The sequence below is a fragment of the Streptomyces sp. Root1310 genome (assembly GCF_001426425.1).
GTDB lineage: Bacteria > Actinomycetota > Actinomycetes > Streptomycetales > Streptomycetaceae > Streptomyces.
Genome location: NZ_LMEQ01000012.1, coordinates 910,948 through 968,618, shown reverse-complemented (window position 1 = coordinate 968,618; position 57,671 = coordinate 910,948). Strand labels below are relative to the sequence as shown.

General features: G+C 72.6%; 47 protein-coding genes (2 of these 47 only partly in view). 24 read left to right on the top strand and 23 right to left on the bottom strand.

The window, feature by feature from the left end; translation table 11 throughout:
• Together ASD48_RS22465 and ASD48_RS22460 are read right to left on the bottom strand one after the other, a co-directional pair.
• On the bottom strand, positions 1 to 130 hold the 5' portion of the coding sequence (locus ASD48_RS22465) for a hypothetical protein (RefSeq protein WP_057603414.1). The gene continues 95 nt to the left of window position 1, outside the view; the window shows 130 of its 225 coding nt (coding positions 1–130); it begins with the start codon at positions 128 to 130; its stop codon lies off the left edge, out of view.
• A 2-nt stretch (positions 131 to 132) separates the two neighbouring features.
• Complete coding sequence (locus ASD48_RS22460) at positions 133 to 366, bottom strand: serine hydrolase (protein WP_057603413.1); 234 nt, start codon at positions 364 to 366, stop codon at positions 133 to 135.
• A 931-nt stretch (positions 367 to 1,297) separates the two neighbouring features.
• Here ASD48_RS22460 and ASD48_RS22455 point away from each other — a divergent pair.
• From ASD48_RS22455 to ASD48_RS22445, 4 genes are all read left to right on the top strand, one after another.
• On the top strand, positions 1,298 to 2,743 hold the full coding sequence (locus ASD48_RS22455; protein ID WP_242432675.1) for an alpha/beta fold hydrolase: 1,446 nt from the start codon (positions 1,298 to 1,300) through the stop codon (positions 2,741 to 2,743).
• A 13-nt stretch (positions 2,744 to 2,756) separates the two neighbouring features.
• On the top strand, positions 2,757 to 4,382 hold the full coding sequence (locus ASD48_RS22450; RefSeq protein WP_057603412.1) for an alpha/beta fold hydrolase: 1,626 nt from the start codon (positions 2,757 to 2,759) through the stop codon (positions 4,380 to 4,382).
• Between the two features lie 26 nt (positions 4,383 to 4,408).
• Complete coding sequence (locus ASD48_RS46015) at positions 4,409 to 4,534, top strand: hypothetical protein (protein WP_282438253.1); 126 nt, start codon at positions 4,409 to 4,411, stop codon at positions 4,532 to 4,534.
• A 146-nt stretch (positions 4,535 to 4,680) separates the two neighbouring features.
• Positions 4,681 to 5,553, top strand: a complete 873-nt coding sequence (locus tag ASD48_RS22445) for an ANTAR domain-containing protein (protein WP_057603411.1) — start codon at positions 4,681 to 4,683, stop codon at positions 5,551 to 5,553.
• A 130-nt stretch (positions 5,554 to 5,683) separates the two neighbouring features.
• Here the strand turns inward: ASD48_RS22445 and ASD48_RS22440 are convergent, their stop codons facing one another.
• The 4 genes from ASD48_RS22440 to ASD48_RS22425 form a co-directional block, all read right to left on the bottom strand.
• The gene (locus ASD48_RS22440) at positions 5,684 to 6,763 is read right to left on the bottom strand and encodes a LacI family DNA-binding transcriptional regulator (protein ID WP_057603410.1); all 1,080 of its coding nucleotides are present in this window, start codon (positions 6,761 to 6,763) and stop codon (positions 5,684 to 5,686) included.
• A gap of 95 nt (positions 6,764 to 6,858) precedes the next feature.
• Entirely contained in the window at positions 6,859 to 9,294 is a 2,436-nt protein-coding gene (locus ASD48_RS22435; protein ID WP_057603409.1) for a beta-galactosidase, read from the bottom strand.
• Entirely contained in the window at positions 9,294 to 11,048 is a 1,755-nt protein-coding gene (locus ASD48_RS22430) for a beta-galactosidase family protein (protein WP_057603584.1), read from the bottom strand. Before ASD48_RS22430 ends, ASD48_RS22435 begins: the two co-directional genes overlap by 1 nt.
• Positions 11,049 to 11,259: 211 nt before the next feature.
• Complete coding sequence (locus tag ASD48_RS22425) at positions 11,260 to 12,402, bottom strand: MFS transporter (RefSeq protein WP_242432689.1); 1,143 nt, start codon at positions 12,400 to 12,402, stop codon at positions 11,260 to 11,262.
• Positions 12,403 to 12,938: 536 nt separating this feature from the next.
• Between ASD48_RS22425 and ASD48_RS22420 the strand changes: the two genes are divergently transcribed.
• A complete protein-coding gene (locus ASD48_RS22420; RefSeq protein ID WP_079073902.1) occupies positions 12,939 to 14,363 on the top strand; it encodes an acyltransferase in 1,425 nt (474 codons plus the stop codon).
• Between the two features lie 113 nt (positions 14,364 to 14,476).
• On the opposite strand, the gene ASD48_RS22415 is transcribed toward ASD48_RS22420, so the two are convergent.
• A complete protein-coding gene (locus ASD48_RS22415) occupies positions 14,477 to 15,673 on the bottom strand; it encodes a Ku protein (protein ID WP_057603408.1) in 1,197 nt (398 codons plus the stop codon).
• A gap of 46 nt (positions 15,674 to 15,719) precedes the next feature.
• Between ASD48_RS22415 and ligD the strand changes: the two genes are divergently transcribed.
• Positions 15,720 to 16,601 (top strand): non-homologous end-joining DNA ligase, encoded by an 882-nt coding sequence (gene ligD / locus ASD48_RS22410; RefSeq protein ID WP_057603407.1) that lies wholly within the window; start codon positions 15,720 to 15,722, stop codon positions 16,599 to 16,601.
• 235 nt (positions 16,602 to 16,836) lie between these two features.
• Here ligD and ASD48_RS22405 read toward each other — a convergent pair whose 3' ends face one another.
• Entirely contained in the window at positions 16,837 to 17,640 is an 804-nt protein-coding gene (locus tag ASD48_RS22405; RefSeq protein WP_057603406.1) for a nuclease-related domain-containing protein, read from the bottom strand.
• Positions 17,641 to 17,780: 140 nt separating this feature from the next.
• On the opposite strand from ASD48_RS22405, the gene ASD48_RS22400 reads away from it, so the two are divergent.
• The 7 genes from ASD48_RS22400 to ASD48_RS22370 all read left to right on the top strand — a co-directional run bounded on the left by ASD48_RS22400 (position 17,781) and on the right by ASD48_RS22370 (position 25,041).
• Positions 17,781 to 18,290 (top strand): dual specificity protein phosphatase family protein, encoded by a 510-nt coding sequence (locus tag ASD48_RS22400; protein WP_079073901.1) that lies wholly within the window; start codon positions 17,781 to 17,783, stop codon positions 18,288 to 18,290.
• 138 nt (positions 18,291 to 18,428) lie between these two features.
• Positions 18,429 to 19,250 (top strand): hypothetical protein, encoded by an 822-nt coding sequence (locus tag ASD48_RS22395; RefSeq protein WP_057603404.1) that lies wholly within the window; start codon positions 18,429 to 18,431, stop codon positions 19,248 to 19,250.
• Positions 19,247 to 20,551: a HAMP domain-containing histidine kinase gene (locus tag ASD48_RS22390; RefSeq protein WP_057603403.1), complete on the top strand. Its 1,305-nt coding sequence runs from the start codon at positions 19,247 to 19,249 to the stop codon at positions 20,549 to 20,551. Before ASD48_RS22395 ends, ASD48_RS22390 begins: the two co-directional genes overlap by 4 nt.
• A 70-nt stretch (positions 20,552 to 20,621) precedes the next feature.
• Complete coding sequence (locus ASD48_RS41345) at positions 20,622 to 21,359, top strand: SH3 domain-containing protein (RefSeq protein WP_063887478.1); 738 nt, start codon at positions 20,622 to 20,624, stop codon at positions 21,357 to 21,359.
• Positions 21,360 to 21,421: 62 nt separating this feature from the next.
• On the top strand, positions 21,422 to 23,011 hold the full coding sequence (locus ASD48_RS22380; protein WP_242432674.1) for an FtsW/RodA/SpoVE family cell cycle protein: 1,590 nt from the start codon (positions 21,422 to 21,424) through the stop codon (positions 23,009 to 23,011).
• Positions 23,008 to 24,465: a penicillin-binding transpeptidase domain-containing protein gene (locus tag ASD48_RS22375; RefSeq protein WP_057603401.1), complete on the top strand. Its 1,458-nt coding sequence runs from the start codon at positions 23,008 to 23,010 to the stop codon at positions 24,463 to 24,465. The genes ASD48_RS22380 and ASD48_RS22375 overlap by 4 nt, the downstream gene beginning before the upstream one ends.
• Before the next feature lie 45 nt (positions 24,466 to 24,510).
• Positions 24,511 to 25,041, top strand: a complete 531-nt coding sequence (locus tag ASD48_RS22370) for a DUF3291 domain-containing protein (RefSeq protein WP_057603400.1) — start codon at positions 24,511 to 24,513, stop codon at positions 25,039 to 25,041.
• Positions 25,042 to 25,106: 65 nt separating this feature from the next.
• Here ASD48_RS22370 and ASD48_RS22365 read toward each other — a convergent pair whose 3' ends face one another.
• Both ASD48_RS22365 and ASD48_RS22360 read right to left on the bottom strand, forming a co-directional pair.
• Positions 25,107 to 25,433 (bottom strand): hypothetical protein, encoded by a 327-nt coding sequence (locus tag ASD48_RS22365; protein WP_057603399.1) that lies wholly within the window; start codon positions 25,431 to 25,433, stop codon positions 25,107 to 25,109.
• Entirely contained in the window at positions 25,430 to 26,344 is a 915-nt protein-coding gene (locus ASD48_RS22360; protein WP_057603398.1) for an ADP-ribosylglycohydrolase family protein, read from the bottom strand. The genes ASD48_RS22365 and ASD48_RS22360 overlap by 4 nt, the downstream gene beginning before the upstream one ends.
• Before the next feature lie 118 nt (positions 26,345 to 26,462).
• Between ASD48_RS22360 and ASD48_RS22355 the strand changes: the two genes are divergently transcribed.
• The 4 genes from ASD48_RS22355 (at position 26,463) to ASD48_RS22340 (ending at position 29,844) form a co-directional block, all read left to right on the top strand.
• Positions 26,463 to 27,401 carry a diiron oxygenase gene (locus ASD48_RS22355; RefSeq protein ID WP_054239950.1) on the top strand — a complete coding sequence of 313 codons (939 nt, stop codon included), beginning with the start codon at positions 26,463 to 26,465 and terminating at the stop codon, positions 27,399 to 27,401.
• Positions 27,402 to 27,447: 46 nt separating this feature from the next.
• Positions 27,448 to 28,098: a TetR/AcrR family transcriptional regulator gene (locus ASD48_RS22350; protein ID WP_057603397.1), complete on the top strand. Its 651-nt coding sequence runs from the start codon at positions 27,448 to 27,450 to the stop codon at positions 28,096 to 28,098.
• Positions 28,099 to 28,112: 14 nt separating this feature from the next.
• Positions 28,113 to 28,463 (top strand): hypothetical protein, encoded by a 351-nt coding sequence (locus ASD48_RS22345; protein ID WP_057603396.1) that lies wholly within the window; start codon positions 28,113 to 28,115, stop codon positions 28,461 to 28,463.
• A gap of 103 nt (positions 28,464 to 28,566) precedes the next feature.
• On the top strand, positions 28,567 to 29,844 hold the full coding sequence (locus tag ASD48_RS22340; RefSeq protein WP_242432673.1) for a C40 family peptidase: 1,278 nt from the start codon (positions 28,567 to 28,569) through the stop codon (positions 29,842 to 29,844).
• Here ASD48_RS22340 and ASD48_RS22335 read toward each other — a convergent pair.
• From ASD48_RS22335 to ASD48_RS22315, 5 genes are read right to left on the bottom strand one after another with little or no spacing between them, the layout of a single operon-like run.
• Positions 29,817 to 31,070 carry a styrene monooxygenase/indole monooxygenase family protein gene (locus ASD48_RS22335; RefSeq protein ID WP_057603394.1) on the bottom strand — a complete coding sequence of 418 codons (1,254 nt, stop codon included), beginning with the start codon at positions 31,068 to 31,070 and terminating at the stop codon, positions 29,817 to 29,819. The two genes, ASD48_RS22340 and ASD48_RS22335, sit on opposite strands and share 28 nt — an antisense overlap.
• Before the next feature lie 24 nt (positions 31,071 to 31,094).
• On the bottom strand, positions 31,095 to 31,739 hold the full coding sequence (locus ASD48_RS22330; protein WP_057603393.1) for an ATP/GTP-binding protein: 645 nt from the start codon (positions 31,737 to 31,739) through the stop codon (positions 31,095 to 31,097).
• Positions 31,720 to 32,142: a DUF742 domain-containing protein gene (locus ASD48_RS22325; RefSeq protein ID WP_057603392.1), complete on the bottom strand. Its 423-nt coding sequence runs from the start codon at positions 32,140 to 32,142 to the stop codon at positions 31,720 to 31,722. Before ASD48_RS22325 ends, ASD48_RS22330 begins: the two co-directional genes overlap by 20 nt.
• Positions 32,139 to 32,642: a hypothetical protein gene (locus ASD48_RS22320; protein ID WP_054239956.1), complete on the bottom strand. Its 504-nt coding sequence runs from the start codon at positions 32,640 to 32,642 to the stop codon at positions 32,139 to 32,141. The genes ASD48_RS22325 and ASD48_RS22320 overlap by 4 nt, the downstream gene beginning before the upstream one ends.
• Positions 32,639 to 35,494, bottom strand: a complete 2,856-nt coding sequence (locus tag ASD48_RS22315) for a nitrate- and nitrite sensing domain-containing protein (RefSeq protein ID WP_057603391.1) — start codon at positions 35,492 to 35,494, stop codon at positions 32,639 to 32,641. Before ASD48_RS22315 ends, ASD48_RS22320 begins: the two co-directional genes overlap by 4 nt.
• Before the next feature lie 368 nt (positions 35,495 to 35,862).
• Between ASD48_RS22315 and ASD48_RS22310 the strand changes: the two genes are divergently transcribed.
• Positions 35,863 to 36,654: a hypothetical protein gene (locus ASD48_RS22310; protein ID WP_057603390.1), complete on the top strand. Its 792-nt coding sequence runs from the start codon at positions 35,863 to 35,865 to the stop codon at positions 36,652 to 36,654.
• Positions 36,655 to 36,676: 22 nt separating this feature from the next.
• Here ASD48_RS22310 and ASD48_RS22305 read toward each other — a convergent pair whose 3' ends face one another.
• Complete coding sequence (locus tag ASD48_RS22305) at positions 36,677 to 37,177, bottom strand: MarR family transcriptional regulator (protein ID WP_057603582.1); 501 nt, start codon at positions 37,175 to 37,177, stop codon at positions 36,677 to 36,679.
• Between the two features lie 168 nt (positions 37,178 to 37,345).
• Positions 37,346 to 39,760, bottom strand: a complete 2,415-nt coding sequence (gene lon / locus ASD48_RS22300; RefSeq protein WP_057603389.1) for an endopeptidase La — start codon at positions 39,758 to 39,760, stop codon at positions 37,346 to 37,348.
• 190 nt (positions 39,761 to 39,950) lie between these two features.
• Here lon and ASD48_RS22295 point away from each other — a divergent pair, with 190 nt between their 5' ends.
• Together ASD48_RS22295 and ASD48_RS22290 are read left to right on the top strand one after the other, a co-directional pair.
• Positions 39,951 to 40,607, top strand: a complete 657-nt coding sequence (locus tag ASD48_RS22295) for a GNAT family N-acetyltransferase (RefSeq protein ID WP_057603388.1) — start codon at positions 39,951 to 39,953, stop codon at positions 40,605 to 40,607.
• 131 nt (positions 40,608 to 40,738) lie between these two features.
• Positions 40,739 to 41,761, top strand: coding sequence for a DUF5954 family protein (locus ASD48_RS22290; RefSeq protein WP_057603387.1), 1,023 nt, complete (start codon positions 40,739 to 40,741; stop codon positions 41,759 to 41,761).
• 474 nt (positions 41,762 to 42,235) lie between these two features.
• Here ASD48_RS22290 and ASD48_RS22285 read toward each other — a convergent pair whose 3' ends face one another.
• Entirely contained in the window at positions 42,236 to 43,036 is an 801-nt protein-coding gene (locus ASD48_RS22285) for a rhomboid-like protein (RefSeq protein ID WP_242432672.1), read from the bottom strand.
• 250 nt (positions 43,037 to 43,286) lie between these two features.
• Here ASD48_RS22285 and ASD48_RS22280 point away from each other — a divergent pair, with 250 nt between their 5' ends.
• From ASD48_RS22280 to ASD48_RS22265, 4 genes are all read left to right on the top strand, one after another.
• Positions 43,287 to 43,973 (top strand): hypothetical protein, encoded by a 687-nt coding sequence (locus ASD48_RS22280; RefSeq protein WP_057603385.1) that lies wholly within the window; start codon positions 43,287 to 43,289, stop codon positions 43,971 to 43,973.
• Between the two features lie 122 nt (positions 43,974 to 44,095).
• Entirely contained in the window at positions 44,096 to 44,836 is a 741-nt protein-coding gene (locus ASD48_RS22275) for a response regulator transcription factor (protein WP_020130720.1), read from the top strand.
• Complete coding sequence (locus ASD48_RS22270) at positions 44,833 to 45,936, top strand: ATP-binding protein (protein WP_057603384.1); 1,104 nt, start codon at positions 44,833 to 44,835, stop codon at positions 45,934 to 45,936. Before ASD48_RS22275 ends, ASD48_RS22270 begins: the two co-directional genes overlap by 4 nt.
• 302 nt (positions 45,937 to 46,238) lie before the next feature.
• Positions 46,239 to 50,036 carry a multifunctional oxoglutarate decarboxylase/oxoglutarate dehydrogenase thiamine pyrophosphate-binding subunit/dihydrolipoyllysine-residue succinyltransferase subunit gene (locus ASD48_RS22265; RefSeq protein WP_057603383.1) on the top strand — a complete coding sequence of 1,266 codons (3,798 nt, stop codon included), beginning with the start codon at positions 46,239 to 46,241 and terminating at the stop codon, positions 50,034 to 50,036.
• Between the two features lie 213 nt (positions 50,037 to 50,249).
• Here the strand turns inward: ASD48_RS22265 and fxsT are convergent, their stop codons facing one another.
• From fxsT to ASD48_RS22240, 5 genes are all read right to left on the bottom strand, one after another.
• Positions 50,250 to 53,261 carry an FxSxx-COOH system tetratricopeptide repeat protein gene (fxsT, locus tag ASD48_RS22260; protein WP_057603382.1) on the bottom strand — a complete coding sequence of 1,004 codons (3,012 nt, stop codon included), beginning with the start codon at positions 53,259 to 53,261 and terminating at the stop codon, positions 50,250 to 50,252.
• 154 nt (positions 53,262 to 53,415) lie between these two features.
• Entirely contained in the window at positions 53,416 to 54,855 is a 1,440-nt protein-coding gene (locus tag ASD48_RS22255) for an HEXXH motif-containing putative peptide modification protein (protein ID WP_057603581.1), read from the bottom strand.
• A complete protein-coding gene (locus ASD48_RS22250) occupies positions 54,855 to 56,030 on the bottom strand; it encodes an FxsB family cyclophane-forming radical SAM/SPASM peptide maturase (RefSeq protein ID WP_282438249.1) in 1,176 nt (391 codons plus the stop codon). Before ASD48_RS22250 ends, ASD48_RS22255 begins: the two co-directional genes overlap by 1 nt.
• A 175-nt stretch (positions 56,031 to 56,205) precedes the next feature.
• A complete protein-coding gene (gene fxsA, locus ASD48_RS22245) occupies positions 56,206 to 56,409 on the bottom strand; it encodes an FxSxx-COOH cyclophane-containing RiPP peptide (protein ID WP_057603380.1) in 204 nt (67 codons plus the stop codon).
• 24 nt (positions 56,410 to 56,433) lie between these two features.
• On the bottom strand, positions 56,434 to 57,671 hold the 3' end of the coding sequence (locus ASD48_RS22240) for an SAV_2336 N-terminal domain-related protein (RefSeq protein ID WP_199875899.1). 2,278 nt of this gene lie beyond the right edge of the window; the window shows 1,238 of its 3,516 coding nt (coding positions 2,279–3,516); its start codon lies off the right edge, out of view; its stop codon occupies positions 56,434 to 56,436.

Here is a 57,671-nt window from a genome sequence, read left to right as displayed (position 1 = left end):
GGCTCACCTTGAAGGTGCTGTGGAATCCCTCCCAGTCGCCGCGATGCACCAGGCTCTTGTCGGGGAGGAGGAGGATTCCGGCCCCGTAGCGCCCTTCCTCGATGCCGCGCGGGCGCAGGACGTCGCCCACGTTCACCGCTCCGTCCGTGACACCGGCGAGCAGTGCGGTTCCGCCGATGCGCCCAGCGTGATGTCCCGCGCCCGGGCCGGAGGGTCGTCGAGGTAGTCGGACAGGGGGTCGTTCACCGCGAGTCGGTGCCGCCCGGCCAGCAACAGGACCGCGTCCGCGGTGAATTGCTTGGAATTGGAGGCCATGTCGAAGACCGTCTTCGAGGTGATGGCGCTGGCCAGTACGACCACAGCCATGGCGCCCCCGGCGGCACACAACGACGCCATCCGAGTCACGGAAACCACCTGCTTTCGCCACCTGCTGTCGCCACCTAACGGGATCGGCTCAGCGCCGGCTGGGACGTCGGAGGGTGACGTCGGAGGGGTGACGTCCGAGGGGCGAGGCCATCAAGTCCGCTGCCCGCGCGCCGATGCCGGTGTGCCGCGGCCCGCGCGCCACTGCCGGTGTGCCGTGATGCGGCAGCCGCGCCCCGGCATGTGATCCCTGTGATCCCGTACCCCTGCCGACGGCCACGCGGCCTCAGCCGAATGCCACGGGGCCTCCCGGGCGACGCCTGGGCAGTGTCGGCGGACCGCACGTAATCCACGCTACGGGCTGGTCCGAGGACGTGCATGCGGACGACGTGGCGGCGACGGGGCGCGCGCCGCCGGCCCCGGGCATACGGCCGAGGGAGCGCTGCCGGAGCGGTGACTCCGCCCGGGGTTACCAGGCGAGCCGAGCGGGCGAGCGGGCGAGCGGGCGAGCGGGCGAGCGGGCGAGCGGGCGAGCGGGCGAGCGGGCGAGCGGGCGAGCGGGCGAGCGGGCGAGCGGGGACAGCGTCCGGTCCGAGGCGGGGCTGCTCCAAGTGGAGGCGACGAGTGGTGGATGCCCCGGCCCGAAAGCAGGCTGACGTACGCGCCCTGCCCGTCCGTGCGGTGGGGCGCAGCCATGCCAACCGTCCCCCGACCGGAGTGGCCAGGGACGTCAGAGAGACGAGATCACATGGCGGAACACGACATCGGTCCCGGGCCCCTGCCCTCCCTTTCCGGGGCGGGGGCACCCGTACGGAGCCGGGCTCGACACTCCCGTCCGCGACTCAGCCGGCGAGCACGTACGAACGCGGCGCTCCTCGCCGCCTGTCTGGGTGTGTTCGGCGCCGTCGGCACCGCGCCGAGCAGCGCCCGGTCGATGCCTGCCGGCGGGCCGCCGCCCGGGCATCCGGCGCGGTTCGTGCCGGGCCCCTGTCCCCGGACGCCCGACCCGGTTCCCGGGCGGTGCGGCTTCCTGGAGGTCCCCGAGAACCGCGAGCGCCCCACCGGACGGACCATCCGGCTGGCCGTCGCCATCATCCCGGCAGCGTCGAGGACGCCGGCCGCGGACCCCGTCGTGTTCATGGAAGGCGGTCCCGGCGGAGACGCGTTCGGAGCCATCCCCTTCCTGATCGACTCCGACGTGAACCGCGACCGCGATCTGATCGTCGTGGCCCAGCGCGGCACCCTCCACTCACAGCCGAACCTCGCCTGCCCGGAGATGGACCGGTTCAACGCGACCGCCGTCGGTCTGCCCTACGACGCGCCGTCCACCGGACGACGGCTGGTACGCGCGGCGAAGGAGTGCCGGGACCGCCTGACGGCCGAGGGAAACGACCTCTCGGCCTACAACACCACCGAGAACGCGGCGGACTTCGCCGCTCTCCGCAAGGCCCTGGGCATCAGGAAGTGGAACGTCTACGGCTACTCCTACGGCACCGACCTGGGCCTCACCTACCTGCGCCGACACCCCCAGGGCATCCGCTCGCTGGCGATCGACTCGGTCGTGCCGCCACAGATCGTGAGCCTGCCGTGGGCCTGGGACAGCGCTCAGGAGGGCATCAACGCGATCTTCGCGGCGTGTGAGGCCCAGCCCGCCTGCAAGTCCCGCTACCCGCACCTCTCGCGCACGCTCACGCAGCAGGTCCGGCGGCTGGAGGCGCACCCCCTGACGCTGACCGTACCGCCGCCCGGTGGCGGAACCCCGGTGAAGGTCGTCCTCGACGGGGGCACGCTGGTGAACCTGCTGGTCGCGAACGGCGGACTGGTACCGGCGGTCGACGTCCCCGCGGCGCTCCACGAACTCGCCGCCGGCAATCCGGAGCGCCTCGCGCGGGCCCAGGCCGCCGGCGCGACGCCCGCCATCGGCGAGTTCGCCCACGGGCTGACGCACTCGGTGGCCTGCGCCGAGTGGGTCCCGGGCTTCTCGAAGCGCGACGTGCTGAAGGCGGGTCGCCGGGCCTTCCCCGGATGGCCGGACTCGGTGCTGGCCCACGCACCGCAGCTGCCCTTCGAGCACGACCTGTGCCGGGTCTGGAACGTCCCGGACCGCACCGCGGTCCAGCGGCTGGCCACCCACAGCAAGGTGCCCGCGCTCATCATCACCGGAACCTTCGACGCCAAGACCGGGGCGAGCTGGGGGCCGTTCACCGGCCGGACGCTGCCCCGCTCGACCGCGGTGGTGATTCCCGGAATCACCCACTGGGTGGTGCCCCAGGAGCCCTGCGCCGCGTCGGTCCTGGTCTCCTTCCTGGCGCGGCCGACCGCGCCAGACACCGGCTGCGTGCCGGGAGTCCGACCCAAACCGTTCACCATCGTCCCCTGACCGGAGTTGCACGATGTCCCCTGGTACGACCCCCAGCCGGCGCCCCGCTCGACGGCTCCCGGCAACGCTGGCCGCAGCCACGGCCGGCGCCCTCGTCGTCGGCCTCGCCGCGCTGCCCGCGCATGCCGGGTCCGGCACCGCCGGCCCGATCGGCACGGTCGCCCGTACGGTGGGCGACGCCCACTTCGAACCGGGCCCCTGCCCCAGGACGGCGGACCCGATCCCCGATCTCGCACGCGCCCGCTGCGGCACCCTCACCGTGCCCGAGAAGCGCTCCCCGGCCAAGGGGCCCAAGGAGCCCCAGGGATACGGGGGCGGCGACGGACGCACGATCACCCTCGCCGTCGCGATCATGCCCGCCGAGAGCAGCCGCCCCGCGCCCGACCCGATCGTGTGGCTCGCCGGCGGTCCCGGCGACGACGCGGTCTCCGAGATCCCGATGGCGCTCGGCGGCCACCTGAACCGCGACCGCGACGTGATCTTCATGTCCCAGCGCGGCACCTACTCGGCCGACCCGGAGCTCACCTGCCCGAACATCGACCGGTTCAACGCCCGCGCCCTCGGCCTCGTCTCCAACGCGCCGTCCACCGGGCGCCTGCACGTCGAGGCGACCCGGGCCTGCCGCGCCCGCGTGGACGCCAAGGGCGCCGACCGCAGCGCCTACAATGACATCGAGAGCTCGGCCGACTACGACGCACTGCGCAAGACGCTGCACGTCAAGAAGTGGAACGTCTTCGGCATCTCCTACGGCACCCACCTGGCGCTCAACTACATGCGCCTGCACCCGAAGGGCATCCGCTCGGTCGGCATCGACGGCATCCTGCCGCCGTCCATCGCCGGCGGGGCCGTGACCTGGAAGGCCGCACGCGAAGGTTTCGACGGCCTGTTCAAGGCCTGCGCGCAGCAGCCCGCCTGCGACACGCGCTACCCGAACCTCAAGGCCACCTTCCTCCGCCTCGTCAGTGAGCTGGAGGCCAGGCCGATCACCACCACCGTCACGGTCCCGGTCCACCCGGAGCCGGTGAAGGTCGTGCTGGACGGGAGCAACCTGGTCACCTGGCTGACCTCGGCGACCCATGTGGCGGCCGGGGTGCCGCGGTCCATCGACGAACTGGCCCACGGCAACCCGCAGCGGATCGCCGAGCAGCTCGCGGGCGGCAAGTACAGCCCGCAGGCCATCGGAAGGGTCGCCCACGGGCTGGTCTACGGCATCTTCTGCCGCCAGTGGACCCCGTACGAGAGCCGGGCCGACATCATCCGCGGCGGCCGCCGCGCGTTCCCGACGTTCCCCCGGTCGATGCTGGCCAACGCCCCGCAACTCGCCTGGCTCCACGACGACTGCCGGGCCTGGGACGTCCCCCCGGCGCCCCCGTCGGTCCGGGACGTGACCCGCAGCGACATCCCGACCCTCGCCCTGTCCGGCGGGTTCGACGCCCAGACGGCGCCGAGCAACGGGGCCTACGTCGCCCGTACGCTGAGCCGCTCCACCAAGATCACGGTCCCTTACGTCGCCCACGTGGTGTTCGCCGACTCGCGGTGCGCGCAGACGATCACCACGTCGTTCTTCGCCCGTCCGACCGCGCCGGACACCGGCTGCCTGGCGGGACTCCAGCCGCCGCGGTTCGAGATCGCACCGTAGGGCGCTCGCCGGGGCCCGTGTCCACCGTGGCGGTGGACACGGGCCCCGGCGGTGCGGCCCTGCGGCACCGGGCCGCGATCCCCAGGACGAGAGCCGTGCCGTACGCGCGGGCCGGGCAGCCCGGCCCGCGCGTCGCCCCGCACCCGCTGTGACGCGGAAGCCGGCGGGTTTACCCGGCGGGCTTCCGGTTAGGCGATGGCAGTGCTTGGTAAGGAGGTATGCCCCGGCCGGCCGGGGAGCGCCCGCCGGGTTCACCCTCGTCCGTCGACCGGACCCATCCCGGATTGGAGCCCTTGGTATGAGCCAGCTGTCCCGGCACCCTGCCGAAGGAGGCTCGGCAGCCGATGTGTCCGGCTCCGGGTCCCGCCAGGGAAGCGCACCGCGGTGGCGGCAGGACGATCTCGATCTGCGCAACCGTCTGTACGGCCGCGCCGGGGTCGCCCGCGCCGAAGGGGTGCTGCTCGACCGCTACGGTCTCGGCTCCACCGATGAGGCGTTCGCCCTGATGAAGAAGGCCTCCCAGCAGTTCAACATCAAGCTCTCCACCCTCGCCGACGCCGTCGTCCGCACACCGGCGCCCGATGCCGACGCCGCACTGTGGTTCCCCGGCCGGGTGCGGCGCGGCCCGCCCGCGCTTCCCGGGCTCCCGGTCGAGCGTGGCAAAGGCACCAGCCAGGGCGCTGTCCTCGCGGCGGCCCTGGAACGGGTGCTGTCGATCACCCAGACGCCCATGGGCAATGTCCAGCTGAGCGAGAGGGGCCGGCTCCGGCTGGCCCGGCACACCGGCCTGAACAGGTACTTCACCGACTTCTTCGCCTTCGTCGACGCCCCGACCACCTCCTGCTCGCAGGCGGCCGGCCAGCGTCGGCAGGTCACCGTGCGGGACGTGGAGTCGGCGCCGGTGTTCGACGAGGCCTCCCGCCACGCCATCCTCCAGACGGGCAGTCGGGCCGCGCACAGCGTGCCGCTGATGAACCGGCGGGGCGTGCCGCTGGGAATGGTGTCCTCCCATCACGAGCGGCCGCTGACCGGCTTCACCCAGCCCGAGCTGGCCGCGCTCCGGCAGACCGGCAGCGATGTCGGCCGGTGGCTGGCCTGGCACTGGACCACCGTCGTGCTGGACGCCCTGGAGCATCTCCACGCCGCCGCCTTGCGGGGCCCGGGCGATTGAGCCCGGTGGGTCGGTCGGGCCGGTGAGCCGGTCGGACCGGTCGGGCCGGTCGGACCGGTCGGGCCGGTCGGACCGGTCAGGCCGGTCGGACCGGTCAGGCCGGTCAGGCCGGTCAGGCCGGTCAGGCCGGTCAGGCCGGTCGGCGTGGGCGGGCGGTGCTGTGGCGGACGCACAGCTCGACGGGGACGATCGTGAGCGGGCTTCCGGGGGTCGACGGGCTGTCGATGCGGTTCAGCAGGATGCGGAGGGAGATCGTGCCGATGTCCGTGAAGTCCGTACGGATCGTGGTCAGCGGGGGAAGGAAGTGGGCGGCTTCGGGGATGTCGTCGTAGCCGACGACGCTGACGTCCTCCGGGACCCGGCGGCCCGCCTCGTACAGGGCCCGCAGGACGCCGAGGGCCATCTGGTCGTTGGAGACGAAGAGCGCGGTGACGGACGGGTCCTTCGCCAGTTCGCGGCCGAGGTCGTAGCCGGAGTCGGCGCTCCAGTCGCCGATGAGGGGGGTGTGCACCTCGGCTCCGGCCGCCTCGAGGGTGGCGCGCCAGCTCTCCGCCCGGCGGTCCGCCGAGGTCCAGCCCGCCGGGCCCGCCAGGTGGTGGACCGTGGGGTGGCCGAGGGAGAGGAGGTGCCGCGTGGCCTTGCGGGCGCCGGTGCTGGCGTCCGAGGTGACCATGGGGGTGCCGTCACCCAGGTCGTTGTCCATGACCACCAGGGGCGTGTCGAGGTGGGCCTCGGCGAGCGCGCGGGCCACCCGGACCTGGGGGGCGATCGCGATGACACCGTCCGCGCCCTCCGCCGACAGCCGGTCCGCGGCCCGTACCACCGTGTCCCGGTCCGCGGTGTCCAGCGCGATCGAGCTCACCAGGTAACCGGCTTCCTGCGCCGCCGTGTTGATGGCGGTCAGGGTGGAGGCGGGACCGTAGCGGGCCGCGTCGAAGGAGATCACGCCGAGCATGCGGGTACGGCCGCTGGCCAGCGAGCGGGCGCTGCTGCTGGGGCGGTAGCCGAGGGTGCGCATCGCCGCCCGGACCGCTTCCCGGGTCTCGGCGCGGACGGCCGGATGGTCGTTGAGCACCCGGGAGACCGTCTGTTTGGAGACTCCGGCCAGTTTCGCGACGTCGTCCATGACCGGACGTGAGCCCGCGAAGTTGCGTCTGCTGCGTCCCCTGGACGCCGGGCCGGCGGGGCCGTCGGCGGCGCTTCGGGTCATGGTGGGGGCTTCTTCCTCGGGACTGGTCCGGGGCCGGTCGCGCTGGGCCGCCCGGCGGACCCACAGGATAGGCCGGGCGCCCGAGGAAGCGCGGGTCAGGTCGTGCCGAGCCGCCAGGTGCGGGTGGTGATCCGTCGGGCGTGCCGAAGCTCGGCGACACCGGCCGGCGGGGTGACGGGGAGGTGGACCGCCGCGTCGGCGGCGAGCGGCAGGATCCGCACCGTGAGCGGCTCGCCGGGCGGGAGCCGGTCGAGCGCGATGTCCCACGGGCGGCCCGTGAAGAACTGGTCGGCGACCAGTGCGTCCCCCACGTAGGCGCGCGCCACGTCGCCGGTCCAGTGCAGGCGCAGCAGGTCGGAACCGGGCGGGGTCGGGGCGCCGGCGCGGGTCGCCGGTACGTCGACGCGGTAGACGGCCGCCTTGGTGTCGTAGTGCTCGTCCGCGGGGGCGCTCGCCCGGCCCGGTACGCCCGTCTCCGGGGTCGGTGGCGGGCCTGCCGGGCGGAGCTCGGTGAAGGTGGGCGCGGCTACGGTGGGCGCGTCCTCGTCGGGGACGAGTGTGTAGCGGGTCAGGGCGCCGTCCCGGCTCTCCTTCACGGTGGCACCGGGTGTCGTCGGCGGGCGGTGCGGGGCCGGGAGGACGGAGAGGGAGACCGCGGGGACGGCCGTGCGGGCGTGGGGCCCCTCGTCCTGCGGGGTGCGGGGGTGGACGCGTACCTCGCCGTTCGTCGCGTCGAAGACCACGCCCTCGGGGCACAGGACGAGCCGCCGCGCGCCCCAGGCCTCGCCCCGGTAGGCGGTGCGGGCGGTGGCCGCGTCCAGCACCAGCAGGGCGACCCGGTCGCCGGCCGGGGTCTCCGTCTCGACCAGTGCTTCCGTGCCCGGGCGCAGGCCGGTGATCAGGAGGCGGTCGTCGTCGGTCACGGCCGTGACCCGCGTCCCGGGCGGGCCGGCGACGGACCTCACCGTCCGTGCGTCCAGGGCCAGTTCGGGCTCGATGCCGTCCGTCGCCGCCAGGACGAGGACCGTACGGCCGTCGTCGTCCGTGATCGTGCAGACGGGCTGGGCGGTGGCCCAGTCCAGACGCAGGCCGGCCACGTCCAGGCGCAGCGGCCAGCAGAAGTAGGCGCCGGCGGGGACGGTGACGGGGGTGCTGGGGAGGGTGAGGGGCGGGGCATCGGGGAAGCCGATCGCGAAGCTGGTGTCCGGGTGGTCCGGGAGCGGCTCGTGCGGCTGGTGGTTGGTGACGAAGAGGAAGCCCGAGGCGCGCCCGTCGCCGCGGACCGCCCAGCGCAGGGTGTCGCGGTCGTGCCGGCCTCGCGGCCGGCCGTCCGGCAGTACCGACCGCATGGGGGCGATGACCTCGCCGAACTCCGCCAGCAGCAGGTGCTGGAGGCGCAGTTCGTCGTACGAGGGGCGGTACTGGCCGTATTCGCCGAGGGGCGCCTGGAAGTCGTACGTCAGCACCGGGAGGTCGTTGGGGTAGGCGGTGGCGTGGGACTCCTGGAGGGTCGTCCGCTCCCCGGCGGGGTTGGTGCCGCCGTGGAACATGTAGTAGCCCTGCCAGACCGAGCCGCAGCCGATCTTCGTGAGGCCGAGGGCCCCGACGTCGGCGGCGTCCACCCGCGGGCGGCGGTGGTAGGAGACCGCCATGCCGCCGCCCAACTCGCAGGTGGCCCAGGGGAATCGGTCGGCGTACGCCTCCGGGTCGACACCGCGTACGGCCGTCGGCCGCAGGTCGGCGCCGATGCCCTCGTCGTCGCGCTGGTGGGTGAAGAAGAAGTGGTTGCGGCAGGTGTCGGGCCAGCCGCCGTCGGCCTCGGTCCAGAAGGCCTCGGGGTAGCCGCCGTAGAGGGGGAGCAGTTCGTCGTCGGGGAGGTGGACTCCGCCCCAGGCCGTCGAGGTCCACAGGGGGGCGCTGAGGCCGGCCTCCTGGGCCATGCGTTTCAGCGTGCGGAGGTGGCCGGGCCGGTCGTAGAGCTCGTTCTCGATCTGGATCGCGACGATCGGGCCGCCGTGCGCGCGGTCCAGGCCGTCCAGTTGCGAGGCGACCGCCTCCCACCAGGGGTGGACGGCGGTCAGGTAGGCCGGGTCGTCGGTGCGGGGTGCCGCGGTGCGGGCGAGCACCCAGTCGGGGAGCCCGCCGTTGCGGACCTCCGCGTGCGACCACGGGCCGATGCGGGGGATGAAGTCCAGGCCGTGGCGGGCGCAGAGCCGGGCGAAGCGGTGCAGGTCACGGTCGCCGTCGAAGCGGACGCGGCCCTCGGTCTCCTCGTGGTGGATCCAGATGACGTACGAGGCGACGGCCGTGACCCCGCCCGCCTTCATCTTCAGCAGCTCCTCCTCCCACTCCCGGGCCGGGTACCGGGAGTAGTGGAACTCCCCCGAGACCGGGAACCAGGGGCGGCCGCCCCGGGTCAGCCAGCGGCTGGTCACCTCGACGGGGTCGGGGGCGCCGGGCGCGTCGGCGAAGGGGAGGTGGCCGCGGCGCGGCGGCCCGGCGGGGGGCGGGATGCTCACCCGGTGCCGCATCAGGACCGCTCCGGGCCGAGGTCGGGGGTGTCGGTGAGCCGGGCGTCGAGGGTGGTGGTGCCGTGCAGTTCGAGGACGACCAGCTCGTTGACGCCGGGGCGCAGGGCGGGGGCCGGGACGTAGAGGGTGCGCTGCGGGCCGCGGCTCCAGTAGCGGCCGAGGTGGAACCCGTTGACCCAGGCCTGGCCCTTCGTCCAGCCGGGGAGGGAGAGGAAGGTGTCGGCGGGGGTCCGCACCTCGAAGGTGCCCCGGTGCAGGGCGGGTTCGGCGGAGGTGGGGGTCTCGGCCGGGGCGAACACGGCGGTGACCGGCACGTCGTCCAGGGGCAGTGCGTGGGAGTCCCAGCCGCGCAGGGGTGTGCCGTCGAGCGTGACCGGGCCCAGCAGGCCCTTGGGGACGCCGATGCGGGGGCCGTAGTTGACCCGGCCCATGTTCTCCACGAGCACCTCGAGTACGGCGTCCGGCCGGGGAACGTGGACGGGCAGCGTCTCGTCGTAGCGCTCGCGTTCGAGGACGCCAGCGGGGGCGCCGTCCAGGAATACCTGGGCGCGGTCCCCCACTCCGCCGGCGAAGTGCAGGAGGCCGGCCCCTGGGGTGGGGACGGTGGTCCGGTACAGGGTGTACCCGGAGCGTTGGTTCAGCTCGTCGGCGGATCGGGGGTCCGTGGCGTGCACGGGGCGGTCGGCGAGCGGGAGGAGGGGGGCGCGGTGGGTCAACCGGACGGTGGTCGGGGGGAGTTTGGGCGACGGGGCGGGGACCGGCTCGTCCGGGACAGGGGCGTGGCGGGCGATGACCTCACGGAAGGCGTGGTACTTCGGGCCGGGGTCGCCGCTCTCGGTGAGCGGGGCGTCGTAGTCGTAGGACGTGACCGTCGGCACGTAGGCGTGGTGGTGGTTGGCGCCGTTGGTGTAACCGAAGTTGGTGCCGCCGTGGAACATGTAGATGTTGACGGAGGCGCCCGCCGAGAGGAGCCGGTCGAGGTCGGCGGCGGCGTCCTCGGCGCCCCTTCCGTGGTGCGGACCGCCCCAGTGGTCGAACCAGCCGATCCAGAACTCCCCGCACATCAGGGGGCCTTCGGGCTGGGCCTCGCGGAGCCGCCGGAGGGACTGGTCCACGCGGCTGCCGAACGTGCCGGTGGCGAGGACACCGGGCAGCACGCCGTTCTTGAGGTGATCGCCGTCGGTCTGGTCGCAGGTGAAGAGGAGTTCCTCGACGCCGCGTGAGCGGAGCGAGTGCTCCAGGTGTTCGAGGTAGGCGATGTCGTCGCCGTAGGCGCCGTACTCGTTCTCGACCTGTACGGCGATGACCGGACCGCCCGACGCGGCCATGTGCGGCAGGAGCGGCGGGAGAAGGAGGTCCAGGTAGCGGTCCACGACGTCCGTGAAGCGGGGGTCGCTGGTGCGCAGCCGGATGTCGGGGTCGGTGGTGAGCCAGTGCGGCAGGCCGCCGCCGTCCCACTCGGCGCAGATGAAGGGGCCGGGGCGGAGGAGGACGTGCAGGCCCTCCGCGGCGGCCAGCCGCAGGAAGCGGGGCAGGTCGAGGATCCCGTCGAGGACGAGGGTGCCGGGTTCTGGCTGATGGACGTTCCACGGGATGTACGTCTCGACGGTGTTCAGGCCCATGAGACGGGCCTTGCGCAGCCGGTCGGCCCACTGGTCGGGGTGGACGCGGAAGTAGTGCAGAGCGCCGGAGAGGATGCGGAACGGTTCGCCGTCGAGGAGGAAACCGTCGGAGGTCGCGGTCAGGGCTGGCATGCGGATCCCTTCGTCGAAACGCACATGCGGGTGCGTTCTCGTGCGCGGTCTCGGTCTCGGTGTCGTGCGCCTGCTGGTGCGTGTTCTCGGTCTCGTGCGCGGTCCCGGTCTCGTGCGCCTGTTCGTGCTTGTTCTCGGTCTCGTGCGTGCAGGCGTGCTTGTTCTCGGTCTCGTGCGCGGTGCGGGGTGGCGGCCGGGAGCGGTGGGGCGGTCACCGCGCGGGCTTCGGGTGGTGGGTCGCCCGGGTCAGCCAGAGGGTGGCCGCGAGGCAGACGGCGGCGACCGCGGCGAGGAGCAGCGGGACCGCTCGGACGCCGGACCACTCGATGACCTTGCCGAGCGCCGGGCCCGCCGCGACGCCGCCCAGCATGGACGCGGCGATGACGACCGCGCCGGCCCGGCGGGCGTGCGGGGCGGCCCGGTGCAGCCAGGGCAGTCCGGTGGGGAAGATCGGTGCGATGAAGAGGCCCACGCCCGCGTAGGCGAAGGGCGCCAGGTCCGGTACGGCCGCCAGCAGGAGACAGCCGGTCATACCCGCGCAGGAGGCCGTGATGATGGTCTGGGCGGAGAAGCGCAGCGCGATCGGGGCGACCAGGAATCGGCCGGCGGTCATCATCAGCCAGTACACGGAGGTTGCGGTGGCCGCGACACCGGCGCCGTGCCCGACGGTCTCCAGGTGTGTGGGTTCCCAGCCGCCGACACCCGCCTCGATGCCGACGTGCAGGACGTAGAGGGTGACGAAGACGGCGAGGACGGACCGCAGGGCGCGGCCGGCCGGCGTGGACGCCTCCGTGGACGCGGGGTGCCGCGCGGGCTGCGACGGCCGTGGCGGGCTGTCGCGTACGCCACGCAGGCAGAGCAGCAGGGGCAGGTTGGCGAGCGCGAAGACCAGGAACACGGCGGGGTAGTGCTCGGCGCCCACCAGGCCGATCAGGGCCGGGCCGAGGATCGCGCCGATGCCGAAGTGGGCGTTGAGGATGTTGAGCATCGCGGTGGAACGGTGGCCGAAGCCGACCGCGAAGAGTTGGTTGAGGCCGTAGTCGACACCGCCGAAGCCGAGCCCCGCCAGGAGCGCGGCGGTGAGGGCGAGGGGCCAGTTCGGCGCGACGGCGAAGCCCGCCGAACCGACGGCCATCAGCAGGTACGAGGCGGCCAGGATCCGCCGGTTGCCGGTACGGCCGTACAGCCGGTCGAAGAGGAGGACTCCCGCGACCCCGCCGACGAAGTGCGCGCTGAGCCCGAGGCCCGCCGCGGAGGGCGAGAGCCCGAACTCCTCGCGCAGGGCCGGTATCGCGGGGCCGTAGAACGCCTGGAGCGCGCCGATGAGCACGAAGCCGACGCAGGAGGCGACCACGGCGGACGTGGTGAAGACGGGGGCGGGGATGACGTTGTCGCCGGTGCCAGTGCTGCTGCCGATGCTGGTGCTGCTGCCGACGCCGGTGACGTCGGTCGCGCCGCGGGTCCGGTCGCCGCTCGGGCCGTCGGTGGAGTCCGGCGTGGGTGAGCCGGCCGGGGCGCGCTGCGCCGTGGGGTGGTCGGTCACGCGGACTCCCGGGGGCGGACGGCCCACCTCTGCGTGGGCGTGCGGTTGGTGCTCCGACGGACAACGATGTTACCGGTAACATACGACCCGTCAAGATGCCCGACAAGGGACGGGCCGGGAGGCGCCGCACGAACGGCGGACAGGGACGGGCCGTGCCGCGCCCTCCCGCGTCTTGCCGCGCTCGCCCCGGCGCCCCACCACTCCGCCGCCCCGCCGCTCCGGCAGGTGTCGTCCCGGCGGGTGTCGTCCCGGCGGGTGTCGTCCCGGCGGGTGTCGTCCCGGGTACGGCTTGGTTGCGACAAGGACTAGTCGCCACAGGGGAGTTGGGCGGCGGGCAGCATGCGACCATGAGCCGAGACCGGTATGTCGACTTCCTGCGAGCGTGGGCGATCCTGCTCGTCGTGCTGGGGCACTGGCTGATCACGGGGCTGGTCCGGCATCCGGACGGCGAGATCACCGCCCCGGAGCTGCTGGCCACCGTGCCCTGGACGCAGTGGCTGACCCTGGGCTTCCAGATCATGCCGTTGTTCTTCCTCGCCGGCGGCCATGCCGCCGGAGGCTCCTGGGCGCGGGCTCGGGCCGCCGGCGGGAGCGCCGCGGGATGGGTGGGGCAGCGCGCCGTGCGGCTGCTGTTGCCCACGGCCGTGTACAGCGGCCTCGTGCTGCTCGCCGTCGGAGTGTGCTCCGCGCTCGGCGTGGACCGCCCCACCCTCGCGCTGGTGGGGTGGGCGATGGCCATGCAGTTCTGGTTCCTGCCGGTGTATCTGCTGCTCAGCGCCCTGACTCCGGTGCTGTACTCCCTTCATGAACGCTGGGGCGTGCGCGTCCCCGCGCTCATGGGCGCGGTGGGGCTCGGTGTCGGCATGCTCGTGGCGGCGGGCGACGCGTCCTCGCGCGGCTCGGCCGTCGGGGCGATCGGGGCGATCGGGGCGCTCAACTATCTGCTCGTATGGGGTGTCGTCTACCAGCTCGGACTCTGCTGGCGGGACGGGCTGCTGGGCGGCGACGGGGAGACGGCGCCGCGAGCGCGGGGACGGGCGGTGGCCATGGCGGTGGGCGGCGGGGCGGGGTTCGCCCTGCTCGTGGGGCCGGGGCCGTTTCCCGTCAGTCTGATCCTGGTGACCGGGGAGGAACTGAGCAACACCAATCCCCCGTCGGCGGCCATGCTGGCCTGGAGCCTGGCTCAGGTGGGGTTGGCGCTGCTGGTCGCGCCGGTCGTGCGACGGGCGCTGGAGCGGGCCCGGGTACGGCGGGCGGTGCGGGCGCTGGGGGCCGGCAGCATGGCGCTCTACCTCTGGCACATGCTGCCGGTGCTGATCGTCGCCGCCGCCTTCTATCTGACCGGGCTCGCCCCCGAACCCCGCTACGGCTCGGCGGGCTGGTGGGCACTGCGGGTGCCGTGGCTGCTGGTGCTGGGGACCGTCCTGGTGGGCGTGGTGTGGGCGTTGCGGCCGGTGGAGCGGGCGCTGGCCTCCGTCGAGGTGCGTGTGCGGCCCGGCGCGGCGATCCGGGGGGCGGCGGCCTGGCGGATGTGGGCCGGGCTCGGCGCGAGCGTCTGGGCGCTGACGTATTTCGCGGGGCACGGTTTCGCGTACGGCGGCGAGTTCCCGGTGTGGCCGGCCGTCGGGCTGGGACTTGGTGTGGTCACCCTGTGCGGGGCCTTACCTCGCGGAGGCGGCGGAGGCGGCGGGGGCGGCGGGGGGAGTCACGGGGGCGACGAAGAAGCTGCCCGCCCTGGGCGATCCCCCGCCGAAAGGGAGGCACGCACGTGAGGCGAGTGAGGCGGAAGAGCCGGGGGTGTAGCTGGTTGGGGGTGGAGGTGGCGGGAGAGGGAGACATGAGGGGGTGAGGTCGAGGTCGAGGTGGGGGTGGGTTGCGGGCGGCGTCAGGCCGTGCGCTTGCGGGCCGTCGTCGTCTTCTTCGCGGCCGACTTCTTGGCCGTCCCCTTCGCCGTCGTCCCCTTGGCCGTCGTCCCCTTGGCCGCGGTCTTCTTCGCGGCCGCCTTCTTGGCCGTGCTCTTCGTCGCCGCCGTGCTCTTCGTCGCCGCCGTGCTCTTCGTCGCCGCCGCCTTCTTCGCCGGCTGCGACGACCTCGCCGTCTTCGACGTCGACTTCCTCGGTGCCGCCGTGGTCTTCTTCGCCGTCGCCGTCGAGGTCGACTTCTTGCCGCCGGCCCCCTTGGGCGCCGTACGGGCCGACCTGCGCTGCGAGAGGTGCCGGACCTCGGCCCCCGACTCCGTCTCCTCCCCCGCCTCCTCCTCCGTCTCCGTGGCCGAAGCGGCCTTCCCCGGTTCCCCGCCGCGCGACCGCTTCGCCGCCCGAACGCTCTTCTCCAGGGCCGCCATCAGGTCCAGCACCTTGCCGCCGGGCGGCGCGGACGGGGCCTCGGGGGGTGTCTCGCCGGCCGCCTTCGCCGCCACGACCTCCTCCACCGCCTCGCGGTACTCGTCGTGCAGGTCCTCCAGGTCGACCTCGCCGAGGGTGTCCATCAGGGCGTCCGCGAGGTCGAGTTCCTTGTCGCGGACGGTGACCGAGGTGTCCGGGACCACGCCTTCCGGTGCGCGGACCTCGTCCGGCCAGAGCAGACCGTGCATGGCGATCGCCTCGCCGACCACGCGGAGCATCCCGAGCCGCTCGCGGCCGCGCAGGGCGTACTTCGCGATCGCCACCTTGTGGCTGCGCTTCAGGGCCTCCCGGAGCAGCGTGTACGGCTTCGCCGCCGGGGCACCGCCCGCCTGGAGGTAGTAGGCGGTGTCCATCTGGAGCGGGTCGATCCGGTCGGCCGGGACGAAGGCCACGATCTCGATGGTCTTGGCGGTCGGGAGCGGCAGATGGGACAGGTCCTCGTCGGTGATCGGGATGATCGTGCCGTCCGCGTCCTCGTACCCCTTGCCGATCTCCGCCGAGCCCACCTCACGGTCCTCCAGCTCGCAGACCTTGCGGTAGCGGATGCGGCCGCCGTCCTCCGTGTGGATCTGACGGAAGGAGATCGAGTGGCTCTCGGTGGCGTTCACCAGCTTGATCGGGATGCTGACGAGGCCGAAGGAGATGGCGCCGTTCCAGATGGATCTCACGTACAGCACCCTCCCGAATGAGCCTTATGTGACGGTTTCATGTGATTCTCATCGTATGACGCCGATCACTGAGGTGGAGGGGAGACGGCTCGCGCTCAGCAATCTGGAGAAGGTGCTGTATCCGGCGACCGGCTTCACCAAGGGTGAGGTGCTGCACTACTACGCGACCGTCGCCGACGCCCTGCTCCCCCATCTGCGCGACCGGCCGCTGTCCTTCCTGCGCTACCCGGACGGGCCCGACGGACAGATCTTCTTCGCCAAGAACGTGCCGCCGGGGACGCCCGAATGGGTAACCACCGCCGAGGTGCCCCGGTCGGAGGGGCCCGCCCGGATGGTGGTCGTGCAGGATCTGGCGAGTCTGGTCTGGGCGGCGAACCTCGTCACGGAGTTCCATACGCCCCAGTGGGTGATCCAGGATCCGCAGACCGCCGACCGGCTCGTCCTCGACCTCGATCCCGGCACGCCCGCGACCGTCGTCGAGTGCTGCGAGGTCGCGGTGTGGCTGCGGGAGCGGCTCGCGGCGGACGGGATCGAGGCGTTGCCGAAGACGTCCGGGTCGAAGGGCCTGCATCTGCTGGCGGCGGTGCGCGGGGCCTCCTCCGAACGGGTCACGGAGTACGCGAAGCAGCTGGCCGTGGAGGCGGAGGGGGCGATGCCCCGGCTGGTGCTGCACCGGATGACGCGCAGTCTGCGGCCCGGGAAGGTGTTCGTGGACTGGAGTCAGAACGCGTCACGGAAGACGACCGCGACGCCGTACACACTGCGGGCGCGGGCCGAGCCGACCGTGTCGGCGCCGGTCACCTGGGAGGAGGTCGAGGAGTGCCGGTCCGCCGGGACGCTCACGTTCGCGGCCGCCGACATCGCTCCGCGGCTTCAGGACTTCGGGGATCTGCTGGCGCCGCTGCTCGACGCCGGGCGGGCGGGGGCGGTCCCGTGACCGGCGCCGAGGGTCCGCTCCGGTGCCGTGACCGGACCCCGGGCCCGCCTTTTCCCCGCCTCCGCCGCCCCGCCCTTCCCGTCCCCGGGGGCTGCGCGCCCGAACCTCCGCCGCCCCGCCCGTCCCGCCCCCGGGAGCCGGGCGCCCGGACCTGCGCCGCGGGCCCCGGACGGGCCTCGTCGTCGAACGCCGGACGGGCCGGGGAGCGGGCACCGGCGCCTCTCGCGACGGCGCTTCACACCCTCGCCCACGTCCCCCGGTCGCGGGCCATCGCGTGCAGCGCTTCCACGTCCGCCGGCTTCAGCACGCCGCCGAGACGGGTCAGGTCGGTGAGCTCGGTGTCGGTCAGGACGCGGACCTCGCGCGGCGGGACGGTGACGGAGACGCCGGTCGGGCCGACCAGGGCCAGTACCGGGCGGACCTCGGCCGTCAGGGCGTAGGACGCCCGGTCGGCGTCGGCGCGTACCCGGCGCAGCAGGGGCTGCGGGTCCCGGCGGCCCAGGCCGACCAGGGGGTCGGAGATCCGGACCCGCTGCTTACGGGCGTACAGCGTGTGGACCGCGAACAGGCCGGCCGGGCCGATGGCCAGGTGGTGGACGCGGTCGCCGCCGGGAAGGGGCAGGGAGTGCAGCGTGTGCCAGCCGGCGCCGTCGAGGCGGTCCAGGGCCACGCCGACGGTCTGCTCGGCCGCCAGGGCGCGGCGGCGCGGGTCGGTTCGGAGGCGGTGGGCGGTACCCGGGTCTCGGTCCAGGTCGATCAGGAGGGCCTCGCCGGGGCGGTTGGGGGCCAGGTCGTCGTCCGGGTGGAGGGAGAGCCGGGCCAGCTCCGCGGGCGTGGGGACCGGGGGCGGGCCGACCGTGACCGGGCCGGTGATGAAGGGGCCGAGAGCCTCCAGGACGTCCTCCCTGCGGTTCTCCCCGATCAGGTTGATCCTGGCCGCCTCACGGTCGTACCAGGCGATGTTCCTGCCGTCCGTGAGGCATACGTAGAGCCGCTCCTGACCATGCCGCCAGGTCGGTATGACGCGCAGTCCGTTCATGCACCATCACCCCATGACCATGGGAACAGGCGGGACGCTCCGGGGGCAAGAAGGCGGTTACCTTCGAGGGGAGTTGGGCAAGCACTGAGCAGCGGTCTGGAGAGGCGCCGTTACCGGGCAGCGCGTTTGGGGAGGCGCCGTTGCGAACCCGCAGGAAGCAACCCGACGTACCGCCTCCGGACCGTCCGTGGAGCGAGATCGTGCCCGGCCTGTGGATGGGCGGTCACGAGTTCCGGGGGCGCTCCGGCGAACCGGAACCCGCCGTGGTGCGGGCCGAGTTCGATCTCGTCCAGACGTTGACACGGGCCCGGCAGGGACACGGGCCCGATCCCGGGGTGCAGCACCATGTGTGGCCGATTCCGGACGGTCCGCTGGACGGGACCCAGCTCGCCGGGGTGATCCGGCTGGCGCGGGCCGCGGAGGACGCGATGGACGACGGCCGGACGGTCCTCGTCCGCTGCTACAGCGGCTACAACCGTTCCGGCCTGGTCATCGCCCACACACTGGTGCGCCGGGGGCACTCGGCCGAGGAGGCGATCCGGCTGATACGGTCGCGGCGCTCACCATGGGCCCTGCACAACGAGTTGTTCGTGGAGTACCTGCGGGCAGGGCTGCCGACGGCCAGGCTTTTGGAGGAACTGGCCGAATAATCGTTTCACCATGGTCAGGACCCCGCCACCTCCAGCGCCGCACCATCCCCGGCCCACCAGTACGCAAAACGGACTTCCTTACGAATAAGGTGTACGGGCCTGACACCGCCGTATCTCCACAGGAGTCACAGGAGTCCCGTGCCCCGCCGTAGTCCCTCCCGCCCCTCCCGTCTCTCCCGTCCCGCCCGGCGCGGGCTCGCCGCCGTCACCGTCGCCCTGCTGGCCGCGGGCGCCGTGGGCTGCGGTGACGCGGGTGAGCTGCAGGGCGCGGGGGCGACACCGACCGCGATCAGCCCGGACAAGCTCTGGCCGGATCTGACCCCCGCCTCCAGTCCCGCCTTCGACATCGGCGAGGTGGACACCAAGGTGGTGAAGGGCATCACGGTGCCCGGCGGCGACATCCGCAAGGTGGACCCGGTCGCGGTCGTCCGCGAGGAGATCACCACGCATCCGGGCGACTACGCCGAGGGGACCTACGACGAGACGGCCCGCCGGATGGCCGACTGCGGCCGGAGCGGGGCGGCGGGAAGCCGGTGTCCCGTGCTCAAGGCGTACTACCGGGACCTCACCGGCGACGGCCACGACGACCTGACCCTGGGCTTCCGGCAGCTGCCCGGCAATCTGACGGCCGTCCGCGTGTACACCGTGCGCAAGGACAGACTCGTCCAGGTCATGGCCTACGAGGACGCCGTGAGCGGGGTCGAACTGGCCGGACGGTCCGTGATCATCCGGGCCCCGTCGGAGGTCGCGGGCTACGAGTACCGCCTCCAGTGGACATGGGACCCGCAGCAGCGGGCGATGCTGCTCACCCACGACGAGATGCTGCGCGCCGGGGGCCGGAAGCTCTCGCCCCACCCCTCCCCGACCTCGGCCCCCTCCGTGTCCCCGTCCCCGGCCGCCCCCTCTTCCGTCTCCTCTTCCTCGTCCTCTTCCTTCTCCGCGCCGGCGAGCGGCCGATGAGGCTCGCGTTTCCCTCGTGGGCCGGCACGCTCGCCGTGAAGGCCGCCGTGTTCATCACGGTGATGTGCTGTGCGCTGGCCGCCCTGCTCGGCGTGCTGGTGCATGTCTCGGTGACGAACCAGACCGCCGGAGAGGCCCGTGACCTGGCGCTCTCCCGGCTGAAGGACGCGACGGCGGCGTTCGAGGCCGGGGACACCCTGGAGCGGGGCGCGAGCCTCGACCCGCCGGGACTGCCGGCGTCGCTGCGGGCGCTGGCGCTGACCGGCGAGCGCGGCACGATGGTCGCCGAACACCAGGGGCGGGCGACCATGTGGGCGGCCGGCCCCGCCGACGGTGCGCGAGCCCTCGCGGTCCCGGTCGACTACTCGCAGAGCGCCCGTACCATCGAGGCCCTCGACACCGCCATCCTCTGGTCGTCGATCCTGGCCATCGGCGCGACGCTGCTGGTCGGCGCCGTCGCGGTCACCCGGGTGACGCGGCGGCTGCACACCACCGCGCAGGTGGCCAGGCGGATCACCGCCGGCGACCTGGACGCGCGCGTGGACGACCCCCGTACGAAGGAACCGGGCCGGCCGCAGGACGAGGTGGGGGCCGTCGCCGTCGCGCTGGACTCCATGGCCTCCTCGCTCCAGGGCAAGCTGCTGAGCGAGCAGCGGTTCACCGCCGACGTGGCGCACGAGCTGCGCACGCCGCTGACCGGGCTGCACGCGGCGGCGGAGCTGTTGCCGCCGGGGCGGCCGACGGAGCTGGTCCGCGACCGGGTGGCGGCGCTGCGCACGCTGACGGAGGACCTGCTGGAGATCTCCCGGCTGGACACCGGGCGGGAGCGGCTGGAGCTGGACGCCGAGGAGCTGGGCGCGCTGGCGGGCCGGGTGGTGCGGACGGCGGAGGCTTCGGCCACCTCCGGGGCCCAGGCGACCGGCACCGAGGTGACCGTCGTCCGGGACGCGCGCGTGGAGACCGACCGTCGGCGCCTCGAACGCGTGCTGGGCAACCTGCTCGCCAACGCGCACCGGCACGGGCGGTCGCCCGTCGTGCTGTCGGTGGACGGGCCCGTGGTCACCGTGCGGGACCACGGGGACGGCTATCCGGAGTACCTCCTCACGCACGGGCCGCAGCGGTTCCGTACCGAGGGCGGGGCGAAGGGCCACGGACTCGGCCTGACGATCGCGGTCGGCCAGGCGGAGGTGCTCGGCGCCCGGCTGACGTTCACCAACGCGCCGGACGGCGGTGCGGTGGCGACACTGACGCTGCCTCAGACGCCGCCCGCCAGGAGCGACCTCCCCGATGGCGCAGCGTGACGGGCGACACGCGCGAACCGATCCTAATGTGGCGATAAGTCAGCTTCACCCTCTTCATGGAGGTATCGCCATGCCCCTGCGCACCGCTCTCACCCGCCTCGCCATACTCACCGCAGCCGGCACCCTGGCCGCCACCGCGGCCGTCGCCCCGGCCATCGCCGACGACTGGGACGGCGACAGCCTCACCACCCAGGACGACGGCTCGTCCGACTGGCAGAACCAGGACGGCGGAGGCGGCCAGGGCAACCAGAACCAGGGCGGGGGGCAGAGCAACCAGAACCAAGGCAGCGGCCAAGGCAACCAGAACCAGGGCAGCGGCCAGAGCAACCAGAACCAAGGCAGCGGCCAAGGCAACCAGAACCAGGGCAGCGGCCAGAACAACCAGAACCAAGGCAGCGGCCAAGGCAACCAGAACCAGGGCAGCGGCCAGAACAACCAGTCCGGAAGCTGGCAGTCCGGTGGGGGTGACTGGCAGTCCGGCGGGGGTGACAACAGCTGGCAGTCCGGCGGCGGCGACAACTGGCAGTCCGACGGGGGCGACTGGCAGTCCGGCGGCGGCAACCACAACGACTCCCGCCGCTACCGCGGGCGCGTCACCGCGAGCGAACTACTCCTGCGCAGCGCACCCACCCGAGCCAGCCAGGTGATCCGTGTGGCCCATCGCGGCGAGATCGTCTCGATCTTCTGCAAGACCCCGGGCCAGAACGTCCAGGGCAACTCCCTCTGGTACCTCCTCACGGACGGCACCTGGGCCTGGGGCTCGGCGCGCTACATCGACACCATCGGGACGGCACCTCGCTGGTGCTGATCCGGCACTGACACGAAAGCATCCAAGGCCCACAAGAGGCCATATTTGGGTAGGTTCCGGACATGACGAAAGCCGGAGTCGGACCAGGGACGGGAGCGGGGACGGGAGCAGCAGCGGCAACAGGGACAGGAACGGGCGCCGGTGCCGGTGCCGGCGCCACCAGTGCCGGAACCACCGTGGCGGCGGCCGACGCGCCCGCCCCCGCGGCGCTCCTCCCCCGGCGCCGAGGCGTCGAACTCTCCCTCATCGTCCTGGCCGTGCTGCTCTCCGTGTACGGCTACTGCGCCGTCGGCCTCGCGAAGGACGGCACCGTCCCGCCCGGCGCCGCCGGTTACGGCGCCGGGCTCGGCGTGCTCGCGCTGCTGGCGCACCTCGCGGTCCGGCTGCGCGCCCCCTGCGCCGACCCGCTGCTCCTCCCCATCGCGGTCCTGCTCAACGGGATGGGCCTGGTGCTGATCTACCGGCTCGACCTGGAGACGCCGGGCGACCGGGCGGCCCCCACCCAACTGGTGTGGTCCACGCTCGGGGTGGCCCTGTTCATCCTGGTCGTGGCCGCGCTGCGCGACCACCGTCTGCTCCAGCGGTACGCGTACGTCTGTGTGGTCGCCGCACTCGCCCTTCTCGCGCTGCCGATCCTCTTCCCGGCCGTCAACGGCGCCCGCATCTGGATCCGGATCGCCGGGTTCTCCATCCAGCCGGGCGAGTTCGCGAAGGTGCTGCTGGCGGTGTTCTTCGCCGCGTACCTGGCGGCCAACCGCACGGCGCTGGCGTACGCGGGCCGCAAGATCTGGCGCTTCGAACGGCTCCAGCTGCCCACCGGGCGCGTCCTCGGCCCTATCGTCACGATCTGGCTGCTGAGCGTCGGGGTGCTGGTGCTGGAGCGGGACCTCGGCACGTCGCTGCTCTTCTTCGGGCTGTTCGTCGTCATGCTCTACGTCGCCACCGGCCGCACCGGCTGGATCGCCGTCGGACTGCTGCTCGCCTCGCTCGGCGCGGTCGCCGTCGGCCGCCTGGAGCCGCATGTGCACAGCAGGGTCGAGGACTGGCTCCACCCGTTCGCGACGATCGAGGCCGGTGAGGGCCCCAACCAGCTCGCGCAGTCGCTGTTCTCCTTCGCGGCCGGCGGGATGTCCGGCACCGGGCTCGGCCTCGGCCACTCCGTCCTCATCGGCTTCGCCGCGAAGTCGGACTTCATCCTGGCGACGGCGGGCGAGGAGCTGGGCCTGGTGGGTCTCTCGGCCCTCTTCCTCCTCTACGGACTGCTGGTGGAGCGCGGCTACCGGGCGGGCCTGTCCCTGCGCGACCCCTTCGGGCGGCTGCTGGCGACCGGCCTCGCCTCGATCGTGGCGCTCCAGGTGTTCGTGATCGCGGGCGGGGTGACCGGCCTGATCCCGCTGACCGGCATGGCGATGCCGTTCCTGGCGCAGGGCGGCTCCTCGGTCGTCACCAACTGGGCGATCGTGGCGCTGCTGATCCGGGTGAGCGACTCCGCGAGGCGGCCGCGCCACGCGCCGCAGGAAGCGCCGCGCCCCACACCGCACGGTACGGCACACGGCACACGGCACGACTCGTCCCACACCGCGCTCCGCACCCCGCCCCACAGCCCGCTCCACGCCCCCCTTCCCGACGAGGACCCACGGAGGCCCGGTTGACCCGGCACATCCGGCACGCCGCCGCCTTCTGCGCCCTGCTGCTGGTGGCGCTCCTGGCCAACGCCCTGCGCGTCCAGGTCGTCCAGTCCGGCAGATACCAGGACAACCCGGCCAACCGGCGCGACTCCATCGCGCGGTACGCCCAGCCGCGCGGCGACATCCTGGTCGACGGAGCCCCCGTGACCGGCTCCCGGGACACCGGTGAGCAGCTGCGCTACGAGCGCACCTACCGCGACGGACCGCTGTACGCGCCGGTGACCGGCTTCGCCTCGCAGGTGTACGGGACGACGTTCCTCGAGCACACCGGGGACGACGTGCTCTCGGGGGCCGATCCGATGCTCGCGCCGTTCCCGCTGTGGAACGACGTCACGCACGGCCGGCCGCCCGGCGGCAACGTGGTGACGACCCTGAACCGCCGGGCCCAGCAGGCCGCGTACGAGGGGCTGGGCGGGCGCAAGGGCGCGGTGGCGGCGGTGGAACCGTCGACCGGGCGGGTGCTGGCGATGGTGTCCAGTCCCTCGTACGACCCCGCCGTGCTGTCCGGGAACGACGCCGCGGCCGAACGGGCCTGGGCGCGGCTGAACGGCGACCCGGACAAGCCGATGCTGAACCGGGCGGCGCGCCGGACGTATCCGCCGGGGTCGACGTTCAAGGTGGTCACCGCGGCGGCGGCACTGGACGCGGGGGTGATCACCGACCTCGACGCGGCCACCGACTCCCCCGCCCCCTACCGTCTGCCCGGGACGACGACGGGCCTGACGAACGAGGGCCCCGGCTGCGAGGACGCGCCGCTGCGGGACGCCTTCGCGTGGTCGTGCAACACGGTGTTCGCGAAGCTCGGCGTGGACACCGGCCTGGCGCAGATGACCCGGACGGCGCAGGCGTTCGGTTTCAACGACGCCGACGTGCGGATCCCGTTCGCCGTCGCGCCGAGCACCTTCGACACCTCGCTCGACAATGCGCAGCTGGCGCTGTCCTCGATCGGCCAGTTCAACACCCGGGCGACCCCGCTGCAGATGGCGATGGTGGCGGCGGCGGTGGCCGACGGGGGCCAGGTGCGCACGCCGTACCTGGTGGAGCGGACGACACGGCGGGGCGGGGCCACGGTGGCCACGGCCGGTTCCCGCCCGTCCCGCCAGGCGATGCAGCCCTCGACGGCACGGTTGATGCGGGAGCTGATGGTGGACGTGGTGCGCAAGGGCACCGGCACGAACGCCGCGATCCCCGGCGCGGTCGTCGGCGGCAAGACCGGCACGGCGCAGCACGGTCTCGGCAACGCCGGGATCCCGTACGCCTGGTTCGTCTCCTGGGCGCGGGGCGAGCGGGACATGGAGCCGAGCGTGGCGGTCGCGGTGGTGGTCGAGGACGGGTCGGCGCGCCGCGGGGACATCACCGGGGGCGGCATGGCGGCGCCGATCGCCCGGGCGGTGATGGAGGCGGTGCTCACGTCGTGAGACGGGGGGTACCGGGACCGCACAGGGGCGTCCTACGGTTCGCTCATGACTGCCACGAGAGCTGAGAACGTCACCGAGTCCACCGCTTTCGAACTCGCCCAGGTCAACATCTCCCGCCTCAAGTTCCCCTTGGACTCACCGGAGTTGAAGGACTTCGTGGACGCTCTCGACCCGGTCAACGCCACCGCGGAGGCGGCGGACGGCTATGTCTGGCGGCTCCAGTCCGACGGCGGCGACGCGACCGACATCCAGGTCTTCGGGGACTCCTGGCTGATCATCAACATGACGGTGTGGCGGGACGTCGGTGCCCTGACCGCGTTCATGTACCAGGGGCAGCATCGCGAGCTGCTCTCGCGCCGCCGGGAGTGGTTCGAGCGGGTGGCGGAGGCGATGACGGCTCTGTGGTGGGTACCGGCGGGCCACCGTCCGACGGTCGCGGAGGCCGAGTCCCGCCTCCTGCATCTGCGCGCGAACGGCCCCACCCCGTACGCCTTCGGCCTGCGTACGGCCTTCCCGGCGCAGGGCGCGGAGCCGATGACGCTCTCGGTACCGGAGGACCTGGGCTGCTCGGTCTAGCCGACCCGGCCGGTTCGGCCGGTCGGACCGGTCAGGCCGGCCGGTCGGTCGGGCCGGCCGATGAGCTAGGGAAGCTCGATCCGGAACGGGCCGACGGGGCCGGGCCTGTTGTGGCCGCAGTCGATCTCGTTGCCGTCGACGTCCCCGACGTAGGCGGGCAGCACCTCGGCGTACACGGTGACGGTCCCCGGCGTGTGCTCCACTTCGAACGCCTCGGAGGTCCCGGCCGCCCCGGACTCCCCGTCTCCCGGCCGGCCGAGCGTCCAGATCACGAAGGTCTCGCCGGGCCGCATCCAGTGATCGCTGCCGTACGGCTCGAGGATGAGTTCGAGCAGCTCACTGCCGGAGTTGCGCACCCGGAGGGCGGCGCCGGGCCGCACTTCGGCGGTCATCGGCGCCCCGCCGGCCCGGGCAGCGGTTCCCGGCGCTCCAGCCACGGCGCGGGGACGGCGTCGACACCGGTGCGGGCGGCCACGATGCCGCCGGTGATGGCACAGGTGGTGTCGACGTCCCCGAAGCCCTCGGCGGTGGTCCACAGCGCGGCGACGAGGTCGTCGGGGTGGCGGGCGGCGGACCAGACGGCGAAGGGCACGGTGTCGTCGGCGCGGATGCGCTGACCGTTGCCCAGGAGGTCGGAGGCCTTCCAGGGTTCGGTGGTGAAGGGGAGTTCGGCGGCCCGGGCGAGTCCGTCGCGGGTGGCGCTGTCCGGGGTCTGCGCCACCACCTCGGCGAGGCCGAGCCGCCCCGTGGCCGAGAGCGCCGCCGCCACCGCCACGGCCACCGCGCCCGCGATGCCCTCCGGGTGGGCGTGGGTGACCTCGGCGGACCGGACGGCCTGTTCGACGACCCGGGCGGGATCGGCGTGGAACCAGGCGCCCAGCGGCGCCACCCGCATCGCGGCCCCGTTGCCGAGGCTGCCCTCACCGCCGAAGAGCTCACGGCTGAACTCGGGCCAGCGGTCGGGTTCCCGCACCAGCCGGGGCAGCAGCTGGTGCATGCCGTGGCCGTAGCCGCGGGCCGGGTCGGCGTCGTGGCCGAGCGCGAAGGCGAGGGCGAGGTCCCGCTGCCGCACCTCCCCGTACTGGTCGAGCACCCGGACGAGACCCAGGGCCATCGCCGTGTCGTCGGTCCAGTGCCAGTCCGCTTCCTCGGGCATCCGGCGGGCGCGGACCTCCTCGTACGCCTGCCGGGGATCCCGGAAGAGCGGGAACCAGCGCTCCCCGAACGCGTCCCCGAGGGCCAGGCCCTCCAGGCTGCGGCGGGCGGCGGCGCGGCCGGCGTCGTCTGCGTGGTCGGAGCTCAAGTCGGGTCCCCCTACGGCTCGTAGGGGCCGATTCTCGCAGACCCCCGGTCGGACCCCGGATCAATAAATGGTGCGCGAGGGATTGACGACCTTGCTGACAAGCAGTCTCATAAGAGCCATGACGACCCTCACCGATGCCGACGCGCTGGAAGGGCTGCGGGACGCGCTGGGCCTGCTCAAGGACCGGGAGCAGGTGGCCGAGCGGCTGCTCGCGTCCTCCGCCAAGCACTCGTTCGACCCCGACAAGGAGCTGGACTGGGACGCCCCCTTCGAGGAGGGCAAGTGGTTCTGGCCGCCGGAGCTGGTGTCGCTGTACGACACGCCGATGTGGCGGCGGATGAGCGAGGAGCAGCGGATCCTGCTGTCCCGGCACGAGGCCGCCGCGCTCGCCTCGCTCGGGATCTGGTTCGAGCTCATCCTCATGCAGCTGCTCGTCCGGCACATCTACGACAAGGCGGCGACGAGCGCGCATGTGCGGTACGCGCTGACCGAGATCGAGGACGAGTGCCGGCACTCGAAGATGTTCGCCCGGCTGATCACCCGGGGCGGGACGCCCTATTACCCGGTGAGCCGCGCACACCAGAACCTGGGACGGCTGTTCAAGACGATCTCCACGACCCCCGGCTCCTTCACCGCGACCCTGCTCGGCGAGGAGGTCCTCGACTGGATGCAGCGGCTGACCTTCCCCGACGAGCGCGTCCAGCCGCTGGTCCGGGGCGTCACCCGGATCCACGTCGTGGAGGAGGCCCGGCACGTGCGCTACGCCCGCGAGGAGCTGCGCCGCCAGATGATGACGGCGCCGAAGTGGTCCCAGGAGTTCACCAGGGTCACCTCGGGCGAGTTCGCGCGGGTGTTCTCCGTGGCGTTCGTGAACCCGGACGTCTACACGAACGTGGGCCTGGACCAGCGGGAGGCCGTGGCGCAGGTGCGGGCCAGCGGGCACCGGCGGGAGGTCATGCAGACGGGATCGAAGAAGCTGACGGACTTCCTGGACGACATCGGGGTGCTGCGGGGCGTCGGGCGGCGGCTGTGGAGGTCGTCCGGACTGCTGGCGTGAGCCGGTGGCGGGCACGGGGCGAGGATGGGCGATTACGCTGCACGTCATGACCCCCGCCGCCCCCGCCTACCGTCGCCTCAGCGTCGAGGAGCGCCGCAGCCAGCTGCTCGAGGCCGCGCTCTCGCTCTTCGCGCACCGCGTCCCCGAGGACGTCTCGCTGGACGACGTGGCGGAGGCCGCCGGGGTGTCCCGGCCGCTCGTCTACCGGTACTTCCCCGGCGGCAAGCAGCAGCTCTACGAGGCCGCCCTGCGTTCAGCCGCCGAGGAGCTGCACCACTGCTTCGACGAGCCCCGCGAGGGCCCGACCCTCCCCCGCCTCGCCCGCGCCCTCGACCGTTATCTGTCGTTCGTCGGCCGTCACGACGCCGGTTTCAGCGCCCTGCTCCAGGGCGGCAGCGTCGTGGAGACGTCCCGGACGACCGCCATCGTGGACGGTGTGCGGCGGGCCGCCGCCGAGCACATCTACAGCCACCTGGGGGTCCCGGATCCCGGGCCGCGGCTCCGGATGACCGTCCGGATGTGGATCACCGCGGTCGAGGCGGCCTCCCTCATCTGGCTCGACGAGGACAAGCAGCCGCCGGCCGACGAGCTGCGGGACTGGCTGGTGGACCAATTCGTCGCCGTCCTGACGGTGACCGCGGCGCGGGACGCGCAGACCGCCGAACTGGTCCGGGACGCGCTCACGGCGGAGACCTGATCGACACTGGTGCGGTGAAGAGCGAAGACACCCCCTTCGAGGGCGGCCCCATGGACGGACGGGTACTGCCCGTGCTGCTGGGCCCGACCGGGCACCCGCCGAAGACGTACCGCATCCCCGTCCCCGACGCGGCCGGCGGCCCGCCCACCGTCCTGGTCTACCGGCGCGTGCCGCGCGGCCACAGCAGGAAGCTCGGACTGCCCCAGGGCTGGAAGTACGAGTTCGCCGCCGAGGGCGGCCAGGGCGCGGGCAGGCGGAGCGGCGGTGTGGGCGGACTGAAGTGGCCGTGGTCGAAACCCGGCACTCCGTCCGACGCCACGCCCGACGCCACGCCGGGCGGACGGCGGGATGACGCCGACGAGTGACCCCGTTGCGCCGAACCGCGCACCTCCGGCGCGCGGGCCGCGCACGCGCGCCCGATGCTCGCCCTACGGGATGGAGGGGCCACCCCGCGGCGGAGGTGATGACGTGTCAGGACGACTGCTGCGTACGGCCTGTACGGTCGTCACGGCGGCGCTCGCCGTACAGGCCGCCCTGGGCCCCGGGCTCGCCGTGGCGGCGCCGGAGCCCCCGGAGCCCGGCGAACGGACGGTGACCGCACCGGAGACACCGCGGACGCCGGACCCGGAGGAACCGTCGGCGGACTCGTCGGCGAACCCGCCGGCGGACCCGTCGGCTGCCGAGACGGAGGGTTCGGACGGCGAAGAGCGCACCGTCGCGGAGCTGCTGACGGAGCTTCAGCGGCTGTACCGGGAGGCGGAGAAGGCCACGGAGTCCTTCAACGCCACCGAGGAGCAGCTGAAGAAGCGGCGGGCCGAGACCGGACGGCTGGACGCCGCCCTGGTGAAGGCCCGGCTCTCCCTGCACCGGAGCCGGGGCGCGGCCGGACGGCTGGCCCGCCAGCAGTACCAGGGGAGCACCGACATCTCCCCGTACGTACGGCTGCTGCTCGCCCGCGATCCGCAGCACGCCCTCGACCAGGGGCATCTGATCGGCCGGCTGGCGCGGGAACGGGCCGGGACGGTCGGGCGGCTGACGAGCGGCGAACGCCGGGCCGACGGGCTGGCCCGCAAGGCCCGCGCCGCCCTGGACGCGCAGCTCACCCTCACGGAACGCCGGAAGAAGGAGCGCGACGACGTGACCCGGCGCCTGGCGGACGTCCAGGAACTCCTCGCCTCCCTCACCGCCGAACAGCTCACCGCCCTCGCCGAACTGGAACGCAACAGCGTGGCGCGGGCGCAGGAGAAGCTCATGGCGTCCGGCGCGCTGGACGAGGACGGTAAACCGTCGAAGGAGGGCCGAAAGGCCGTGCGGTACGCCGTGCGGCAGATCGGGAAGCCGTACGAGTGGGGCGCGGAGGGCCCGAGGTCGTACGACTGCTCGGGCCTGACCTCCGAAGCCTGGGGCCACGCCGGGACACCGATCCCGCGGACCAGCGAGGAGCAGTGGGCGCACCTGCCGAGGATCCCGCTGAACCGGCTGCGCCCCGGCGACCTGGTGATCTACTTCCCCGAGGCCACCCATGTGGCGATGTATCTGGGCGCGGGCAAGGTGGTCCAGGCGCCGCGAACCGGCGAGCAGATCAAGATCACCGAAATCGCGGCCCAACCGATCCTCGGAGCCGTACGCCCGGACGCACCCCCGACACGGGTACCCGCTCGGGCTCCCGCCGAGAGCCCCGCTCAGGCCCCCGCTCAGGCCCCCGCTCAGGCCCCCGCTCAGGCCCCCGCGACCGAACCCAGGTAAGCCGCCGTCTTCTCCGGCTCGTAGAAGAAGTTCTCGAAGTCGGACGGGTCGTTGAAGGCGTTGGCGAAACGATCAGCCACGGGGGGCAGCTGACCGGCCGCGCCCAGGAGGTTGATGATGTGCTCCGGCGGCGGGGCCAGCATCGCGTTGGTCCACTTGGTGACGTGCTGGGCGGTGTCCCAGTACCGGTCGAAGGTGGCGCGCATCCACTCCTCGTCGAATTCCTTCTCGCCGCGCTCGAGGATCGAGGAGAGGTACGCGGCCACGCACTTGGACGCCGAGTTGGAGCCCTGCCCGGTGATCGGGTCGTTGGCGACGACGACGTCGGCGACGCCGAGCACCAGGCCGCCGCCGGGGAGGCGGCCGACGGGGTTGCGCACGGTGGGCGCGTAGCGGCCGGCCAGGGTGCCGCCGGCGTCGGTCAGTTCGACCTTGGTGGCCCGCGCGTACTCCCAGGGCGTGAACTTCTCCATGAGCTCCAGGGTCAGGGAGAGGTGCTCGGCCGGGTCCTTGACGCCCTTGAAGACGTCCAGCGGGCCGCCGGGTATGCCCTCCCAGAACAGGATGTCCGCGCGGCCGGAGGTGGTGAGCGTCGGCATGACGAACAGTTCGCCGACGCCGGGGACGAGGTTGCAGCGGACCGCGTCCAGGTCCGGGTGCTCCGGGCGCGGGCCCAGTCCGTGCACGTAGGCGACGGCGAGGGCGCGCTGCGGCTCGCTGTAGGGGGAGCGCTCCGGATCGCGGCCGAACATCTGGACCAGCTCGCCCTTGCCGGCCGAGACCAGGACCAGGTCGTAGGCGCGGGAGAAGTAGTCGAGGTCGGAGACCGCCGCGCCGTGGATCACCAGCTGGCCGCCGCGCTGGGCGAACGTCTCCATCCAGCCGGCCATCTTCACCCGCTGGTCGACGGACTGCGCGTACCCGTCGAGCCTGCCCAGCCAGTCGATCGCGCGCTGTGTCGGGCCCGGGTCGTGCGAACCGGGGGCCGCCACCGAGACGCCGAGCCCGCCGATCTTCGGGGCCTGCTGCTCCCAGAAGTTCAGCTGGAGGTCGCGCTCGTGCTGGAGGGCGGTGTGGAACATGCACTGCGTCGACATGACCCGGCCGGAGCGGATCTCGTCCGCCGTCCGGTTCGACATCAGGGTGACCTCGTACCCCTGCGACTGGAGGCCGAGGGCGAGCTGGAGACCGGACTGGCCGGCTCCGACGACGAGTATCTTCCGCATGCGGGTGACTCTCCTTGAGGGGCCTTACTCGGGGGTTTCGTCGAGCGCGTGGCCCACCAGGGCCAGGAGGGTCTCGATCACCGAGATCCGGCGCCGCGCATCCATGATCATGACAGGTATGTGCGCGGGGATCGTGAGCGCCTCCCGCACGTCGACCGGCTCGAACAGCTCGCTGTCGTCGAAGTGGTTGACGGCGACGACGTACGGCAGCCCGCAGCTCTCGAAGTAGTCCAGCGCGGGGAAGCAGTCCTTCAGCCGGCGGGTGTCGGCCAGCACGACCGCGCCGATCGCGCCACGCACCAGGTCGTCCCACATGAACCAGAACCGCTGCTGCCCCGGCGTACCGAACAGGTAGAGCACCAGGTCGTCGTCGAGGGTGAGCCGGCCGTAGTCCATGGCGACCGTCGTGGTGACCTTCTCCGGGGTGCCGGTGAGGTCGTCGGTGTCCTCGCTGGCCTCGGTCATCAGCGCCTCCGTCTGGAGGGGCTCGATCTCCGAGACGGTGCCCACCAGGGTGGTCTTGCCGACGCCGAAACCGCCCGCCACCACGATCTTCGTGGCGATGGGGGCACGGGTGCGGTCCGTCTGCCAGGGCTGCAGGGGCTCGTCGGGCTCGGGTTCGACGAGAGGGGAGACGCCACGAGCGGCGTCAGAGACGACGGAGTCCACTCAGCACCCTTTCCAGCAGAGCGCGGTCGGGACGGCCCGTACCGTGAGCGGTACCGGTGCCGTACACACGGATCTTTCCCTGGTCCGCGAGGTCGCTGAGGAGCACCCGGACCACGCCGAGCGGCATCTTCAGCAGCGCGGCGATCTCGGCCACCGTGCGCATACGGCGGCACAGTTCGACGATGGCCCGCAGTTCCGGCATGACCGTGGACTTGAGGGAGCCGTTCGTCAGTTCCTTGCGTTCTTCGGGGGCTTCGAGGGCCGCCACGAAGGTCTCCACCAGCAGGACGTGCCCGAAGCGGGTACGGCCGCCGGTGAGCGAGTAGGGGCGCACCCGGGCCGGCTTGCGGTCGCCGCCCCGCACGGGGAGCTGCTGCCGGGGCTGCTGCGGAACGGCGTTCATCGCACGCCCCCCGTCTCCTCGGACTCCAGTGACTGCCTCAGCTCGCTGCGCAGTTCCGGGGTCAGGACGTGTCCGGCGCGGCCCACGAAGAGGGCCATGTGGTACGCCACCACGCTCATGTCGCAGTCGGCGGAGCCGTGCACGCCGAGGAGCGAGCCGTCGCTGATCGACATGACGAAGAGGCTGCCCTCGTCCATGGCGACCATGGTGTGCCGGACCCCGCCGAAGGCCATGAGCTTGGCGGCGCCGATGGTGAGGCTGCCGATGCCGGAGACGATGGTGGCGAGATCGGCGGAGGAGCCGCGCGGGCCGGAGGGTTTCGCCTCGCGCGCCTCGCGGGCCTCGAGGTTGCGGCCCGGGTCGGAGGACAGCAGGAGCAGGCCGTCCGAGGAGACGACGGCGACGGACTGGATGCCGGGCACCTCCTCCACGAGGTTGGTCAACAGCCAGTGCAGGTTACGGGCTTCACTGCTCAGTCCGAAGGTACTGGGCGCGGTCAACTGCTTGCCTCCTCGACTGTGCCCCCCGTGCTTTCTTCGGCGTGTGCGCGTGCTTCTTGAGTTGTTTTTCGCGCTGCTTCGGGGGGCGGGACCTGGTTCTGGCCCGTCCGCTCGGCGATTTCGGCTTCCACGTCGCGGTAGCCGGCCTCCGCCCCCCGGCGGAAACCGCCCAGCCGGCGGCGGAGGGCGTCCGCGTCGACGGAACCGGTCCGCTGGCGCGGGGCTTGGGTGGGTGCGGTGATCTTGGGGGTGCGCTTGGGGAGGCCCTTGTCCGTGACGAGCTCTTCCGGGGCGTCCGGTGTGCGGGTGTGTTCCGCCTCGGCCTCGCCCGCGGCGGGTCCTGCCTCGGGTGCGGGTGGGCCCGGTGGGATGTCCGCACGGTCGGCGGCCACCGGGGCGGGCATGGCGGCGCTCTGCGCCCCCGTCTCGTCGGTCGCTCCCGCGTCCTCGCCCTGCGGGCTCGGCAGCAGCAGTTCCATCGTCGTCTCGGCCGGGGTCTCGGCCGGCGTCTCGGCCGGGACGCGCGTCGGGGTCCCGGCCGCGGCCTGCGGCGGAACCGGCGCTTCGGCCGGGAGGTGTTCCGGAGCCGGCGTGGGCGTCCCGGCCGGGGTCTCCGCCTGCCGTACCGCCCTCTCCGCCAGCGCGACCAGCGGGTCCGCGGGCTTCTTACGGCCCGGCAGGACGTTGGAGTTGGCTTCCGCGTCCGCGCCCGGCAGCGAGAAGGACTGGGGGGCGGCCGCCGGGTTCGTCACCGGGATCGCGGCGGCCGGGGCCGCGGCGAGAAGCGCGGTCGGCAGGACGACGACCGCCGCCACCCCGCCCTGCTTCTGCTCGCGCAGCCGCACCCGCGCCCCGTGCCGGTGGGCGAGCCGGGCCACCACGTACAGGCCGAGGCCGAGACCCTGCTCGCCCTCCTGGTCGTACGGCGTCTCGGGGTCGAACTCGGCGAGGCGCGCGTTGAGGCGGGTCATCCGGTCCTCGGCCATGCCGATGCCCTCGTCCTGGACGGAGAGCATGACCTCGCCGTTCTCCAGGAGCCAGCCGGAGACCTCGACGGGCAGGTCCGGCGGGGAGAACGAGGTGGCGTTCTCCAAGAGTTCGGCCAGCAGGTGGGAGAGGTCGTCCGCGGCGAATCCCGCCACGTGCGCGTGCGGCGGGAGCGTGGAGATGCGTACCCGCTCGTACCGCTCGATCTCGCTGACCGCCGCGCGGACCACGTCCACCAGCGGGATCGGGCCCGCGTGCTGCTGGACGTGTTCCGTACCGGCCAGGACCAGCAGGTTCTCGCTGTGGCGGCGCATGACGGTGGCGAAGTGGTCGAGCTTGAAGAGCGTGGCCAGCCGGTCGGGGTCCTGCTCGCGCTCCTCCAGCCCCTCGATGACCGCCAGTTGGCGTTCGACGAGACCGAGCGTGCGCAGGGCGAGGTTGACGAAGGTGCCGCCGATGCTGTCCCGCAGGCCGTCCAACTGGGCTGCGGAGTCGGCGAGTTCGGTGCGCAGTTCCTCGCGGGCGTCGGCCATCTTCTGGCGCTGCCCGACGAGGTGCTTGCGATCGGACTCCAGGGTGCCGACGCGCTCGTGGAGCGCCACGGCGTGCTCGTGCAGGGCGTTGACGGAGCGGACGACCTGGGCGAACTCGTCGTTGCGGCCGGTGAACCGGACGGGTTCCTCCGCCGCCGGGTGCTCGGCTCCCGCCAGTCGCGCCGATCCCCGGCGCAGGACGGACAGCGGTCGGGTGAGACTGCGTGCCATGCCCGTGGCGACGACGACCGTCAGCAGCATCAGCGCCCCGAGGAGGGTGACGCGCAGTTCCAGGTCGGTGACGTCGTCGTCCCGCAACGCGGCGAGGTCCTCGGCCCGGTGGCCGTACAGCGAGGACTCGACCCCACGCATGAGGTCTACCCGGGCGGAGAGCGCGGCGTCGAGCTTCTTGACGCTGGTGTCGAGTTCGCCGCCGCTCAGCTTCGGCTGGTCGGTGAGGTCGGCGAGGTAGGCCTCGGCGGTGTCGACGTCACCACCGGTGACCGTGGAGTCGTACGAGGCCACCGCCTCCTGCGGCGCGCCCTCCCGGAAGTCCGCGAGGGCCGCGTCGGAGCGCAGCCGGGCCTGCTGCGCGGCGGCGGTGAGCGCGTCGCGCCGCTTGGTGTCGGCGGCCGAGGAGACCTTCTCGGTGACCGACCGGCCGGTGACGGGGTCGTAGGCGGTCTCGGTGCTGGTCGGCACGTTCAGCGCCGCGAGCAGCAGCCCCCGGGTGGCGGAGGCCTGCTGGACGACGGTGTCGAGCTCGGCGAGGGCGTACGCGCCGGAGCCCGCGCGGGGCGGCATCTCCTCCGCCAGCCGGTCGACGAGCACATGGAGGGCGGCGATGGCCCGGGAGTACGCCTCGTGCGCCTCGAGCGCCGTGCTCTTGCCGGTGAGGGCCGACTGGCGCACGGACGGCACGGCGGCGAGGGCCTCGCGCAGCGCCGCGGAAACCTCCGTCCCCGTGGTCAGCTCGCCCGTCTGCCGGTCCACCCGGGCGCTGCCCTGGGCCGAGGGCGCCTTGGACTTCACCCGGCCGGCCGCCACGTAGGTGGTGACCTCGTCGCGCTCGTCCGCCAGGGACTGGGCGAGAGCGAGGGCGTCCTGGGTCTGTTCGGCCAGGGTGACCAGGTCCTGGGAGTCCTTCAGCTGCCCGGAGGCGGCGAGGATCGAGGGGGCTCCCGCCCCGGCGACGGCGGCGGCCACGACGGCCACCGCGACGATCAGCCGGTTGCGTACATGGGTGGGACGGCCCTTGCCGACAGGGGTGCGCTCCGCGCCCCCCTCGGAGGCCGTCTGCCTGCCTGTACGCCGAGGCCGCGTCTTCTGCACCGGTGCTCGCATTCCTGACTCGTGTGCCATGGGCCGGATGTGACGCTCCGTCAACTGACGCGTACGTCCGGTACGGTTTCCGACCCTCCCAGTGCCGGTGGGCAGGGGCCTCGCATCGCTTGCCCCGCCACCCGAAGGAGTGAACATCGGGAGAGAGTTGGCGGGCAAGTTCCTCTGGCGCGTGCAGCAACCCTGTACGGCAGGCCGGTTGGACGTGGGCGGCGGGCTTTGACAGTATTCGCCGCCACGCCTTCCCGGAGTGCTTTATTCCTACCCAAACCAGGCGGCTGACCTGCGGCGGCAGGTAAGTTCGGGGTGCGATGCCAGCCTTTTGCGAAGGCTGTGAAGGGGTCGTGCAGACTGTCCGAATGCGTACGGAACTTGTGTCGGAGGCCGGCGACCGGGCCCGCCCCAACGAGGACTTCGCGAGTATCGGACTTCCCGCCTCCGGACAGGGCGGTTCGCTCGTCCTGCTGGACGGGGTGACACCGCCCCCGGACGGCGCCGGCTGTCTGCATTCGGTCCCCTGGTTCACCGCGCGACTCGGCGGCGCCCTGACCGAACTGACCGTTTCACTCCCGGATGTTCCCCTGGCCGAGGCACTCGCCCTCGCCATCGCGCGTACGGCCGGAGCCCACGCGGAAACCTGTGACCTTTCTCACCCACGCACCCCACAGGCCACCGTGGTCCTCGCGCGTTGGTCCCCGCTGACCGTCGAGTGCCTGGTCCTGTGCGACGCGACGCTGCTGCTGACCGCCCCGGACGGCACGGTCACCCCCGTCCGCGACGACCGGCTGGCCCGCCTGCCGCGCGCCCTGCTGCGGAGCGCCGAGGTCGTCGACGGCACCCTGCGCAACAAGGAGGGCGGGTTCTTCACGGCCGCGGCCGACCCCGGGGTGGCCGCCCGCGCGGTCACCGCGAGCGTGCCGCGCGCGGAGGTCCGCTCGCTGGCCGCGCTGTCGGACGGGGCCAGCCGCTGGGCGGAGCTCTTCCGGGAGGGCGACTGGACGGACCTGCTCGCCCTCGTCCGCGAGAAGGGGGCGCAGACGCTGGTGGAGCGGGTCCGGGAGCTGGAGCGGGCGGACGACGACGCCGGCCGGCCCCTGCTGGGCCGGGCGAAGACGCACGACGACGCGACGGTGGTGTGCGTGGAGCTGTGACGGCGCCGCCGCGCCCTCGGCGCTACTTCTCCATCCCCCGGTTCAGCTGGTGGAGCAGCCGGGCCAGCTCCGAGACCTCCTGGCGGTCCCAGTCGGAGAAGTGGGTGACGTACCGCTCGCGGCGGGCCTCGCGGACCCGCCTCACCCGGGTGCGGCCCTCCTCGGTGAGGTCGACGAGCCAGGCGCGGCCGTCCGCCGGGTCCGGCTCGCGGGCGACCAGTCCGAGCTGCTCCAGGGCGCGCAGCTGGCGGGACATGGTGGCCTTGCCGACGCCGATGTAGCCGGCGAGTTCCGTGGCGCGCTGGCGGCCGCACTCCTCCAGCCGGACGAGGAGGCCGTAGGCGGCGGACTCCAGGTCCGGGTGGACCTCACGGGCCATCTCCCCCTGGTTGGCCCGGGCGCGGCGCAGCAGCACCGTGAGTTCCCGCTCCAGGGACAGGAACTCCCGGTCGCCCTGCTCCACACCGCGCGACGATGTGCCGGACCCGCTGTCGCGTCCGTCGCCGTTGATGTCCTCGTGCACGTCAGCACCCCTGATCTCGCCGGTCGCCGCCATCGGCGCAGCTCTTAAGTATTTCGCAGGCAAGGACCGGCGGCGCTTCCCAGGACCCCGGTGCGGGTCCGCGGCGGAACAGGGAAGGCCCGGGCCTCCCTCACGGGACCCGGGCCTTCCCCTTTCCGGTCGCGTCCGTCACGCCGCGACCGGAACCTCCGGCGTCGCGCCGTTCGTGGCGGGCGCGAGCGCCAGTTCCAGGACCTGGCGGACGTCGGTGACGGCGTGGACGTCGAGCTTGTCCAGCACCTCCGCCGGGACGTCGTCCAGGTCGGGCTCGTTGCGCTTGGGGATGACGACGGTGGTGACGCCCGCCCGGTGCGCGGCGAGCAGCTTCTGCTTCACGCCGCCGATCGGCAGGACCCGGCCGGTCAGGGAGACCTCGCCGGTCATCGCCACGTCCGTGCGGACGAGCCGGCCGGACAGCAGGGAGGCGAGGGCCGTCGTCATCGTGACGCCCGCGCTCGGGCCGTCCTTCGGGACCGCGCCCGCGGGGAAGTGGATGTGCACGCCCCGGTCCTTCAGGTCGCCCACCGGCAGCTCCAGTTCGGCGCCGTGACTGCGCAGGAAGCTGAGCGCGATCTGCGCCGACTCCTTCATCACGTCGCCGAGCTGACCGGTCAGGGTCAGGCCGGCGGCACCGGTCTCCGGGTCGGCCAGCGACGCCTCGACGAAGAGGACGTCACCGCCGGCGCCGGTGACCGCGAGACCGGTCGCGACACCGGGCACGGCGGTCCGGCGCTCGGCCGGGTCCTGGGCGGACTCGGGCACGTGGTGCGGCCGGCCGATCAGGGCGCGCAGGTCCCCGTCCCCGATGGTGAACGGCAGCTTCCGCTCGCCCAGTTCGTGCTGGGCCGCGACCTTGCGCAGCAGCCGCGCGATGGACCGCTCCAGGGTGCGCACCCCCGCCTCGCGGGTGTACTCGCCGGCGAGCTTGCGCAGCGCGCTCTCGTCGAGGCTGACCTCGTCCTTGTCCAGGCCCGCCCGCTCCAGCTGGCGCGGGAGCAGGTGGTCGCGGGCGATGACGACCTTCTCGTCCTCGGTGTAGCCGTCGAGGCGGACCAGCTCCATGCGGTCGAGCAGGGCCTCCGGGATGGCTTCGAGCACGTTGGCGGTGGCGAGGAAGACCACGTCCGACAGGTCGAGCTCGACCTCCAGGTAGTGGTCGCGGAACGTGTGGTTCTGCGCCGGGTCCAGGACCTCCAGCAGGGCTGCCGCCGGGTCGCCCCGGAAGTCGGACCCCACCTTGTCGATCTCGTCGAGGAGCACCACCGGGTTCAGCGACCCGGCCTCCTTGATCGCCCGCACGATCCGGCCGGGCAGCGCGCCGACGTAGGTACGGCGGTGGCCGCGGATCTCGGCCTCGTCGCGGACGCCGCCGAGGGCGACCCGGACGAACTTGCGGCCCATGGCGTGGGCGACGGACTCGCCGAGGCTGGTCTTGCCGACGCCGGGCGGGCCGACGAGCGCGAGCACGGCACCGCCGCGCCGCCCGCCCACGACACCCAGGCCGCGCTCGCCGCGCCGCTTGCGCACCGCGAGGTACTCGGTGATCCGCTCCTTCACGTCGTCCAGGCCGGCGTGCTCGGCGTCGAGGACGGCGCGGGCGCCCTGGATGTCGTAGCGGTCCTCGGTGCGCTCGTTCCAGGGCAGTTCCAGGACGGTGTCCAGCCAGGTGCGGATCCAGGAGCCCTCGGGCGACTGGTCGCTGGACCGCTCCAGCTTGTCGACCTCCTTGAGGGCCGCCTCACGGACCTTCTCGGGCAGGTCGGCGGCCTCGACGCGGGCGCGGTAGTCGTCGGACTCCTCGCCCTCCTGTTCGCCGTTGAGCTCGCGCAGCTCCTTGCGTACGGCCTCGAGCTGGCGCCGCAGCAGGAACTCGCGCTGCTGCTTGTCGACGCCCTCCTGCACGTCCTTGGCGATGGTCTCGGCGACGTCCTGCTCGGCGAGGTGGTCGCGCAGCTGCTGGGTGGCGAGCTTCAGGCGGACCACCGGGTCGGCGGTCTCCAGGAGCTCCACCTTCTGTTCGGTGGTCAGGAACGGTGAGTAGCCGGAGTTGTCGGCGAGCGCCGAGACGTCGTCGATGGCCTGGACGCGGTCGACGACCTGCCAGGCGGCGCGCTTGCGCAGCCAGGCGGTGGCGAGCGCCTTGTACTCCTTGACCAGTTCGGCGACGTGACCGGGCAGCGGCTCGGGGACGGTCTGGTCGACCCTCGTCCCCTCGACCCACAGCGCCGCGCCGGGCCCGGTGGTGCCGGCGCCGATCTTCACGCGGCCGCGGCCGCGGATCAGCGCGCCCGGGTCCCCGTCGGCGAGCCGGCCGACCTGCTCGACGGTGCCGAGCACACCGGTGCTCGCGTAGGTGCCGTCGAGGCGCGGCACCAGGAGTACCTGGGGCTTGCCCGGTGTTGAACGGGCGGCGGCCTGGGCGGCCTCCACGGCGGCGCGCACATCGGTGTCGTTGAGGTCGAGCGGAACCACCATGCCGGGGAGCACGACCTCGTCGTCGAGAGGCAGCACAGGCAGGGTGAGCGGAGCGGACGTCGATGCCATGATCTCCCCTTAGGCAGTCAAGTTGAGCTATGCCGACTCAATGCACGTGAGTCTCCGAATGTTCCCCGAGAGGCGGCCCGTTCGCTGTGGGCGATCACGACTGTTCCGGCGGGCGGCTTCGCCCTTACGGTCGGACGTAAGGGCTCAAGGGCCAAAGAGGCTCTTACCGAGCCGTTCTCGGGGGGTTCCTGTGGATCGTTTCGTCCAGGCATGGGTGGACGGGTGGGTCGTGTCGCGCGGGGCGGCTCCGCCGGTGGCCGAGCCATGGGGCTGGACCGTGGACGTGGGAACGGGAATCCAGCACGTCACCCGGCACGTGTTCGGCGCGACGGGCAGCGCGGTGCCGGAGCCGGCCGTCCGGAGGGTGGCGGGCGCGGTGTCCGGGGCCGGCGTGTGGCTGAAGGTGTTCGCCGATCCCGCGGTGGTCGGCCCCTGGCTGGGGTCCGGCTGGTGGATCGACCCCGAGCCCGGCTTCCTGATGACGGCCGCGCTCCCCGACGCCCCGCCGGGTTCCGCCCCCGACGGCTACCGGACCCGCACCTGGTCGCGCGGCGGCGTGACCCGCACCATGATCGTCGCCCCGGACGGCTCCCTGGCCGCGCGCGGGCAGATCGCCCCGACCGGCGGCACCGCGGTCGTCGACCAGATCGAGACATCCCCCGGCCACCGCCGCCGCGGGCTCGGCGCCCTCGTCATGCGGACCCTGCACCACGCGGCGCTCGCGCAGGGGGCCCGGACCGGGGTGCTGGGAGCGACACCGCAGGGGCGGGCACTGTACGAGTCACTGGGCTGGCGCGTCGAGTCAGCGCTGACCAGCGCGAAGTTCACGGGAGACGCACGCGGGTGACGTCCGGCGGCCGGGAGGGCGCACCGTCCTCCGCCGCACGACGGGGCACGCCCCTCGCGCCCCCTCTCCGTACCCCGCCCACTTCCGGCATTCACCCCGAAGCCGCCCGCCGCCCCTACCACAATGCGCGTATGACCGATGACTGGAAGCGACGTCTCGACGCCCTCCACGCCGACCTGGTCCGCCGTGACGACCCCGTCGCCTGGGTCACGGAGGCGGACGCCGTCGAGGCCTCGCGCCGCTATCCGCACATCGCGCTGCGCGGACCCGTCTTCGGTGTCGCCGCACGGGACGACCGGACGGCCGCCGAACCGGGCTGGCGGCTGCTGAAGCCGGTCGTGGACGGCATGCCCCAGCAGGCCCGGGACGGGCTCAACTCGCACCTGTGGTTCAAGGCGAAGGACGGCACCGACGACCCGGCCGCCCGGCGCGAGCTGCTGGCGGCCGTGGCCGTGCTGGAGCGGGCCCCGGCCGACGAGGTCGAAGCGCTGGGCGTGCGCTACCGGGTGGTGCGCTGCGACGAGTTCGCCCGGACCGGCGACGACGGTCCGGAGCCGCCCCGGCCCACCGACGTCGAGCCCGTGAGCCCGTCGTGGGAGGACCCGGGCGCCGCCCCCTCGCCGGACGTGGGGTACGTCCTGGACCCCGACCGGGACGAGGGCCCCATGGCGGGCGCCCTCCGGCTGGGCCTGCGCGACTTCACCTACACGGGCGCCCGCTTCCCTCCCGACGTACGCGCGGACTCCGAGTGGGCGGCCCGGACCCACCCGGACGTGGTGCGGCTGCCGGTCGGCTTCTCGGTCGCCGAACGCGACGGGTCCGGGTGGACCCCGTGCGGTTCCCTGGCGGCGACCCCGCACGAGGCACGCCGCTCGCTGTACGAGGGGATGGCCCGGGTCTGGGCGATGCTCTACCGCTTCGACGAGCACAAGAAGGCCCTGTACGCGCGGGCCGCGGAGGCGTTCCGGGCGGCCGGCCGGGCCGACGAGGCGAGCGTGGAGGACCGCCTGTTCCGGATCTGCCGCGTCGAGCGGATGGTCCGCCTGGGGCCCGACGGCCCCGAGCCGCCCCGCCCGTCGGACCTCGACGAGTACGGCCCCATGAAGCTCCACCCCACCCTGCACACGGACGGCACGGTCCAGTACGAGGACTGACCGGAAGACCGGAAGGACTCCGCCCCGACCGGCAACCGGCGACCGTGGTGAGAGTCAGCACCGGGAAGCGAGCCGGGCGACGCTCAGCGGCCCGGGTGAGGGTCGGCGCCGTGAAGCGGCCACGGTCAGCGGCCCGGGACGCTCAGCGGCCGGGCGAGCCGCAGCACCGCTGGCGGCCGGGGCCGACGCTCGGTAGCCCAGGTGACGGTCGGCGCCGTGAAGCGGCCCAGGCGACGGGGAGCGGCGGGAAGCGGCCGGGCTGACGACAGGGCCGGGAAACGGCCACGACGGCGGCCAGCGGCCGAGYCGGCCGCAGCGCCGGTAGCGGCCGGGGCGACGCTCGACAGCCCAAGTGACGGTCGGCGCCGTGAAGCGGCCCAGGCGACGGGGAGCGGCGGGAAGCGGCCGGGCCGACGACAGGGCCGGGAAGCGGCCACGGTGACGCTCAGCGGCGGTACGCGGCCGAGGCGACGCTCAGCGGCCCGGGTGACGCTCAGCCGCCGGGCCGGCGGCAGTGCCGGACAACTGCCGGGCCTGTGGCAGGCGTCGGAGCCACGGCCAGGTGCCGACGCCTATCGCCAGCGCGATCAGGTGTCCCCAGTTCGTCATCGGGTCGGTGAAGGCGATCAGGTCCTGGAGCAGCATCCCGCCGAACGCGACGAGCAGCGGCCAGCGCAGCCATGGTCCGAGCAGCCCCGCCAGGGCGCCCACGCTCGCGGCGACACCGAAGCTGATGCCGTAGTCGAGGCGGTGCAGCGAACTGTCGGGCAGCCTGCCCACGAGCACGGCCAGGCCCACCGGCACCTCGGTCGCGAGGGTGGCCAGGACATGCCCGAGCAGGAACACGACGGCCGTACGGACGCCGCCTATGCGCCGTTCCAGCGTCGTCAGGGCGGCCAGGAAGCCGAGCGTGAAGGGGGAGGCGAAGCCGCCCGCCACCCAGAGCGCGCTGGCCACGAGGACCAGCACGGGCGTCCGCACCAGATGCGCGACATCGGTGCTGGAGCCCTGGTACAGGGCGTGCACGAGGGTGGGACCGACGTGCGCGGCGAGAAAGGAGGTGCCCGCGAGGACGGCCGCGTACGAGAGGGTGAAGGGGACGGGGACCCGGTACCGGCGGCGGGGGGCCGCCTCTGCGGGCGCCTCGACGGGCGCCTCGACGGGCGGCCCGGCGGGCGGCTCGGCGCGGGACGGCGGGCGCTGGCCCGGGATGCCGTCCAGCAGCCCGCGGACGTCGGGCGGCGGCGGGCTCGTGGGTGCGGCCGTGCGTTCCACCGTGCGGCGCTCCTTCCGTTCCACCCCACCCTTCGCGCCGCGCCCCTCCGCTGTCTGTGACCGACACCACGCCCGAGCCGATTCACAGCAAGCTCCGAGACTTCTCCCATCCGGTTCCCACCCGCCCCGAAGCCACTGCGAAGCCACTGCGCACCCGCTCCGAACCCGTTCCGAACGGTCGTACGTCAACCTCATCCGCCGCCCACGGAAATCCCTCAACAAACCGTCAGGGAAGTGCCAGGATGGGCCGATGCCCATCCCGTACGACATCCCCGACGCGCCCGAGGTGCTGGACCGTCGCGAGGGCCCCTACGGTGAGGTCGTCCTGCGCCGGCACGGGGAGTTGCTCCAGATCATCGCCAACGGCTGCTTCCTGATGGACACCTCGGACGGCCGCTCGGAGCGGCTCCTGGTCGACGCCGCGCTGGCCGCGCTGGACGGCCGGCCCTCGCCCGGACTGCTGATCGGCGGCCTCGGCGTCGGCTTCTCCCTCGCGCACGCCGCCGCCGATCCCCGCTGGGGCGCCGTCACGGTCGTGGAGCGCGAGCGCGCCGTCATCGACTGGCATCGCGACGGCCCGCTGGCCGCCCTCTCCGGGGACGCGCTCGCCGACCCCAGGTCGAAGATCGTCGAAGCGGATCTGCTCGACTACGTCAATGAGACATGCGACACGTTCGACGCGGTGTGCCTCGACATCGACAACGGACCGGACTGGACCGTCACCGAGGGCAACGACAGCCTCTATTCCACGGCCGGACTCACAAGCTGCGCACGGGTGTTGAGACCAGGTGGGGTACTGGCCGTGTGGTCCGCCCGACCCTCTCCGGAATTCGAGGGAACCATGGGGAATGCCGGGTTCCAACAGGTGCGTACCGAAGAGATCCCGGTTGCCCGAGGCGTGCCGGACGTCGTACATCTCGCCGTCCGACCTGGATAGCAAAGCCGTGGTGACTCCCCGTACGCTGCACCCCTGACGCCGATCATTTACGCGTCAACCGCAGTCATGCGCAGACATGGGATCACCCCACTGGTTCCGGAAAGCACACTCAGGGGCGGGCGATGGAGCAGACACACACCGCACACAACAGCACGGCGACGGCGACGCCGGGCGCGCAGCGGCGCGTCCTGGTGGTCGAGGACGACCCGACGATCGTCGACGCCATCGCGGCCCGCCTGCGCGCCGAGGGATTCCTCGTGCAAACGGCGGGCGACGGCCCGGCGGCCGTCGACACGGCAGAGGCCTGGCAGCCCGACCTGCTGATCCTCGACATCATGCTGCCCGGTTTCGACGGTCTGGAGGTCTGCCGTCGCGTGCAGGCCTCCCGCCCGGTGCCGGTCATGATGCTCACCGCGCGCGACGACGAGACCGACATGCTGGTCGGGCTCGGCGTGGGCGCCGACGACTACATGACCAAGCCCTTCTCGATGCGGGAGCTGGCGGCACGCGTACATGTGCTGCTGCGCCGGGTGGAGCGGGCCGCGATCGCGGCGACGACTCCGCGCAGCGGCATCCTGAGGCTCGGCGAGCTGGAGATCGACCACGCGCAGCGCCGGGTGCGGGTGCGCTCGGAGGACGTGCACCTCACGCCCACCGAGTTCGACCTGCTGGTCTGCCTGGCGAACACCCCGCGCGCGGTGCTCTCCCGGGAGCAGCTCCTCGCGGAGGTCTGGGACTGGGCGGACGCCTCCGGCACCCGTACCGTCGACAGCCACATCAAGGCGCTGCGCCGGAAGATCGGCGCGGAGCGGATCCGCACGGTGCACGGCGTGGGCTACGCGCTGGAGACCCCGACGCCATGAGTTCCGGGCCGGACGGGCCGAGAAGCCCCGGGGAGCCCTGGGGCCGGGTACGGCCGTTCTCGATCAAGACCAAGCTGGGCGCGCTGGTCGTCGTCTCGGTGCTGATCACCACCGGTCTGTCGGTGATCGCGGTGCACACCAAGACGGAGCTGTGCTTCATCACGGTCTTCTCGATGATCGCCACACTGCTGATCACGCAGTTCGTGGCGCATTCGCTCACCGCGCCGCTGGACGAGATGAACACGGTGGCCCGGTCCATCTCGCACGGCGACTACACGCGCCGGGTGAGCGAGAACCGCCGCGACGAGCTGGGCGACCTGGCCCAGACGATCAACGTCATGGCGGACGAGCTGGAGGCGCAGGACCGGCAGCGCAAGGAGCTGGTGGCCAACGTCTCGCACGAGCTGCGCACGCCCATCGCCGGCCTGCGCGCCGTCCTGGAGAACGTCGTCGACGGCATCGCCGAGGCGGACCCCGAGACGATGCGCACCGCCCTGAAGCAGACGGAGCGGCTCGGGCGGCTGGTGGAGACGCTGCTGGACCTGTCCCGCCTCGACAACGGCGTCGTCCCGCTGCGCAAGCGGCGCTTCGAGGTGTGGCCGTACCTGTCCGGGGTGCTCAAGGAGGCCAACATGGTCGCCTCGGCGCGCGCCACCATGGGCTCGGGCGGCAACCACACGCGCACCGACGTCCATCTGCACCTGGACGTGTCCCCGCCGGAGCTGACCGCGCACGCGGACCCGGAGCGGATCCACCAGGTCGTCGCGAACCTGATCGACAACGCGGTCAAGCACAGCCCCCCGCACGGACGGGTGACGGTGAAGGCGCGGCGTGGGCCGCTGCCGGAGTCGCTGGAGCTCGAGGTCCTGGACGAGGGGCCCGGCATTCCGCGCTCGGAGTGGCGCCGGGTGTTCGAGCGGTTCAACCGGGGTGCCGTCCGCCGGCCGCACGGACCGGGCAGCGACGGCGGTACGGGGCTGGGGCTGGCGATCGCCCGCTGGGCGGTCGATCTCCACGGCGGCCGGATCGGAGTGGCCGAATCCGAGCGGGGCTGCCGGATTCTTGTCACTCTTCCGGGAGAGTTTTCCGTCCCAAGTTGACGTAAAGTTCGAACCGGAGCCACAAGATCCACGGGCGTCCGCGCAGCCGGACACGTGTGATCAGGCAGCGGACCGTCCCAGGTCGGCACGGGTTCGCACGCTCAGCGTGCGCGACCTGCATCAACGCACCCCTTTTGACGCGCAACCGCGCTTGTTTCCCGCCATTTACAGCCGCGAAACGCGCTTTCCGATGTGACTTACGCGACGATGCACCGGCCCGGCCTGACCTTCCCCCTCCAGGGGGCGTAGCCTTTATTCCCGCTGTCCATCACCTTGTGAAGCGGAAGAGGGCGGTTGCCGCCGTGTCGCCACAGTCCCCCAGTAACGCATCGAGCATCTCGACCGACGCAGACCAAGCGGGCAAGAATCCCGCTGCCGCGTTCGGGCCGAACGAGTGGCTCGTCGATGAGATCTATCAGCAGTACCTCCAGGACCCGAACTCGGTAGACCGTGCCTGGTGGGACTTCTTCGCCGACTACAAGCCGGGGGCCGCCACTCCCTCGGCTCCGGCGGGTACTGCGGCCGCGGGGGCCGCAGCGACCACCACGCCTCCGGCGCCCGCCGCACCGGCCGCTCCGGCCCAGGCGGCGCCCGCTGCCCCGGCACCCGCCGCGCCGGCCGCCGCCCCGAAGCCCGCGGCCGCCGCTCCGGCTCCGGTGAAGGCGGCCCCGGCCGCCAAGCCGGCCGCCGCGAAGCCCGCGCCCGCCGCGGCCCCGGCCGCGCCGGCGCAGGGTCCGGAGTTCGTGACGCTGCGCGGCCCCGCCGCCGCGGTCGCCAAGAACATGAACGCCTCGCTGGAGCTGCCCACGGCCACGTCCGTGCGCGCGGTCCCGGTGAAGCTGCTGTTCGACAACCGCATCGTCATCAACAACCACCTCAAGCGCGCCCGGGGCGGGAAGATCTCCTTCACGCACCTGATCGGCTTCGCGATGGTGCAGGCCATCAAGGCCATGCCGTCGATGAACTGGCACTACGCGGAGAAGGACGGGAAGCCCACCCTCGTCAAGCCGCCGCACGTCAACTTCGGCCTGGCCATCGACCTGGTGAAGCCCAACGGCGACCGCCAGCTCGTCGTGGCCGGCATCAAGAAGGCCGAGACGCTGAACTTCTTCGAGTTCTGGCAGGCCTACGAGGACATCGTCCGCCGCGCCCGCGACGGCAAGCTGACGATGGACGACTTCACCGGCGTCACGGTCTCCCTGACCAACCCCGGCGGTCTCGGCACCGTGCACTCCGTGCCGCGTCTGATGCCCGGCCAGTCGGTGATCATGGGCGTCGGCTCGATGGACTACCCGGCGGAGTTCCAGGGCACCAGCCAGGACACCCTGAACAAGCTCGGCATCTCGAAGGTCATGACGCTCACGTCGACCTACGACCACCGGGTCATCCAGGGCGCCGCCTCCGGCGAGTTCCTGCGCGTCGTCGCCAACGCCCTCCTCGGCGAGAACGGCTTCTACGACGAGATCTTCGAGGCGCTGCGCATCCCCTACGAGCCGGTCCGCTGGCTCAAGGACATCGACGCCAGCCACGACGACGACGTCACCAAGGCCGCCCGGGTCTTCGAGCTGATCCACTCCTACCGGGTCCGCGGCCACGTCATGGCCGACACCGACCCGCTGGAGTACCGCCAGCGCAAGCACCCCGACCTGGACATCACCGAGCACGGCCTCACCCTGTGGGACCTCGAGCGCGAGTTCGCGGTCGGCGGCTTCGCGGGCAAGTCCCTGATGAAGCTGCGCGACATCCTGGGCGTGCTGCGCGACTCGTACTGCCGCACCACCGGCGTCGAGTTCATGCACATCCAGGACCCGAAGCAGCGCCGCTGGATCCAGGACCGCATCGAGCGCGCCCACAGCAAGCCGGAGCGCGAGGAGCAGCTGCGCATCCTGCGCCGGCTGAACGCGGCGGAGGCCTTCGAGACCTTCCTGCAGACGAAGTACGTCGGCCAGAAGCGCTTCTCCCTGGAGGGCGGCGAGTCCGTCATCCCGCTGCTCGACGCGGTGCTGGACAGCGCGGCCGAGTCGCGGCTGGACGAGGTCGTCATCGGCATGGCCCACCGCGGCCGGCTGAACGTCCTCGCGAACATCGTCGGCAAGTCGTACGCGCAGATCTTCCGCGAGTTCGAGGGCAACCTCGACCCGAAGTCGATGCACGGCTCCGGCGACGTGAAGTACCACCTGGGCGCCGAGGGGACCTTCACGGGCCTGGACGGCGAGCAGATCAAGGTCTCGCTGGCCGCGAACCCGTCCCACCTGGAGACGGTCGACCCGGTCATCGAGGGCATCGCCCGCGCCAAGCAGGACATCATCAACAAGGGCGGCACGGACTTCACCGTCCTGCCGGTCGCCCTGCACGGTGACGCGGCCTTCGCGGGCCAGGGCGTGGTGGCCGAGACCCTGAACATGTCGCAGCTGCGCGGTTACCGCACGGGCGGCACGGTCCACATCGTCATCAACAACCAGGTCGGCTTCACCGCCGCCCCGGAGTCCTCGCGCTCCTCGATGTACGCCACGGACGTGGCGCGCATGATCGAGGCCCCGATCTTCCACGTGAACGGCGACGACCCCGAGGCCGTCGTCCGCGTCGCGCGGCTGGCCTTCGAGTTCCGTCAGGCGTTCAACAAGGACGTGGTGATCGACCTCATCTGCTACCGCCGCCGCGGTCACAACGAGTCGGACAACCCGGCCTTCACCCAGCCGCTGATGTACGACCTGATCGACAAGAAGCGCTCGGTGCGCAAGCTGTACACCGAGTCCCTCATCGGTCGCGGCGACATCACGCTGGAAGAGGCCGAACAGGCGCTCCAGGACTACCAGGGCCAGCTGGAGAAGGTCTTCACGGAGGTCCGCGAGGCCACCGCGCAGCCCGCCTCCGGTGACGCCCACGAGCCGCAGGACAACTTCCCCGTGGCGGTGAACACCGCCGTCTCCGCGGAGGTCGTCAAGCGCATCGCCGAGTCCCAGGTCAACATCCCGGACTACTTCCACGTCCACCCGCGCCTGCTGCCGCAGCTCCAGCGCCGGGCGACGATGGTCGAGGACGGCACGATCGACTGGGGCATGGGCGAGACGCTGGCCGTCGGCTCGCTGCTGCTGGAGGGCACCCCGGTCCGGCTGTCCGGCCAGGACTCGCAGCGCGGCACCTTCGGCCAGCGCCACGCGGTGCTCATCGACCGCGAGACGGGCGAGGAGCACACCCCGCTCCAGTACCTCAACGACGAGCAGGCGCGCTACAACGTCTACAACTCCCTCCTCTCCGAGTACGCGGTGATGGGCTTCGAGTACGGCTACTCGCTGGCCCGCCCCGACGCGCTCGTGATGTGGGAGGCGCAGTTCGGCGACTTCGTCAACGGCGCGCAGACCGTGGTCGACGAGTACATCTCGGCGGCCGAGCAGAAGTGGGGTCAGACGAGCGGTGTCACGCTCCTCCTCCCCCACGGCTACGAAGGCCAGGGCCCGGACCACTCCTCGGCCCGTGTCGAGCGGTTCCTGCAGCTCTGCGCCCAGAACAACATGACGGTCGCGATGCCCACGCTCCCGTCGAACTACTTCCACCTCCTGCGGTGGCAGGTGCACAACCCGCACCACAAGCCGCTGGTCGTCTTCACCCCGAAGTCGATGCTGCGCCTCAAGGCCGCCGCGTCGAAGGCGGAGGAGTTCACGAGCGGCCAGTTCCGCCCGGTCATCGGCGACTCGTCGATCACCGACCCGGCGGCCGTGAAGAAGGTCGTCTTCTGCGCCGGCAAGGTCTACTACGACCTGGAGGCCGAGCGTCAGAAGCGCGGCGTCACGGACACGGCGATCATCCGCCTCGAGCGGCTGTACCCGCTGCCGGGTGCCGAGGTCCAGGCGGAGGTCAACAAGTACCCCAACGCCGAGAAGTACCTCTGGACCCAGGAGGAGCCGGCCAACCAGGGCGCCTGGCCGTTCATCGCCCTGAACCTGATCGACCACCTGGACCTCGCGGTCGGCGCGGACGTGCCGCACGGCGAGCGCCTGCGCCGCATCTCGCGCCCGCACGGCTCGTCCCCGGCGGTCGGTTCCGCCAAGCGGCACCAGGCGGAGCAGGAGCAGCTGGTGCGTGAGGTGTTCGAGGCCTGAGCCTCGGACCGCCTGACGAACACGTCCGACGAACCTGTCCGACGCACCGTCCGACGCGAAGGGCCCGCCCCCCGGGGTTTCGGGGGGCGGGCCCTTCGCCGTTCGTGCGAGCCGTGGGACCGGCCGTAAAAGGCCAGACTGCCGGGAGACCAGGCTGCCGGGAGGCCAGGTCGTCGGCAGGCCAGGTCGTCGGCAGGCCAGGTCGTCGGCAGGTCAGGTCGTCTGGGGCTCGAAGTCCCAGAAGGGGCGATGGCGGGAACGGGCCGAGATCGTGTGCACATGCTGCTTGCCCAGCGTCGCCTCGAGATCCGACAGGGCTTCCTGCTCGACCTTCTCCGCCTGCCGGCGGTCCCGCAAGCCGCGCAGGTCGGCCGCGTAGGCGATCCGGGCCGACAGTGTCAGCGGGTGAGTACGCCCGAGCGTCTCGATGGCCCGTGTGACCGTGTCCTTGCTGAGCCCGGCCGCTCCCTCGGTGTCCCCGACGAGCGTGCGCAGAGCGGTGGCGTTGAGAGCGCAGCCCAGGGTCCACGGGTGGCTCTCCCCCACCGCCGTGGTCATGTCGGCCAGCGCCTGTTCGACGAGGACGTGGGCGTGGTCCCGTTCGCCGACGTTGCGCAGGATCAGTGCCTGGTTGGAGCGGGCCCCGGCGATGAAGGGGTGCCCCTCGGCCAGCATCACCTCGTACCGGGCCCCGACGGCCTCACTGAGTTCGCGGGCCTGGTCGACGTCGCCGTGCTCGCGGGTGAAGCAGCTCTGGGCGGAGGCGAAGATCAGCGTCACCGGGTCCGTCTCGCCCAGCACGCGTTCGCCGCGCTCCAGCACCCTGGACAGGATCCGGCCCGCCTCGTCCCGGTTTCCGCTCCGGTAGTGGCAGAGCGCGAGGTTGTACTCGGCACGCAGCGTCTGTGGGTTGTCCTCGCCCATCACGATGCGGTTCTCCCGCACGTTGCGGGCCTGGATCGATTCGGCCTCGGTGTAACGGCCCAGCAGACGCAGGTCGATGGCGTAGGAGATCTCGGAGCCGAGGGTCCACGGATGACGGGCCCTCAGCAGCTGGCGCCGGGCCTCCATGGTCTGCCGGTCGTGCTCCAGGGCCTCCTGGTAGCGGCCGAGCAACCGCAGCGAGACCGCCAGGTTGTTCAGCGAGTTCAGGCTCCGCGAGTCCTGTTCTCCCAGCAGGTCCCGGTAGGCCACCAGCACCCACCGGGAGAGTTCGAGCGCCTCGTCGTAGCGGGCGAGGCCTCGCAGGTCGGCGGCGAGGCCGCCGGCCGCGCGCAGATGCTCCAGGTCCTGGGGGCCGCGCTCCTCCTTCAGGTGCTCGGAGGCCGCACGGCTGAGGGCCTCGGTACGCGTGTAGTCGCCGACGGCGCGCAGGAGGTTGGTGTAGTGGTAGGTCAGCTCCCAGATTCTGGGATGGACCGGGCCGAGCAGCTGACGCCAGGCCGCCATCGCGCGCTCGCCGAGCTTGATGCCGGAGTTGTACTCGCCGGAGAAGTACATGTAGCGCAGGCAGTTGAAGACCAGCCGCTGGACGCCCGGGTCCTGGGTCTGCAGCACGTCGGCGTACTTCAGGTGCGGCACGATCTCGGCATATCCCGGCCAGAGGTCGGGGTCGGTGGGGCGGCGCGGGTCGGCCGCGGCGAGGGCCTGGCGGACGACTTCGATGAACTCCTTGCGGTCCGCGTCCGGCATGTCCTTGTGCACGATCTGGTGGACCATGCGGTGCAGGTACAGCGACTCCCCGGAAGCCGTTCCCTCGTCACCGGCCGCCTCGTGCGACTCCAGACGGACCACGGAGTACTGGCGTAGCTGGTTGATCGCCTTGTTCCACAGCAGCGGGTCGTTGAGCAGTCCGGCGAGCTGTTCGGGCAGTTCGTCGCTGGACATCTCGCGCAGCAGGCGGACGGGGATGAAGCCGGGGGCGAAGAACGTGCACAGCCTCAGCAGGTCGACGGACTCGGGGACGGTCTCGCGGAGTTTGTTCAGCAGTATCGACCAGGCGGTCTGGAAGGCGAGCGGGAAGTCCGCGGACACCTTCACCACGTCGCCGTCGATTCCCCCGTCCAGCAGGGCGATGTACTGCCGGACCGAGAGATCGGAGTCGTTGAGCCAGCCGGCCGTCTGGTCCAGCAGCAGCGGCAGGTCCTCCAGCGCGTCGGCGAGCTGGTCGGCCTCCACCTCCGTCAGCCTGGGCGCCCGGCGGCGGATGAACGCCACCGACTCGTCGCGGGCGTAGACGGGCACCTCCAGCAGCTTGCTGTTGTGCTCGGTCCATTCCGGGTTGCGGGAGGTGATGATGACGTGGCCCGGGCCGGTCGGCACCAGGTCCCAGATCTGGTCGGGTTCGTCCGCACCGTCGAGGATCAGCAGCCAGCGCCCGTACGGGTCGCCACGGCGCAGCGAGTCCCGCACGGCACGCAGCCGTTCGCCGTACTCCTGGCCGGTCTGTAGGCCCAGTTTCGGGGCGAGTTCGGCCAGCAGCCGTCGGTAGGTCACGCGTTTCTCGGCGTTGACCCACCACACGACGTCGTACTCGGAGCCGAACCGGTAGACGTACTCGGCGGCCATCTGGGTCTTGCCCACCCCGGACATGCCGAAGAACGTCACGACACCCGCACCCGGCTCCGCGCCCTGGAGCAGGTGGTACGCGTCGTTGAGCAAGGACTCACGTCCGGTGAAACGGGTGTTACGACGCGGCACCCCACCCCACACCTCGGGCATCGAGGCCGGGAACCGGGGGCCGCGCCCGAAGTCCTCGGGCTGCCGCGCCGAGGCGTCGTAGGGCAGGTCCAGCCGGTCCAGCAGGCGCCGCTCGGCCTCTTCGGCGCCCATGTTGGTGAGGTTCACGGGGGCGAGTACCGCGGTGGCGGAAGGCACCGGCGCGGCGGTCACGGACACGGCCACGAAGCGGGACGGGTCCGGGGCCACGACCTCACGCAGCGCCGCGTTCCATTCCTCGTGGGTACGCGGGCCCAGCTGGAAGTACCACTCGCTGACCAGGATGAGGATCCGGCCCTCCGCGAGTTTCAGGTCACGCAGCAGATCCACCAGCGGGACATCGGCCGGCGAGTCCCAGCGCAGGAACACCACCCGCACACCGCGGCGCTCCAACCGGTCCCCGATCCAGGCCGCCCAGGCCCGGTTGAAGCCGGCGAAGTGGATGGTGACCGCCTCCCTCGAGGCCCCCCTCTCGGTTGACCTGACCGTCGTGCGGGCTCCAGACATGCGGCGGCCTCCAGCGCGTAATCCCAAGAAATCGTAGAACCTCGGCGCCGCGCTCGTAAGGTCCCGGGACCGGAGGAGCGCGCCCCCAGGCCCAACGATCTTTGCGCAACAGACGGCGGCGGCGGGCCCGAATCCTCACTCACGTGCGAACCCCTCACTCGTTCGGTCGCCGGGCGAAGGTGTGACGCTGCCTCCACAAGGTGCGGGCGGCGTTCACGTACGCCTGAGCACGCGCCGTGTGGCCTCGGGACGCGGGGTGCGCGCCCATGCGTTCGTAGGTGGCGACCATCTCGTCCACGAAGCGGCGCCCCCGGACGGTGAGATCGGGTGAGGCGACCAGGGCGGGCAGCACCGCTCCCACCTGGACGCGGTAGCGGGCGTGCTGGGCCCAGGCCGGCTCGCGGTGCGCGGTGTCCTCCGCGAGCGCGCGGCGCTGGTAGTAGTCCGCTATCGCCAGGTGGGAGTACGCGCCTTGCAGCAGGCCGTCGTAGGGCCGTGGGTCCGGCCGCCACGGGGCGAAGTGCGTTTCGGTGGAGGACGAGCGGTGCAACGGCGTCAGGTCGGAGAGGGCCGCCAGCTTGGCATGGTGCAACTCGTGCACGAGCGTGGCCGCGAAGGTCACCGGGTCGGGCGGAACGCTGCTGAGCAGGGCGCCGAAGGCCTCACGCCGGGTGGCGCTGCAACTGCCGTGGCCGGACGGGGTGGATCCCGGCGGCGTGGCCAGCGGCACCAGGCAACGCAGCAGTGTCATCGCCTCCGTGACCCGGTGCTCCCCGCCCGAGCGCAGGGCCGCGGCCGTGCCGGACCAGGTCTGCAGCCAGTGCTTGCGCTCCGCGTTGTCGAGTGTCGTGGGTCCGCTCAGCGCGCTGTGCCGGGGATCGCGGACCGTGCGACAGGGGTCGAGGTCGTCCAGCGGCATGGCGGCGGTGCCGGGCAGCAGTCCCGGCAGTGCGTACGCCGATGTCCACGCGAGCGAGCCGGACCAGGCGCCGAAGCCGCTCTCCGGATGCACGACGACGTCCGGCGCACACGATTGACGCAGGGTCAGGAGCCCGGCGTCGTGGTGTGCCTCGATCGCCGTGTCCCCCCTCTCGGCGGCGTGCAGTGCGCCGAGTGACGGAAGGACCAGCTCTCCGTCGTAGGCGGTCAGCCGCACGGTGAAGGGCACTCCGGCGCGGACGGCGGCCGCAGCGGCGAGTGCGCTGAAGTGCGCTAGGTCGCGGTCGAGTTGAGGTACCCGGGTGTCCCGGGTCGGGGACGGGTCGGCGCCCTCGGTGAGCCCGCGCAGGCAGCGCCAGCCCCACGCGCCGGTCAGCGGGTACAGGAGCCGGGCGCGGGCGGGCGCGGAGGGGGACGGCTCGCCCGCCGCCGTCCCGAGGTCCGCCTCCGCCAGCAGCGCCCAGTCCTCCCGCAGACGTGCCTTCTGCCCGGCCGAACAGAGCCGGGGCGGGGCCTCCTCGGCGGCCTCCAGCACGGCACGCAGCACCAGGAGCCGCCGGGTGTCCTGATCACGTACCAGGAGAGCCAGGGTGCCGGGATCGGCGCCGGTTCGACCGAGGTCGACGAGAACGCTGTCCGGGACCTCCGAGAGGATCACGGGGTTCCCCCTTCGCGAGAGGCCGGAACGGCGGGAGCCGCGTCGTGGTGGAGCCGCCCGGCCGCATGGCGGATGAAGCGCTGGAGGTCGGAGCAGTACACGGAGGGGTTACGGAAGCCGTGGCCCGCGCGGTAGCGGTGGGCGTAGTGGCCGCCGCCGCACACCGTCAGCAGCGGGCAGGCCAGGCACTGTTCCGCGAGGGCCGCGGTGCCCGCCTGCCGGGCGGCCACCGCCGGATGCCGCAGCGCGTCGTCGAATCCGTGCCGGAACACGTCCAGACCGGTGCGCGCCGCTCCGTCGTACGCGGACTTCAGGGAGTCCACCTGCTCGAGGGAACCGTCGGTCTCGACGACGACCGCGTCGAACGGGGCCAGCCCCAGCGACTCGGTGGCCGTCGGAAGTCCCAGCAGCAGGGCGACGCACTCCTCGAACAGCCGCACTCTCGTCTCCCGCCGGCCCGCCTCCCACCAGCGGTCGAACACCCGGCACAGCCACTCCCCGTGGGCCAGGCCGGCCGGCCGCGGCGGCGGAGCGGACCAGTTGCCGTGCGGCAGCAGCAGATCGAGGGCGGGCGGCCGCAGGGCGAGCAGCGACTCGTACGTCTCCACCGGGTCCAGGGCGGGGTCGACCACCGTGAGCACTCCGGCGTACGACTGCGGGAACCGCTCGGCGAGGAGCCGGGCGCCCCGGGCGGCGGCGGGCCAGGCGGGACGCCCGGCATGGTCCACCCGACGTGCGTTGTGCTCCGCCAGGCCTCCGTCGAGGCTCACGCCGACCCGGATGCCTTCCTGGGCGAGCGTGGTGAGGCCTTCCGGTGTGAGCAGGGTGGCGTTGGTCTGGACGACCGCGTGCAGCTCGCAGTCGGCGGGGAGGCGGTCGCGGACGAGAGCCGTGAAGCGGGCCAGCGTCCGGGCGCCGGCCAACAGGGGTTCGCCGCCGTGCAGAACGAGGGAGACAGCGGTCAGGCGGTGGGTCGCCGCGTGCTCGGCGATGCGGGTCGCCACGACGTCCAGCACTTCGGCGGAGGCGGCGGGGGGACGGGCGCGCCAGGTGCTGTCGGGGCCTTCGTAGAGATAGCAGTAGGTGCAGGCGAGATTGCAGCGGCCGTGCATTTTGATGATGAACTGCCGGAAAGGGTAAGGGGCTTCACCGGTGGCCGCCCCTCCAGACACTCCAGCACCCCCATGCCGTAAGGGCCGCTCCGCGGCCCTTCTGCCCCGCACCGGCCACATGCCCGCAGGGGTGTCCGGCGCAAACCACCGAGCGATCGAGATCGTCCATTTCGGTGAGGAAGACGACCGAATTTGTCGCTTCAGACCGAGGTGCGCTTCCTCGAACGCTCAGATCTCAGAGTGAGTTGTTGAAGCCCCACAGCATCTCGCTCGGCCGTGTCGCCCTCTCCCTCAGGTCCCTCAGCACCTCCCGCAGCACCGGATGCTCGATCGTGCTCAACTCCACGAGATCCAGCGCCAGCATGTCCGGAAGCGGTTCCGGAGCCCCGGGCCCTTCCGGTGCCTCCACATCCTCCGCCGACTCGTCCCTCGCACCCATCCCCGGCTCCTCCCGGCTGCCCGTTCACGTCGCCCGCTCCAGTGCGGCCAGTCGCTCCGCCGTCTCCCCGGCCGTCGGACCGTCGGAGACGAGGCTGCCCTCGGGCAGCCGCGACCACTCCGCGCGGGCCGCGCGGTAGGCCTCCCGGGCGGCCCTCGGGCGTGCGGCCGCCTCGTAGGACATACCCCTCCAGTGGTGGGCTTGCGCACCCGTCTGGACGGCCTCCTGCCGTCGGCGGTCCGTTTCGGCCACCCCCTCCGCCTCCCGGGCCGCCTCCGCCGCGTCGCGGAAGGCGTCGACCGCGAGGTCGAGGCGGGCCGGGCGGCGCAGGCTGCGGTAGGCCTCGAACTGGACCTGGCCGAGGTCCAGCCGGCAGCGGGCGGCCAGCAGCGGATCGTCCGCCTCCGCCGCCGCGAGGCCGAAGAGGTGCTCGGCCTCGCGCAGGTCGACCCGGTCCCCGCGGGCCCGGTAGCGCAGCATCAGCGCCCGGCCGAGCAGCAGCAGCCGGTGGGCGACCTGGCGGCCGCCCGCCGCGGTCTCCATCCGGCAGTCCCGCAGCACGCGGATCGCGCGGGACAGCACGTCCTGCGCCCGGATCCCGGACTGGAGCCCGGCCAGCCGCAGCAGCGCCTCGCCCCACTCGGCGAGGACGTCGGCGTGCGCGGGCGCGTCGCGGGACATCCGCTGGGCGGCCTGCGCGAAGCGGTCCGCGGCCACCTCCAGCTCCGCCGGTTCGCCCGACTCGGCGTAGCGGGCCACGGCGATCCGCCCGGCCCGCGCCAGCAAGGACGCGCGCCGGCCCTGCTCGCGCACCAGGGCGAGGGCCTCGTCGACCCGGGCCTGGGCGTCGTCCAGCGGGCCGCCCGCCTGGAGCAGCGCGTCGACCAGGTCGAGCAGGATGCGCACACGCGCGCGTGCCGACTCGGCGGTGTACGGCTCCGTGCCGGTGTCCAGGGCGTTGCGCAGCGACTGAGCGCCCTGTTCCGCGTAGAGGCGGGCCTGGACGGGATCGGCGGTGGCGCCGGAGAGCCGCAGCAGGATCCGGCCGTGCTCCAGGGGGAGTTCGGGCGGACGCAGGCGCCGGTCGGGCCAGACGTCGGCGAAGGCCTCCAGCATGCCGACGGCGGCCTGGAGCAGCGCGCTGTCCCCGCCGAGCCGCCACTGCGTCTCCAGGGCGCGCACCCGTTCCAGGGTGAGTTTCAGCGCCTGGTTCTCGTCGAGCCCGGGCGCGGCGCAGGCGACGGCGTACTCGCGGTCGGCGC

Excerpts from the sequence above, each read along its gene's own strand:
- ASD48_RS22440 (WP_057603410.1), bottom strand. The coding sequence starts at position 6,763 with ATGACCCGAAGCGCCGCCGACGGCCCCGCCGGCCCGGCGTCCAGGGGA.
- ASD48_RS22420 (WP_079073902.1), top strand. The coding sequence starts at position 12,939 with ATGAGCCGAGACCGGTATGTCGACTTCCTGCGAGCGTGGGCGATCCTG.
- ASD48_RS22355 (WP_054239950.1), top strand. The coding sequence starts at position 26,463 with ATGACGACCCTCACCGATGCCGACGCGCTGGAAGGGCTGCGGGACGCG.
- ASD48_RS22325 (WP_057603392.1), bottom strand. The coding sequence starts at position 32,142 with ATGAACGCCGTTCCGCAGCAGCCCCGGCAGCAGCTCCCCGTGCGGGGC.
- ASD48_RS22445 (WP_057603411.1), top strand. The coding sequence starts at position 4,681 with ATGAGCCAGCTGTCCCGGCACCCTGCCGAAGGAGGCTCGGCAGCCGAT.
- fxsA (WP_057603380.1), bottom strand. The coding sequence starts at position 56,409 with ATGGGTGCGAGGGACGAGTCGGCGGAGGATGTGGAGGCACCGGAAGGG.
- ASD48_RS22435 (WP_057603409.1), bottom strand. The coding sequence starts at position 9,294 with ATGCGGCACCGGGTGAGCATCCCGCCCCCCGCCGGGCCGCCGCGCCGC.
- ASD48_RS22455 (WP_242432675.1), top strand. The coding sequence starts at position 1,298 with ATGCCTGCCGGCGGGCCGCCGCCCGGGCATCCGGCGCGGTTCGTGCCG.
- ASD48_RS22370 (WP_057603400.1), top strand. The coding sequence starts at position 24,511 with ATGACTGCCACGAGAGCTGAGAACGTCACCGAGTCCACCGCTTTCGAA.
- ASD48_RS22280 (WP_057603385.1), top strand. The coding sequence starts at position 43,287 with ATGCCCATCCCGTACGACATCCCCGACGCGCCCGAGGTGCTGGACCGT.
- lon (WP_057603389.1), bottom strand. The coding sequence starts at position 39,760 with ATGGCATCGACGTCCGCTCCGCTCACCCTGCCTGTGCTGCCTCTCGAC.
- ASD48_RS22310 (WP_057603390.1), top strand. The coding sequence starts at position 35,863 with ATGCGTACGGAACTTGTGTCGGAGGCCGGCGACCGGGCCCGCCCCAAC.
- ASD48_RS22350 (WP_057603397.1), top strand. The coding sequence starts at position 27,448 with ATGACCCCCGCCGCCCCCGCCTACCGTCGCCTCAGCGTCGAGGAGCGC.
- ASD48_RS22450 (WP_057603412.1), top strand. The coding sequence starts at position 2,757 with ATGTCCCCTGGTACGACCCCCAGCCGGCGCCCCGCTCGACGGCTCCCG.
- ASD48_RS22460 (WP_057603413.1), bottom strand. The coding sequence starts at position 366 with ATGGCTGTGGTCGTACTGGCCAGCGCCATCACCTCGAAGACGGTCTTC.
- ASD48_RS22405 (WP_057603406.1), bottom strand. The coding sequence starts at position 17,640 with ATGAACGGACTGCGCGTCATACCGACCTGGCGGCATGGTCAGGAGCGG.
- ASD48_RS22390 (WP_057603403.1), top strand. The coding sequence starts at position 19,247 with ATGAGGCTCGCGTTTCCCTCGTGGGCCGGCACGCTCGCCGTGAAGGCC.
- ASD48_RS22430 (WP_057603584.1), bottom strand. The coding sequence starts at position 11,048 with ATGCCAGCCCTGACCGCGACCTCCGACGGTTTCCTCCTCGACGGCGAA.
- ASD48_RS22270 (WP_057603384.1), top strand. The coding sequence starts at position 44,833 with ATGAGTTCCGGGCCGGACGGGCCGAGAAGCCCCGGGGAGCCCTGGGGC.
- ASD48_RS22290 (WP_057603387.1), top strand. The coding sequence starts at position 40,739 with ATGACCGATGACTGGAAGCGACGTCTCGACGCCCTCCACGCCGACCTG.
- fxsT (WP_057603382.1), bottom strand. The coding sequence starts at position 53,261 with ATGTCTGGAGCCCGCACGACGGTCAGGTCAACCGAGAGGGGGGCCTCG.
- ASD48_RS41345 (WP_063887478.1), top strand. The coding sequence starts at position 20,622 with ATGCCCCTGCGCACCGCTCTCACCCGCCTCGCCATACTCACCGCAGCC.
- ligD (WP_057603407.1), top strand. The coding sequence starts at position 15,720 with ATGACGCCGATCACTGAGGTGGAGGGGAGACGGCTCGCGCTCAGCAAT.
- ASD48_RS22275 (WP_020130720.1), top strand. The coding sequence starts at position 44,096 with ATGGAGCAGACACACACCGCACACAACAGCACGGCGACGGCGACGCCG.
- ASD48_RS22335 (WP_057603394.1), bottom strand. The coding sequence starts at position 31,070 with ATGCGGAAGATACTCGTCGTCGGAGCCGGCCAGTCCGGTCTCCAGCTC.
- ASD48_RS22380 (WP_242432674.1), top strand. The coding sequence starts at position 21,422 with ATGACGAAAGCCGGAGTCGGACCAGGGACGGGAGCGGGGACGGGAGCA.
- ASD48_RS22365 (WP_057603399.1), bottom strand. The coding sequence starts at position 25,433 with ATGACCGCCGAAGTGCGGCCCGGCGCCGCCCTCCGGGTGCGCAACTCC.